48 protein-coding genes and 7 pseudogenes (2 of these 55 cut by a window edge) are annotated in these 57671 nt (G+C 48.5%); 35 read left to right on the forward strand and 20 right to left on the reverse strand.

What is annotated here, in order from left to right; all coding sequences use genetic code 11:
* The 3 genes from AYY16_RS21245 to AYY16_RS16330 all read right to left on the reverse strand — a co-directional run.
* Positions 1-30 carry the 5' portion of a TonB-dependent receptor plug domain-containing protein gene (locus AYY16_RS21245; RefSeq protein WP_328585683.1) on the reverse strand. It extends 1779 nt beyond the left edge of the window, so the window shows 30 of its 1809 coding nt (coding positions 1-30); it begins with the start codon at positions 28-30; its stop codon lies beyond the left edge, outside the window.
* A 137-nt stretch (positions 31-167) separates the two neighbouring features.
* On the reverse strand, positions 168-1454 hold the full coding sequence (locus AYY16_RS16325) for a surface lipoprotein assembly modifier (protein WP_459562093.1): 1287 nt from the start codon (positions 1452-1454) through the stop codon (positions 168-170).
* A gap of 255 nt (positions 1455-1709) precedes the next feature.
* Positions 1710-2495 (reverse strand): Slam-dependent surface lipoprotein, encoded by a 786-nt coding sequence (locus tag AYY16_RS16330; RefSeq protein ID WP_067369048.1) that lies wholly within the window; start codon positions 2493-2495, stop codon positions 1710-1712.
* Positions 2496-3155: 660 nt separating this feature from the next.
* Here AYY16_RS16330 and AYY16_RS16335 point away from each other — a divergent pair.
* Positions 3156-3512 carry a hypothetical protein gene (locus AYY16_RS16335; RefSeq protein ID WP_223861253.1) on the forward strand — a complete coding sequence of 119 codons (357 nt, stop codon included), beginning with the start codon at positions 3156-3158 and terminating at the stop codon, positions 3510-3512.
* 80 nt (positions 3513-3592) lie between these two features.
* Positions 3593-4357: a transferase gene (locus tag AYY16_RS16340; protein ID WP_067369314.1), complete on the forward strand. Its 765-nt coding sequence runs from the start codon at positions 3593-3595 to the stop codon at positions 4355-4357.
* On the opposite strand, the pseudogene fdhD reads toward AYY16_RS16340, so the two are convergent.
* A pseudogene (fdhD, locus tag AYY16_RS16345) lies at positions 4358-5189 on the reverse strand (formate dehydrogenase accessory sulfurtransferase FdhD).
* A gap of 167 nt (positions 5190-5356) precedes the next feature.
* On the opposite strand from fdhD, the gene fdnG reads away from it, so the two are divergent.
* The 7 genes and pseudogenes from fdnG to AYY16_RS16385 all read left to right on the forward strand — a co-directional run bounded on the left by fdnG (position 5357) and on the right by AYY16_RS16385 (position 15681).
* On the forward strand, positions 5357-8404 hold the full coding sequence (fdnG, locus tag AYY16_RS16355) for a formate dehydrogenase-N subunit alpha (protein WP_150385145.1): 3048 nt from the start codon (positions 5357-5359) through the stop codon (positions 8402-8404).
* Between the two features lie 11 nt (positions 8405-8415).
* Positions 8416-9358, forward strand: a pseudogene (gene fdxH / locus AYY16_RS16360) (formate dehydrogenase subunit beta).
* Positions 9358-10008: a formate dehydrogenase cytochrome b556 subunit gene (fdoI, locus tag AYY16_RS16365; RefSeq protein ID WP_067369060.1), complete on the forward strand. Its 651-nt coding sequence runs from the start codon at positions 9358-9360 to the stop codon at positions 10006-10008. The pseudogene fdxH and the gene fdoI overlap by 1 nt, the downstream one beginning before the upstream one ends.
* A gap of 139 nt (positions 10009-10147) precedes the next feature.
* Entirely contained in the window at positions 10148-11074 is a 927-nt protein-coding gene (gene fdhE, locus AYY16_RS16370) for a formate dehydrogenase accessory protein FdhE (RefSeq protein ID WP_067369063.1), read from the forward strand.
* 33 nt (positions 11075-11107) lie between these two features.
* A complete protein-coding gene (gene selA / locus AYY16_RS16375) occupies positions 11108-12490 on the forward strand; it encodes an L-seryl-tRNA(Sec) selenium transferase (RefSeq protein WP_067369066.1) in 1383 nt (460 codons plus the stop codon).
* On the forward strand, positions 12487-14349 hold the full coding sequence (gene selB, locus AYY16_RS16380; protein ID WP_067369069.1) for a selenocysteine-specific translation elongation factor: 1863 nt from the start codon (positions 12487-12489) through the stop codon (positions 14347-14349). The genes selA and selB overlap by 4 nt, the downstream gene beginning before the upstream one ends.
* Positions 14350-14523: 174 nt before the next feature.
* Complete coding sequence (locus AYY16_RS16385) at positions 14524-15681, forward strand: GT-D fold domain-containing glycosyltransferase (protein WP_067369072.1); 1158 nt, start codon at positions 14524-14526, stop codon at positions 15679-15681.
* Positions 15682-15743: 62 nt separating this feature from the next.
* On the opposite strand, the gene AYY16_RS16390 is transcribed toward AYY16_RS16385, so the two are convergent.
* The gene (locus AYY16_RS16390; protein ID WP_067369074.1) at positions 15744-16172 is read right to left on the reverse strand and encodes a TOBE domain-containing protein; all 429 of its coding nucleotides are present in this window, start codon (positions 16170-16172) and stop codon (positions 15744-15746) included.
* An 89-nt stretch (positions 16173-16261) separates the two neighbouring features.
* On the reverse strand, positions 16262-16921 hold the full coding sequence (locus tag AYY16_RS16395; RefSeq protein WP_067369075.1) for a helix-turn-helix transcriptional regulator: 660 nt from the start codon (positions 16919-16921) through the stop codon (positions 16262-16264).
* Positions 16922-17010: 89 nt separating this feature from the next.
* On the opposite strand from AYY16_RS16395, the gene AYY16_RS16400 reads away from it, so the two are divergent.
* The 3 genes and pseudogenes from AYY16_RS16400 to AYY16_RS16410 all read left to right on the forward strand — a co-directional run bounded on the left by AYY16_RS16400 (position 17011) and on the right by AYY16_RS16410 (position 20445).
* Positions 17011-18417 (forward strand): MFS transporter, encoded by a 1407-nt coding sequence (locus tag AYY16_RS16400; protein ID WP_067369079.1) that lies wholly within the window; start codon positions 17011-17013, stop codon positions 18415-18417.
* Positions 18418-18521: 104 nt separating this feature from the next.
* Positions 18522-19482: pseudogene (gene accA, locus AYY16_RS16405) on the forward strand (acetyl-CoA carboxylase carboxyl transferase subunit alpha).
* 63 nt (positions 19483-19545) lie between these two features.
* Positions 19546-20445 carry a LysR family transcriptional regulator gene (locus tag AYY16_RS16410; RefSeq protein ID WP_067369316.1) on the forward strand — a complete coding sequence of 300 codons (900 nt, stop codon included), beginning with the start codon at positions 19546-19548 and terminating at the stop codon, positions 20443-20445.
* Between the two features lie 9 nt (positions 20446-20454).
* Here the strand turns inward: AYY16_RS16410 and AYY16_RS16415 are convergent, their stop codons facing one another.
* A complete protein-coding gene (locus tag AYY16_RS16415; RefSeq protein ID WP_067369082.1) occupies positions 20455-20895 on the reverse strand; it encodes a DUF411 domain-containing protein in 441 nt (146 codons plus the stop codon).
* 199 nt (positions 20896-21094) lie between these two features.
* On the opposite strand from AYY16_RS16415, the gene AYY16_RS16420 reads away from it, so the two are divergent.
* From AYY16_RS16420 to AYY16_RS16450, 7 genes and pseudogenes are all read left to right on the forward strand, one after another.
* Entirely contained in the window at positions 21095-22465 is a 1371-nt protein-coding gene (locus AYY16_RS16420; protein WP_067369085.1) for an MFS transporter, read from the forward strand.
* A gap of 16 nt (positions 22466-22481) precedes the next feature.
* Entirely contained in the window at positions 22482-23384 is a 903-nt protein-coding gene (locus AYY16_RS16425) for a LysR family transcriptional regulator (RefSeq protein ID WP_067369088.1), read from the forward strand.
* A 34-nt stretch (positions 23385-23418) separates the two neighbouring features.
* The gene (locus AYY16_RS16430) at positions 23419-23856 is read left to right on the forward strand and encodes a hypothetical protein (protein ID WP_067369091.1); all 438 of its coding nucleotides are present in this window, start codon (positions 23419-23421) and stop codon (positions 23854-23856) included.
* A gap of 305 nt (positions 23857-24161) precedes the next feature.
* Positions 24162-24642: pseudogene (locus AYY16_RS16435) on the forward strand (Hcp family type VI secretion system effector).
* Positions 24643-24647: 5 nt separating this feature from the next.
* Complete coding sequence (locus AYY16_RS16440; RefSeq protein ID WP_067369094.1) at positions 24648-25226, forward strand: hypothetical protein; 579 nt, start codon at positions 24648-24650, stop codon at positions 25224-25226.
* Between the two features lie 693 nt (positions 25227-25919).
* Positions 25920-26912 carry a dicarboxylate transporter/tellurite-resistance protein TehA gene (gene tehA, locus AYY16_RS16445; RefSeq protein ID WP_067369096.1) on the forward strand — a complete coding sequence of 331 codons (993 nt, stop codon included), beginning with the start codon at positions 25920-25922 and terminating at the stop codon, positions 26910-26912.
* 384 nt (positions 26913-27296) lie between these two features.
* Positions 27297-28697 carry a nucleobase:cation symporter-2 family protein gene (locus AYY16_RS16450; RefSeq protein WP_067369099.1) on the forward strand — a complete coding sequence of 467 codons (1401 nt, stop codon included), beginning with the start codon at positions 27297-27299 and terminating at the stop codon, positions 28695-28697.
* 79 nt (positions 28698-28776) lie between these two features.
* On the opposite strand, the gene dinD is transcribed toward AYY16_RS16450, so the two are convergent.
* Together dinD and AYY16_RS16460 are read right to left on the reverse strand one after the other, a co-directional pair.
* The gene (dinD, locus tag AYY16_RS16455; protein WP_067369102.1) at positions 28777-29601 is read right to left on the reverse strand and encodes a DNA damage-inducible protein D; all 825 of its coding nucleotides are present in this window, start codon (positions 29599-29601) and stop codon (positions 28777-28779) included.
* 212 nt (positions 29602-29813) lie between these two features.
* Positions 29814-30677, reverse strand: coding sequence for a YicC/YloC family endoribonuclease (locus AYY16_RS16460; protein WP_067369105.1), 864 nt, complete (start codon positions 30675-30677; stop codon positions 29814-29816).
* Positions 30678-30802: 125 nt separating this feature from the next.
* Here AYY16_RS16460 and rph point away from each other — a divergent pair, with 125 nt between their 5' ends.
* On the forward strand, positions 30803-31531 hold the full coding sequence (rph, locus tag AYY16_RS16465) for a ribonuclease PH (protein WP_067369108.1): 729 nt from the start codon (positions 30803-30805) through the stop codon (positions 31529-31531).
* Positions 31532-31611: 80 nt separating this feature from the next.
* Positions 31612-32260 (forward strand): annotated as a pseudogene (gene pyrE / locus AYY16_RS16470) (orotate phosphoribosyltransferase).
* A 129-nt stretch (positions 32261-32389) separates the two neighbouring features.
* On the opposite strand, the gene slmA reads toward pyrE, so the two are convergent.
* From slmA to coaBC, 3 genes and pseudogenes are all read right to left on the reverse strand, one after another.
* A complete protein-coding gene (gene slmA, locus AYY16_RS16475; RefSeq protein WP_412778971.1) occupies positions 32390-33040 on the reverse strand; it encodes a nucleoid occlusion factor SlmA in 651 nt (216 codons plus the stop codon).
* Between the two features lie 53 nt (positions 33041-33093).
* Positions 33094-33552 (reverse strand): dUTP diphosphatase, encoded by a 459-nt coding sequence (gene dut / locus AYY16_RS16480; protein ID WP_067369111.1) that lies wholly within the window; start codon positions 33550-33552, stop codon positions 33094-33096.
* A pseudogene (gene coaBC, locus AYY16_RS16485) lies at positions 33530-34745 on the reverse strand (bifunctional phosphopantothenoylcysteine decarboxylase/phosphopantothenate--cysteine ligase CoaBC). Before coaBC ends, dut begins: the two are co-directional and overlap by 23 nt.
* A gap of 200 nt (positions 34746-34945) precedes the next feature.
* Between coaBC and radC the strand changes: the two are divergent.
* The 7 genes from radC to mutM all read left to right on the forward strand — a co-directional run bounded on the left by radC (position 34946) and on the right by mutM (position 41323).
* Positions 34946-35620, forward strand: a complete 675-nt coding sequence (gene radC, locus AYY16_RS16490; protein WP_067369113.1) for a RadC family protein — start codon at positions 34946-34948, stop codon at positions 35618-35620.
* 248 nt (positions 35621-35868) lie between these two features.
* Entirely contained in the window at positions 35869-36105 is a 237-nt protein-coding gene (gene rpmB / locus AYY16_RS16495) for a 50S ribosomal protein L28 (RefSeq protein ID WP_067369115.1), read from the forward strand.
* A gap of 11 nt (positions 36106-36116) precedes the next feature.
* Positions 36117-36284 (forward strand): 50S ribosomal protein L33, encoded by a 168-nt coding sequence (gene rpmG / locus AYY16_RS16500; RefSeq protein ID WP_067369117.1) that lies wholly within the window; start codon positions 36117-36119, stop codon positions 36282-36284.
* Between the two features lie 372 nt (positions 36285-36656).
* A complete protein-coding gene (locus AYY16_RS16505; protein WP_067369119.1) occupies positions 36657-37757 on the forward strand; it encodes a glycosyltransferase family 4 protein in 1101 nt (366 codons plus the stop codon).
* A 398-nt stretch (positions 37758-38155) separates the two neighbouring features.
* On the forward strand, positions 38156-39277 hold the full coding sequence (locus AYY16_RS16510; RefSeq protein WP_067369122.1) for a glycosyltransferase family 4 protein: 1122 nt from the start codon (positions 38156-38158) through the stop codon (positions 39275-39277).
* Positions 39278-39282: 5 nt separating this feature from the next.
* Positions 39283-40458 carry a glycosyltransferase family 4 protein gene (locus tag AYY16_RS16515; RefSeq protein WP_067369125.1) on the forward strand — a complete coding sequence of 392 codons (1176 nt, stop codon included), beginning with the start codon at positions 39283-39285 and terminating at the stop codon, positions 40456-40458.
* A 55-nt stretch (positions 40459-40513) separates the two neighbouring features.
* The gene (gene mutM / locus AYY16_RS16520) at positions 40514-41323 is read left to right on the forward strand and encodes a bifunctional DNA-formamidopyrimidine glycosylase/DNA-(apurinic or apyrimidinic site) lyase (protein ID WP_067369128.1); all 810 of its coding nucleotides are present in this window, start codon (positions 40514-40516) and stop codon (positions 41321-41323) included.
* On the opposite strand, the gene coaD is transcribed toward mutM, so the two are convergent.
* Genes coaD through waaA form a run of 3 tightly spaced genes read right to left on the reverse strand, consistent with a single transcriptional unit; the run spans position 41324 to position 43862 of the window.
* Positions 41324-41809, reverse strand: a complete 486-nt coding sequence (gene coaD, locus AYY16_RS16525; RefSeq protein WP_067369131.1) for a pantetheine-phosphate adenylyltransferase — start codon at positions 41807-41809, stop codon at positions 41324-41326. It lies immediately after the preceding gene.
* Positions 41806-42585 (reverse strand): glycosyltransferase family 2 protein, encoded by a 780-nt coding sequence (locus AYY16_RS16530; protein ID WP_067369134.1) that lies wholly within the window; start codon positions 42583-42585, stop codon positions 41806-41808. Before AYY16_RS16530 ends, coaD begins: the two co-directional genes overlap by 4 nt.
* Positions 42585-43862 (reverse strand): lipid IV(A) 3-deoxy-D-manno-octulosonic acid transferase, encoded by a 1278-nt coding sequence (gene waaA, locus AYY16_RS16535; protein WP_067369322.1) that lies wholly within the window; start codon positions 43860-43862, stop codon positions 42585-42587. The genes AYY16_RS16530 and waaA overlap by 1 nt, the downstream gene beginning before the upstream one ends.
* A 225-nt stretch (positions 43863-44087) precedes the next feature.
* On the opposite strand from waaA, the gene rfaQ reads away from it, so the two are divergent.
* The 4 genes from rfaQ to AYY16_RS16555 are packed head-to-tail and all read left to right on the forward strand — an operon-like array spanning position 44088 to position 48398.
* Positions 44088-45161 (forward strand): putative lipopolysaccharide heptosyltransferase III, encoded by a 1074-nt coding sequence (gene rfaQ, locus AYY16_RS16540; RefSeq protein ID WP_067369136.1) that lies wholly within the window; start codon positions 44088-44090, stop codon positions 45159-45161.
* On the forward strand, positions 45158-46291 hold the full coding sequence (locus AYY16_RS16545; RefSeq protein WP_067369139.1) for a glycosyltransferase family 4 protein: 1134 nt from the start codon (positions 45158-45160) through the stop codon (positions 46289-46291). Before rfaQ ends, AYY16_RS16545 begins: the two co-directional genes overlap by 4 nt.
* Positions 46288-47409 carry a glycosyltransferase gene (locus tag AYY16_RS16550; RefSeq protein ID WP_067369141.1) on the forward strand — a complete coding sequence of 374 codons (1122 nt, stop codon included), beginning with the start codon at positions 46288-46290 and terminating at the stop codon, positions 47407-47409. Before AYY16_RS16545 ends, AYY16_RS16550 begins: the two co-directional genes overlap by 4 nt.
* Before the next feature lie 11 nt (positions 47410-47420).
* On the forward strand, positions 47421-48398 hold the full coding sequence (locus AYY16_RS16555) for a polysaccharide deacetylase family protein (protein WP_067369144.1): 978 nt from the start codon (positions 47421-47423) through the stop codon (positions 48396-48398).
* On the opposite strand, the pseudogene rfaC reads toward AYY16_RS16555, so the two are convergent.
* From rfaC to rfaD, 3 genes and pseudogenes are all read right to left on the reverse strand, one after another.
* A pseudogene (gene rfaC, locus AYY16_RS16560) lies at positions 48395-49373 on the reverse strand (lipopolysaccharide heptosyltransferase RfaC). The gene AYY16_RS16555 and the pseudogene rfaC sit on opposite strands and share 4 nt — an antisense overlap.
* Positions 49358-50419: an ADP-heptose--LPS heptosyltransferase RfaF gene (gene rfaF / locus AYY16_RS16565; protein ID WP_067369147.1), complete on the reverse strand. Its 1062-nt coding sequence runs from the start codon at positions 50417-50419 to the stop codon at positions 49358-49360. Before rfaF ends, rfaC begins: the two are co-directional and overlap by 16 nt.
* Positions 50420-50429: 10 nt before the next feature.
* The gene (gene rfaD, locus AYY16_RS16570; RefSeq protein WP_067369150.1) at positions 50430-51368 is read right to left on the reverse strand and encodes an ADP-glyceromanno-heptose 6-epimerase; all 939 of its coding nucleotides are present in this window, start codon (positions 51366-51368) and stop codon (positions 50430-50432) included.
* A 259-nt stretch (positions 51369-51627) separates the two neighbouring features.
* On the opposite strand from rfaD, the gene AYY16_RS16575 reads away from it, so the two are divergent.
* The 3 genes from AYY16_RS16575 (at position 51628) to AYY16_RS16585 (ending at position 55259) form a co-directional block, all read left to right on the forward strand.
* Positions 51628-53187 carry a phosphoethanolamine transferase gene (locus tag AYY16_RS16575; protein ID WP_067369152.1) on the forward strand — a complete coding sequence of 520 codons (1560 nt, stop codon included), beginning with the start codon at positions 51628-51630 and terminating at the stop codon, positions 53185-53187.
* A 62-nt stretch (positions 53188-53249) separates the two neighbouring features.
* On the forward strand, positions 53250-54185 hold the full coding sequence (locus tag AYY16_RS16580; protein WP_067369155.1) for a hypothetical protein: 936 nt from the start codon (positions 53250-53252) through the stop codon (positions 54183-54185).
* Between the two features lie 93 nt (positions 54186-54278).
* Positions 54279-55259 (forward strand): hypothetical protein, encoded by a 981-nt coding sequence (locus AYY16_RS16585; RefSeq protein ID WP_067369157.1) that lies wholly within the window; start codon positions 54279-54281, stop codon positions 55257-55259.
* Positions 55260-55322: 63 nt separating this feature from the next.
* On the opposite strand, the gene AYY16_RS21755 is transcribed toward AYY16_RS16585, so the two are convergent.
* Positions 55323-56483 carry a divergent polysaccharide deacetylase family protein gene (locus AYY16_RS21755; RefSeq protein WP_082970777.1) on the reverse strand — a complete coding sequence of 387 codons (1161 nt, stop codon included), beginning with the start codon at positions 56481-56483 and terminating at the stop codon, positions 55323-55325.
* Between the two features lie 6 nt (positions 56484-56489).
* A protein-coding gene (gene envC, locus AYY16_RS16595; protein ID WP_396673412.1) for a murein hydrolase activator EnvC crosses the window boundary here: on the reverse strand, positions 56490-57671 show its 3' portion. Its footprint extends 102 nt past the window's final position; 1182 of the gene's 1284 nt are visible here — the last part of the coding sequence; the start codon falls outside the window, past its right edge — the gene reads right to left on this strand; it ends in the stop codon at positions 56490-56492.

Consider the following 57671-nt stretch of genomic DNA (forward strand, 5'->3'; position numbering starts at 1 on the left):
GCCCAGTTGCTGATTTTTTTTCCTGAGCAGTAAGCCCGGACTGCGGCATCAGTAAGACCGGCAGCAGTAATGTGAGTTTTTTACAGGGTTTATATGATGATGGTGAATGCGAAGGCATAACAATTCCCGGATGATAAGAAATAAAAAAAACAGAAAAGAAAATGCAGTTAAAACAGCCGTTCAAAACGCAGCATGATTTCAGTTTGCCGGTAGGTATAAAGCCACGGGATAGTGCTGTGGTTCCGGGTATGAATAAGAGAAAGCTGTGGTGAAATCTGTCCGGATGACGGCGGATAGAAGGCGAGCGTTGTACTGTACTGTTGTGAGCGATCCTCCCTGGTATGACGGTGTAACGGGTGTATATGGTTATAGCGTTTGCGGCTGTACACCGCATGAACAGACTGAGAAAAGAAGGGATGCCACAGGTGGCTTAAACCGGTGTGCAGTGCGGCCGTCCGGTAGTGTTTATAGGGATCGTTTTTCCGGTGAACGGTAGCTTCCCCCTGCAGGTACAGTGTGGTGGCAGGGTGCGGACGCCAGGTAACCTGCGGCATCAGCTGATATTCTGTGCCGTTGTGTGAATGCAGACGGGGCTGAAAGCGGTGCTGTTTAAGTGCTGCCCGTCCGCTCAGTGACCAGTGAGGGCTGAGTTGCTGATGCAGGTAAGTGTGTAATCCGTAATTGGCAGAGAAGCGTGTTCCGGCGGAGATGTGTTGTTCAAACACCGGTGTCAGTTGCCACAGGGTGTGACGATCCTGGTAGTGATATCCCGCTTTGGCTGTCAGTGTCACGGTATTCGGAACCTGATTGGCGGCATCATAACGGGTGGCGGTGTGGTAGTGCTGAGTTAGAAAATGAGAGCCGGTCAGAGCGGTTAGTCTGCGCAGATCCCAGTCACTGCGCCACTGCAATACGGCGTGAGGTTTTTGTGTAACCAGATTGGCATAGCAGGAGCCGTCCGGGTTGTAATGCAGGCAGTGTGCTCCGGGTTCAGGAGTCTGGTAATAGTTATTATTGTAATGGCTGCCTGCGCTGAGCATAAGTGACCAGCTTAGTGCCCGGGACAGCTCGGTAATGGTACGGGTAATCTCCGGGTAGTGCGGGGATGTCACCGGCAGACGCTGACTGAGTGCTCTGAACAGTGAGAGCGCATTGCCGGTCTGGCGATCAGCCCGGTAGCTGCGGGCGAGTTCCAGCTGTGCGGTAAAAAAGTGAGGCTTTTGTTCCAAAATGGCCTGATATAACGTAATCGCCAGTCCGGGGCGCTGATTTAAATACGCCAATTTTGCCTGACTGAATAATATAAGTAACGGATCAGCATGGTTATCTTTCTGATAGACAGACAGATAGTGATAAATATTTTTCAGGTGATTTTTTTTTAAGTGATAAATATAAATTTTGAGCAGTATTATATTGAGTTGTTTTATTTGTATTCTGTATATGTGCAGATGCAGGGAATAAAAAAGAAATTAATAATAAGAATAAATTAAATCCATAAAGTAACTTTATCTGCAACGACATAATAATATCCGGTAAGTATCAGGAACAGATACTCTGTTCCTGATAAAATGGTATACCCGTATTCATTCAAACTACAGGTTCGTTGGCAGCACTCAGCCAGCCGGGTCACATACTGATGTATGCTCCCCGTCTATCTTCCCTTGCCGCCTGCCTGAATCTTGAATGACGTTGGGTATATCAATAATGAATTACGACTTGGTGCCGCCGAAAGCGATATTCTTCGCTTTATCATCGCTGAACTCGGCATAGCCCGCTAACTGCTGTGCATCATCACCGAAGAAATGACCCTGAGAGGTTCCGTTAGTCGCCGGTGTATCTGTACCTGCTCCAACGTTACTGACAGAGGCGGTTCCGTCAAATGCTGAACCGGTGATAACACCACTCATACTGTAGTTAAGCGCCGCTGTACTGAGAGCGCCGGTAAAGGTATTAGCATCAAAATCGGTGCTGAGTGTGCCGCTGACCTGTTCACCGCTGTTGTACTGGCTGAGTCCTTTAATGCTGTACTGAGCGGTCCCCTCTGATGGCATAACCCCGGTGATATCTTTGCCGGCGTAATAGACCATATGGGAATCATCACTGAAATCAGTACCGGAAGCCCACTCGCCGTAATAAACATCGGCATCCGCCACTTTCGCAAAGTTAAAGGAACCCATATTCCCATGCGATTGTGGAACCGAAGTGATAACAGAGACTCCGTTATCATTTGGCGCGGCACGGTTTGGTCCCTGAAGGCCGGCAAAGCTGACCTTCATTCCTTCTCGCATACCTGAATAACCAATTCCCGGCTCACCGCCTGGTGACGGATGACCTTGCCGTTCCGATGCAGCGGTTACACCAACAATGATATGCCCCCCTGTAACCGGGTTTACTGAGCTGCCATAACCAGCTTCAGCCTGTGCCTGTACTGCAGAAAATGCAGCGCAAAGGGTAACGAGTGTAGCCAGCGGGGTTTTAATATGTAATATCTTCATAACCTTACTCCTTGTCGTGGGATAAATTACATTGTTGACTCATGGTATAAAACGCATTTCCGGTGTTATTTCCGGAAGACGAATCAACGATAAAGGAGAAGTTTTTATCTGTAAATGAGAATTATTATCATCTGTTGCGTGTGGAATAATTTGATTTGAATGCTAATTAAATAACGGATTAAAAAAATAACTATTTTTTTATTTTTTATGACAGTTTTATTTCAAAAAAAATAAATGAAAATTTGTGACACCTATTCAGGTTTATCTATTATTGAAAATCACCTATTAATTCATTTATATAATTTAAAAGCGTGGGGTATTACTATTTGTTATAGAAACATATGATTAAAACGCAATATACCCTTATTTATTAAAACTGCAGGTTCGTTGGCTGCGCTCACCAGACAGGTCACATAGTTTACCTATGCTCCCCGTCTGGTTTCTCTTGCCGCCTGCCTGCATCCTGAATGACGTTGGGTATAGTAATGCGTTTAATTAATCTCTGTTATTCGGTTTGATTTTCTATTCATACGTCATACTGTTTCATATCATCCGGAAAATAAAGATAACCTTATGATTTATAATACGATAAAAATATTGATATCTGCGGTGCTTATTCTTACCTGTAGATTTGCGGCTGCAAACTGGCCTCAGACCAGTATGAATTCTGAACATTATCAGGTGATTACGCTGACACCGGATATGCCGGTGCCGGGGGCGGCAGATAATGACCCTCAGACACAGGGAATACGCCTGATTGGCTTGCGTCCGAAAGCGCCCGGTCAGCCGGAGTATGTTGAAGTGACCCGTCAGTTTTCACCCGGAGCCACAAAACATATCAGCTATAAAGGGCGGAAATACCGGGTGGTGGGGGATATTCACCGGGTGGATGAATTATCTGACAGCGGTAAGTGGGATAAAGGGCAATCTGTCGTGGTGAAGGAGTATTACGAGATTCTCGACAGCCCGGGAAAACGTACCGGTAAGGGGTTCCTGTTTTCCCGGTGCGGAGAATGAAAAATACAAAGGTAACGTTAATTATTTCTGCTGAAAAACCGTTAATATATCCGCAGAAAACTATATCAGCGGAGAGTAACATGTCGTCAGTCCGGATCCTCAGTGTTGCGCAGTGTGATGAAGCATTGATGGACAGTGCTGAAGCACTGGTTGCGGAGCAATGGCCGTTATTTATGTTGTGCAGCCCTGTAACTGAGCGTTACTGGGATGCATTATATAATAAGAAAAATATACCTTTTCAACAGGTCGCTGTCGCCACCATTGCCGGCAAGCCGCAGGTAGTCGGGTTACTGAGTGCCATTGCATTTTATTTTCCAAAGAACGCACCACTGACCGATTTGCCGGATGGCGGGTGGGATGCGGTCTTAACGCAGGGTGCGACAGAAACCTGTGAGCCGACATTTGTTTGTGCGCTGGCAGCCACTGTTGACCCGGATTTTCGCGGACGCGGCATTCCGGCGCAGCTTATCAATGCACTGAAAACCGCTGTGATTGATGCGGGGTTGAAAGGGCTGGTGGTACCGGTTCGTCCGACACTCAAAGCGCAGTATCCGTTGCAGGATTTCACGCAATATTGTCAGTGGCTGACCCCGCAGGGAGAGCCGTTTGATCCATGGATCCGCACCCATGTCCGGCTCGGCGGGCAGATTATCAAACCGACGTTATGTTCAATGACAATTGCGGCATCCGCAGAAACCTGGTCTGAATGGACCGGGATGGCATTTGCACATGCCGGTCAGTATATTGTGCCGGGCGCACTGGTTCCGGTTGATGCTTATCCTGAAACAGACAAAGTCATCTACCGTGAACCGAATCTGTGGATATATCATCCGCTGTCTGAATAATCAGTCGCGTAAACGTTCCGGGTGGGTATAAATAGTTGCCCGCCCCTTTTTGCAGAAACCCACCAGTGTCAGGCGGCAGCGTTTGGCGGTTTCAATCGCCAGGGTTGTCGGGGCGGAGACGGCAAATAAAATTTCTGCCCCGCACTGCGCACTTTTCTGCACCATTTCATAGCTGGCGCGGCTGGAAACCAGCACCGCACCCTGTGTCCACTGTGCTTTTGCCCGCATTCCCAGCAATTTATCCAGCGCCACATGGCGACCCACATCTTCACATCCGCCCAGCAATTCACCTTCCGGTGAGATCCACCCGGCGGCATGGGTACAGCCGGTCATTTTTCCGATTTCCTGTACCTGCGGCAACTGATTGAGCGCCTCATCGAGGTGGCTCAGTGAAAATGTCTGAGTAAAATCAAGCTGTGTGACAGGGCGGAAAATCTCACTGATTTGCTCTGTACCGCAGATACCGCATCCGGTACGTCCCGCCATATTACGGCGGCGATCTTTCAGTCCGGCAAAACGGCGTGACGATAATTCGACGTGGATCTCAAATCCGCCGTGGCAGGCATCCATAATATCAATACCGCGGATTTCATTGGCTGACTCAATGATCCCTTCGGAAAGTGAGAAGCCAATGGCGAAATCATCGAGGTTTTTCGGGCTGGCCATCATCACAACATGAGAAATGCCGTTATAAACCAGTGCAACCGGTGTTTCTTCTGCAACCCAGTCATCTTCGCTGTGTCCGATGGTTGTTTTTTTGTTGCACACTTGTGAGGTGCGCACCACGAATTAGACATTTGTGTAACGAATTTATGGAATTAATGTCATCCATCAGATGAATTCCTGTAATTAATAATACATAATAATAGTATGGGTAAAAATTTTACACCATCCCGCAGGCAATGAACCTGATCGCACCATCGTGTGCGGATAAAAAAAGAAAGTTCGCTGTTTTATATTTTACAGCGACATAAGAGCAATGTAACAAAGGAGATCCCCATGCAAGTCAGCAGAAGGCAGTTCTTTAAGATCTGCGCTGGCGGTATGGCGGGAACGACAGCAGCGGCACTGGGCTTCGCCCCGTCAGTCGCTATTGCCGGCTCACGTCAATATAAGCTTTTGCGCGCACGTGAAACCCGAAATACCTGCACATACTGTTCTGTCGGTTGCGGGCTGTTAATGTACAGCCTGGGCGACGGAGCGAAAAACGCCAAAGAATCTATTTTCCACATTGAAGGTGACCCGGATCATCCGGTTAACCGTGGTGCGCTGTGCCCGAAAGGTGCGGGGCTTATTGACTTTATTCACAGTGAAAGCCGTCTTAAATACCCTGAGGTTCGTGAAGCGGGTACTAACGAGTGGAAGCGTATTTCGTGGAACGAGGCGTTTGATCGCATCGCACGATTGATTAAAGACGACCGCGATAACAACTTTATTGAAAAAAACAGCGATGGCGTCACCGTCAACCGCTGGTTAACCACCGGGATGCTGTGTGCGTCCGCAGCCAGTAATGAAACCGGTTTTGTCACCCAGAAATTTTCCCGCGCCCTCGGCATGCTTGCCGTGGATAACCAGGCGCGTGTCTGACACGGACCAACGGTAGCAAGTCTTGCTCCAACGTTTGGTCGCGGTGCGATGACCAACCACTGGGTTGATATTAAAAATGCCAACCTTGTTGTTGTTATGGGCGGAAACGCCGCTGAAGCGCATCCGGTGGGATTCCGCTGGGCGATGGAAGCCAAAATTCATAACAACGCCAAATTGATCGTGATTGACCCGCGCTTTACCCGTACGGCGGCGGTGGCTGATTTTTATACGCCAATCCGTCCCGGAACAGATATCGCGTTCCTGTCAGGTGTGATTAAGTACCTGATGGAAAATGAAAAAATTAACCGTGAATATGTTGAGGCGTATACCAACGCCAGCCTTATCGTGCGTGAAGATTACGCATTCGATAACGGACTTTTCAGTGGTTATGACGCCGAAAAACGTCAGTATGATAAAACCACCTGGAACTATGAGCTGGATGAAAACGGATTTGCGAAACGGGATACCACGTTACAGGATCCGCGCTGCGTCTGGAATCTGCTGAAAGAGCACGTCAGCCGCTATACGCCGGATGTTGTCACCAATATCTGCGGAACGCCGAAAGAGGACTTCCTGAAAGTCTGTGAATATATCGGCGAAACCAGCGCGAAAGACAAAACCGCCTCTTTCCTGTACGCACTGGGCTGGACACAGCATACGGTGGGCGCACAGAACATCCGTACCATGGCGATGATCCAGTTGCTGCTGGGTAATATGGGGATGCTGGGCGGTGGTGTGAATGCGCTGCGCGGTCACTCCAATATTCAGGGATTAACTGATCTCGGTCTGTTGTCGCAGAGCCTGCCGGGCTATCTGACGTTGCCGTCTGATAAACAAACAACCATTGAAACCTATCTGGCGGCGAACACGCCGAAGCCGACGGTCCCGGGTCAGGTGAACTACTGGGGCAACTATCCTAAGTTCTTTGTCAGCCTGATGAAAACGTTCTATGGTGATAAAGCGCAGAAAGAGAACAGTTGGGGCTTTGACTGGCTGCCTAAGTGGGATCAGGGTTATGACGTGCTGCGTTATTTCGAGATGATGGATAAAGGGGAAGTCAACGGCTACATCTGCCAGGGCTTTAACCCGTTAGCGTCATTCCCGAATAAAAACAAAGTCGTTAAAGCACTGTCAAAACTGAAATTCCTGATAACGGTTGATCCGCTGAACACCGAAACCGCCAACTTCTGGCAGAATCACGGCGAAATCAATGATGTTGACCCCGCTCAAATTCAGACTACGGTGTTCCGTCTGCCATCCTGCTGTTTTGCTGAGGAAAATGGTTCAATCGTCAACTCAGCGCGCTGGTTGCAGTGGCACTGGAAGGGGGCGGATGCCCCGGGCGAAGCGATCAGTGACGGTGAAATTCTGTCAGGTGTTTTCCATCGCGTCCGTAAGTTGTATGAGTCGGAAGGCGGTAAGGTGCCTGAGCAGGTTCTGAACATGACCTGGGATTACTTCGACAGCGACAATCCGACGCCGGAAGAAGTGGCACAGGAGAGTAATGGTCTGGCACTGGTTGATCTGAAAGATGCTGACGGCAATGTGATTGTGAAGAAAGGGGAGCAACTGACCTCGTTTGCACAATTACGTGACGACGGCACAACGGCAAGCGGATGCTGGATTTTTGCCGGCAGCTGGACACCGCAGGGTAACCAGATGGCGCGCCGTGATAATGCCGATCCGACCGGGCTGGGTAATACCCTTGGCTGGGCGTGGGCATGGCCGCTGAACCGTCGTGTGATTTACAACCGTGCATCAGCAGACCCTGCGGGTAAACCGTGGGATCCGAAGCGTCAGATTCTGGAATGGAACGGCAGTAAATGGACAGGGATGGATGTGCCGGATTACAGCAATGCTGCGCCGGATTCAGATGTCGGTCCGTTTATCATGCAGCCGGAAGGTATGGGTCGCCTGTTTGCTATCGATAAGATGGCGGAAGGTCCTTTCCCTGAGCACTATGAGCCGATTGAAACACCGCTCGATACTAACCCGCTGCATCCGGATGTGGTGTCTAATCCGGCAGCCCGTGTCTTTAAAGATGACTGGGCGCAGATGGGTAAAGCGACGGAGTTCCCGTATGTCGGAACAACCTATCGTCTGACAGAGCACTTCCACTACTGGACAAAACACGCACTGTTAAATGCTATTACTCAGCCGCAGCAGTTTATCGAAATTGGTGAACGTCTGGCGAACGAGAAAGGCATTGTGCAGGGCGATACAGTGAAAGTCAGCTCCAAACGCGGCTATATCAAAGCCAAAGCGGTGGTGACCAAACGTATCCGGACGCTGGATGTGGATGGTAAAAAAGTGGATACCATCGGTATTCCTATCCACTGGGGTTTTGAAGGTGTGGCAGTGAAAGGCTTTCTTGCCAATACACTGACACCGTTTGTCGGGGATGCAAATACCCAGACGCCGGAATTTAAAGCCTTCCTGGTTAATGTGGAAAAGGTGTAAGGAGATAAATTATGTCAATGCAATCACAGGACATTATTCGTCGCTCGGCCACCAATTCCCTGACCCCCCGCGCCTCAGGTGCGGGATTTTAAGGAAGAGGTTGCGAAGCTTATCGATGTCACCACCTGTATCGGCTGTAAAGCCTGTCAGGTGGCGTGTTCGGAGTGGAATGATATCCGGGATACCATCGGGACGAATGTGGGTGTGTATGATAACCCGCAGGATCTGACCGCCAAATCCTGGACCGTCATGCGTTTCTCCGAAGTGGAAGAGAACGGTAAATTTGAATGGCTTATCCGCAAAGATGGCTGCATGCACTGCGCAGATCCGGGCTGTCTGAAAGCCTGTCCGGCGGAAGGCGCAATCATTCAGTATGCGAATGGTATTGTCGATTTTCAGTCTGAGCACTGTATCGGCTGTGGTTACTGCATCGCCGGGTGTCCGTTTGATGTGCCGCGCATGAATAAAGACGACAACCGCGTGTACAAATGTACGCTGTGTGTCGACCGCGTTGATGTGGGTCAGGAGCCTGCCTGTGTGAAAACCTGTCCGACCGGGGCGATTCATTTTGGCTCGAAAGAGGATATGCAGGCGCTGGCGGGTGATCGCGTTATCGATCTGAAAAGCCGTGGTTATGAGAACGCCGGTTTGTATGATCCGCAGGGTGTCGGCGGTACGCACGTTATGTATGTGCTGCATCATGCCAACAAACCGCAGCTGTATCATGGTCTGCCGGAGAATCCGGAGATCAGTGCGACAGTGAAATTCTGGAAAGGCGCGTGGAAACCACTGGCAGCAGTTGGTTTTGCGGCAACCTTTGCGGCGGCAATCTTCCACTATGTTGGTATCGGGCCTAACCGGGTATCAAAACGTGAGGAAGAAGAGGCTCTGAAGGATATTCAGGATGTTCCGGCAAAGACTGAGCAATCAGCAGGTCAGGAGGAGCAGAAATAATGCAACAGGATGATAAAGAAAAAATTATCCGCCACAAACCCATTGCGCGCATCAATCACTGGGCGGTGGTTATTTGTTTTCTGTTCGTGGCTATCAGCGGGCTGGGATTCTTTTTCCCGTCCCTTAACTGGTTTATGAACATTCTGGGTACGCCGCAGTTATCACGACTTCTGCACCCGTTTGTCGGTGTGGTGATGTTCTTATTGTTTGTGTTTATGTTTTTCCGTTATTTCAAACACAACTTTATCAATCGTGATGACATTGAATGGGCGAAGAAGATCGGCAAAGTCATGAAAAATGAGGAAGCCGGGGATGTCGGTCAGTATAACTTCGGTCAGAAAGGGGTTTACTGGGTTGCCAGCATCTGTCTGTTCCTGCTTCTGCTCAGTGGCATTGTTATCTGGCGTCCTTACTTTGCGGAGTATTTTTCTATTCCGGTTATCCGTATCGCGTTGCTCGTGCATTCCATCTCAGCAATTGGTCTGATTATCACCATTATTGTCCATGCCTATGCGGCAATCTGGGTGAAGGGATCGGTTCGTGCGATGACGGAAGGCTGGGTGACACGCGGCTGGGCGAAGAAACATCACCCGCGCTGGTATCGTGAAATTGTGGCAAAAGAGCGCGAAGACGACAAAAAAGGTCAGTAACCTGTCCGGTTTATATCGCGTGACTATTCAGAAGGCAGGGATCTCCCTGCCTTTTCGACATTTTAAGGCAGTCGGTTCATAATAGGGTTTTATTTGCCGGACCGGCTTATCCTCTCCATTTAGAAGAAGAGCAATTATAATGAGTATCCGAATTGTATCCAAAGAAGAGCTGGGACAGGCTCAGAAAAGTGAAAAAGGGATTGGCTTTATCCCCGCAGTTTTATTTCCTAATCTGAAAAATTTATATCAGCGCCGTGCTGAGCGTTTTGATCAACTGGCAAAAGATAATCCGTTTGCAGATTACCTTGAATTTGCGGCAGAAATTACCCGTGCACAGCAAAAAGCGTTGTATGACAATCCGCTTGAAATGGATATGGACGCGCTGATGGCAACGAATAAACCGGGCAAAGCACTGCTCGATTGCCGTACTTTTGAGCGCACCGCACACTGGCGTAAACTGCTGAAAAGCATTATTGCCGAGCTTTTGCCGGTTGCTCCGGAGCACACCCGCCCGACCCTGGAAAATCTGGAAAAAGCCTCTGAAAATGAGCTGGAAGATATGGCAACCGCGCTGTTTAATCAGACATTTTCTGCGGTATCGCCGGATAAATCTGTGTTTATCTGGGCGGCGTTATCTCTTTACTGGGCACAAATGGCGACCGCTATTCCGGGTAAAGGCCGTGAAGAGTACGGCGAGCACCGCCAGTTCTGTCCTGTCTGTGCCGCGATGCCGGTTTCCGGGGTTATCCAGATAGGCTCTACCCAGGGATTACGCTATCTGCACTGCGGATTATGTGAGACTGAGTGGCATGTGGTCCGTATCAAGTGTACAAATTGTGAACAGACCCGTGATCTGAACTACTGGTCACTGGACAGTGAACAGGCCGCTGTGAAAGCAGAAAGCTGCGGTGACTGCGGCAGCTACCTGAAAATTCTGTCTCAGGAAAAAGATGTCAATGTTGATGCGGTAGCAGATGACCTGGCAACCCTGGTTCTGGATGCCCGTATGGAAGAAGAAGACTTTGCCCGCAGCAGTATCAACCCGTTCCTGTTCCCGAACGAATAAATCAGTCCGTCATTATCACGAAGTGAGCCCGCTATGAATGAACGTGCGTTATACAGTCAGATACCCGCTATCGACGGATTACTCCGTGAAGACGGCATTGCAGCCCCGGTCGCGTTATACGGACAGACGTATATCGTCAGTGTGCTGCGGGAGATGCAGGATGACGCGCGCGGCTCAATTCGTGATAAGCAACAGTTACCGGACTGGCACAGTGGCTGGGCGGATGAGTTATCCCGCCGTGTGGACAGTGAACGGGAAGCATTGCAACCGGTCATCAACCTGACCGGCACTGTGCTGCATACCAATCTGGGGCGTGCATTACAGGCGGAAGCGGCAATTGAAGCTGTTACCAACGCAATGCGCTACCCGGTGACACTGGAATATTCACTGGATGATGCCGGGCGCGGGCACCGCGACAGTGTTGTCGCAGAGCGTCTGTGCCAGCTGACCGGCGCAGAAGCTGCCTGTATCGTCAATAATAATGCCGCAGCAGTACTGCTTGTGCTCGCAACAATGGCAGCCGGGCGGGAAGTGATAGTTTCCCGTGGTGAGCTGGTGGAGATCGGTGGTGCCTTCCGTGTGCCTGAAGTCATGAGCCAGGCGGGATGCAGGTTGGTTGAGGTCGGCACCACAAACAGAACGCATCTGCGCGATTATCAACATGCCATCAGTGAGCAGACGGCACTGCTGATGAAGGTTCACACCAGCAATTATCACATCGAAGGTTTTACAGCTGAAGTGAATGGTCAGGAATTGGCGGCTCTCGGATTGGCGCATGCGGTTCCGACCGTGATTGATCTCGGCAGCGGTGCGCTTATCGACATGACTCAGTGGGGGTTGCCGGAAGAGCCGATGCCGCAGCGTTATCTGGAGCAGGGCATTGATATTGTGACATTCTCCGGTGATAAATTACTGGGCGGTCCGCAGGCGGGGATTATCCTCGGCAAAAAAGAGTGGATTGATGCTATTCAGCAGCATCCGCTCAAACGTGCCCTGCGCGCAGATAAAATGACACTGGCGGCACTGGATGCCACGCTGCGTCTGTACCGTCGCCCGGAAAAACTGGCTCAGACATTACCGTCATTGCGGTTACTTACCCGATCCGCTGACGATATTTATGATATGGCACAACGGCTTTTACCGAAAATTCAGGCATATTATGGTGATGACTGGGTGATTCGTACAGAACCCTGCTCGTCGCAGATAGGCAGCGGCTCTCTGCCGGTGGAACGACTGGCGGGCTGGGCGCTGACGTTTACCCCGCAAAACGGAAAAGGCAGCGCCTTAGCCACCCTGACGCAATCTCACCGCCGGTTAGCCACACCGGTTATCGGGCGGGTGAATGACGGGCGTCTGTGGTGGGATCTGCGCTGCCTTGAAGATGAAAACCGACTTTTACAGGCGCTGTTACCATGATTTTTGCAACGGCCGGTCACGTTGACCACGGAAAAACTGCTCTGATTCAGGCTGTTACCGGAGTAGACACCACTCATTTGCCGGAAGAAAAAAAGCGCGGCATGACAATCGACCTCGGCTACGCTTACTGGCCGCAGGATGATGATACCGTTATCGGATTTGTGGATGTCCCGGGACATGAAAAGTTTCTCGGCAATATGTTGGCCGGTATCGGCGGGATCCGCCATATTCTGCTGATTATTGCCTGTGACGATGGCGTGATGGCACAAACCCGCGAACACCTGGCTATTCTGCGCCTGGCGGGACGTCCGCAGCTTTCTGTTGTTCTGACCAAGGCCGATCGTGTTGAAGCCGCGCGAATTGAAGAAGTGCGCCTGCAGATATCTGAATTGCTGTTATCAGAAGGCTGGCCGGAAAGCCCGGTCTTTGTCACCTCATCACAGACAGGAGAGGGGCTTGATGCTCTGCGCGCGCATCTGCGCCTGCATCATCAGCAGCAATCGTCTGACAGCCGGACAGAAAAACGTTTCCGCATGGCAATTGACCGGGTTTTCAGTGTCAAAGGTGCGGGATTGGTTGTTACCGGCACGGCACTGGCCGGGCGTATCAGTACCGGCGATACCTTGTGGGTAACCGGTAGCGATAAACCGGTTCGTGTGCGCGGCATTCATGCACAGAACCGCGCGCAGGCACAGGCGCAGGCAGGTGATCGCGTTGCCATCAATCTGAGCGGTGATGTCAGTAAAGAAACGGTATCCCGTGGTGACTGGCTGCTGAGTGAAAAACCGGTACAGGCAGCACATCGCGTGCTGGCTGAAATTGAATCGGACGAAGGGCTGAAAAGCTGGCAGCCGGTTCATATCCATCATGGTGCGAGCCATATTACCGGGCGTGTTTCACTGATCAGTGAAGAGAATACCCGTCCGTTGCTGGCTGAAATTACGCTTGATACCCCGCTCTGGCTGGCGGAAGAAGACCGGCTTATCCTGCGGGACATCAGTGCGCAGCGTACTCTTGCCGGGGCGCGGGTGTTAAATCTGTACTCTCCGCGTCGCGGAAAACGTCGCCCGGAATTTCTGACATCGCTGTCTGAGCGGGCGGCGGCACTGGATGACAAGGCGGTTTTACTGTGTGAACTGCCGCGCGGGGAAGTCTCTCTGCCTGTTTTCGCGTGGGCGCGGCAACTGACAGCAGAAAAACTGACGGCCTGTACAGACGGGCTGAATTTACTGATTCATGATGGGATTGCACTTTCCGCGCAGCGTGTTGAAACGGCAAAAGCTATCCTGCTCGCGACATTGGCGGATTATCATCAGGCTCACAGTGACCAGATGGGCGTCGGACGTGAACGCCTGAAACGGATGGCACTGCCGACATTATCAGATGCCGTTGTTTTCCCGGTGATCGCACAATTGCTTACGGAACAATTAATTGTCCGGACACGGGGCTGGCTGCATCTGCCGGGACACGGATTAGCATTTGATCCGGCGCAGGAGCAGCTCTGGCGCAGCGCAGAGCCTTTGTTTCAGCCGGAACCATGGTGGGTACGGGACCTGGCAATCAAACTGGGTATTGATGAAACTACTATCCGGCAATTTCTGAAAAAAGCCGCACAATTAGGTCACATTATGGCTATTGTGCCCGATCGCTATTATCATCGGGGACAAATCACCGAATTTGCGCAGGTTATCCGTACTTATAATCAATCACATGATGAAGGTATTGGTGCAGCACAGTTTCGTGACCAGTATGGTATGGGACGTAAACTCGCAGTACAAATTCTGGAATTCTTTGACCGCACAGGCTTTACCCGTCGCAGAGGCGACAGGCATGTTCTGCGGGATGAAGGACTCTTTTAAATATATTATTCAACTGTACCCGTCATACGCCGGGATGCTGTTTACTACGCTCAGTTTGGCCGGGTCACATAGTTCAGCTATGTGACCTGCCTGTCTTCGCTTATCGCCTGACATGCATCCTGAATTATTCAGGGTATATATTTATCTCGCTGAGAAAGGATTTTCGGAGAATAAATGGATATGGAAAATGATGTATTAAATGAAATCAGGGAATTGATTAATCAGAATTTTTGTCAGTATTATGGTGTCAGTACAGCAACTGTCCGGGATAATGCGGTTTGTTTCACTATTACTAATGATTTATTCAGTGTTTTACTTCTGATTGATACTTCTCACTGTATTGATATGGTATTTTCCTCACCAGAGAATAATACAGTTGTTGGTATACATTCCGGGATTACACTTAATAACCGGACAACAATTTATAAAGATAAAAAAGCGGTAACTATTTTCTTACCGTTACACTCTTCGGAATTAAAAATAGTTTTAAAAGAGATTATTGATTATTTTATCTCTGCGTATAACCAGGCTCGTAATAATTATTATCTGGAAAATATTAAAAAGAGTAATGACAATATTTGTTTCCTGCTGAAGGAGAAACTCCGGCAGGATACAATGGAAGATATGCGGCTCTTTATGAAGGGCCGGCAGCTTTCCATGCTGGATACATTAAAAGCCCTTGCAGGGAAAAACCTCAGTTTGAGCCGTTTCGGCGATGGTGAGATTACTTGCCTGATAACCGATCATGGTTTTGATTTTCAGGAGCATAGCTGGAAATTAATGAATGAGTTACGGGATATCTGTCGTCATAACAGAAATACACTGGTGTGTTTTCCGGGAATAAAACCGGAAGATCCGTTCTGGAATAGTTTTTGGTCTGCATCCTGGAAAAAATGTAAAGTATTTCTTGATGACCAGTTTGTTATCGGTAATTCGATGGTTTCACGGATAGATATTTTTAATTTTCACGGACAGGAAGCGGTCACATTATGGAAAGATCTCTGGGACGGAAAATCGGTTTGTTTTGTCTCCGGAAAGAATTCACGGTTTGACCCGGAACATATATTGTTTTCCAATATAAAATCAGGATCACTTATTCTGTCAGAAAACAGAAATGCGTATAGTGATATCGACAGAGTATTTGAATCCTGTATGGCAATACCGGATACGGATATATTTCTGATTGCGCTTGGTGTCACCGGAACAATATTATCATCCCGTCTGGCAGGAGCAGGGAAAAAAGCATTGGATATTGGTCATCTGACTAATTGTTATGACCAGGTTTTTCTGGGTAAACCTGTACCGGAAAAGTTAAATCCGGGCTGGTTATAATAATTCAGAATAAAACGGACCGGGGAATAACACCGGTTCGTTTTATTAACATAAATTACTTATCAGGCTTTGGTCGCTAAAATAACGCTGGATGCTTTTACCAGTGCGATAACGTGGTTACCTTCATGTAATTCCATTTCATCACGACTTTCATTGGTAATAACCGCCGTCAGCGGCAGACCTTTTTCTGTTCTCAGATGAATCGTACTGTTTACCGCGCCATTGACAATTTTACTGATTTTGCCGGAAAACTGATTACGGGCAGAAAAACGTAAACCACAGTCCGGGTTTGCCAAAACAACCCACGGCGCTTTAATAATCGCCACAGCTTCTTTTCCTTCGCGCAGCCCTAATACATCACAGCTCTCTTTGGTTATCACTGTGGTCAGTATTTCGCCGTGCTCAAGCGTCAGTTCCACTTCATTATTCACAGCGCCTGCAACAATGCGGGAGACTTTGCCGGTAAGCTGGTTACGTGCAGAAATTTTCATTGTGTGACCTCTTTCCTGAATGGCATTAGGTATATATCCAACGAACCTGTAGTTTGAATGAATAAGGGTATAGTGATTAATTGAAATAGTTAATCATCCTGTTGTATCACACGATATACGCAGCGGCGAGAACCGGTGAGTAAATACTCGACCCGTTCCACATTTGCATGTAAAACGGACTGAAACAGAGCCAGCTCGGCACGACAGAATCCCTGACACATACGGGCAGCCGAGCAGATCGGGCAGTGGTTTTCGATGATAAGCCAACTGCCTTCCGGCTCCTTTTCCCACTGCGCCATATACCCTTCATCCGTGCGGATAGCGACCAGGCTGATAATCCGTTCTTCTAATGTCTCTGCGCCCTGCATTTTTTCAGCATAATCGCGGCGTGCCTCATTTTCCCGGGCAGTAATTATTTTGCTGATCGCCTCTTCACCCAGTTCATGGCGGATAGTGGTCAGAATTTTGACTGTCAGCTCGGCATGGCAGTCCGGAAAACGTTTATTACCGAGCGCTGTCAGGTGCCAGAGCTGGATCGGACGACCGACTCCACGGCTTTCGGATTGCGCCTCGACCATGCCGTCTTTTGCCAGTTTGGCAAACTGCTGCCGGGCCGCTTCACCGGTTGTGCCAAGATACTCTCCTGCGTCGGCCGCCTGCATCGGGCCGTGCTTTTTCAGGAGGATAAGTAACTTTTCGCCAACAGATTGTGCGGAACTCAGGTTGCTTTCCAGGTTATTTCTTGACATATTCTGTGCCCGGTATCTATTATTCCAAGTAATTTCTTGTTTAATTTACCGTATTCAGCAAAATATCACAAGATTAAAAGGATGGTTCTATGTTGCCCGATGATAGCCGCTGGCGTGATCTCTTTTCAGGGAAAAATGCAGCAATTTCAATAGCTCTTTCACTGGGCGTGGTTATACATGCCGTAAATATTTTAATGGCAACGACTATTCTGCCATCCGTCGTTGAGGACATCGGCGGACTGAATTTGTACGCGTGGAACACCACTCTGTTTGTTGCCGCATCAATTGTCGGGTCCGTTTTTTCTGCCCGGATACTCTCGGTTTATGGTGCCCGTGTTGCGTATCTGCTTGCCGTCATTATCTTTTTTGCCGGTAGCCTTATCTGTACCCTGGCGCCGCGCATGGATATTATGCTGCTCGGGCGGGCTGTTCAGGGATTTGGCGGCGGTGTTATGTTCGCACTGTCTTACGCGATGATCAATTTAGTTTATGTCCCGGCGCTGTGGCCGCGGGCTATGGCACTGATTTCCGGGATGTGGGGCGTCGCAACATTAGTCGGCCCGGCCGTCGGAGGTATTTTTGCTGAGTTAAACGCGTGGCGTTATGCGTTTGGTGTGATGTTGCCGCTGATGGTCGTTTATGGGCTCTTTTTGCTCACTATTATGCCGAAAAAGCAGAAAACAACAGAAAATACGCCCCGTCAGCGCTTACCGTTGGTTCAACTGACTTTACTGACCGCTGCGGTACTGATTGTTTCTGCGGGCAGTCTCAGTCCGGATGTGACGCTGAATGTGTTTGGTGTGGTAGCCGCGCTGCTGTTACTGATCCTGCTTGCAGTGATTGAGCAGCGCAGTTCATCCCGTTTATTACCCCGCAATACATTCCGTCGCGGCAGCCATCATGCGGCGCTGTATGTCACTATCTCTCTGCTGGCTATCGGTATGACCTGTGAAGTGTTTGTGCCGTATTTCCTTCAGCGTCTGCACGGACAGTCGCCGCTGGCATCCGGCTATATGAGTGCGCTGATGGCAGCAGGCTGGACGGTCAGCGAGATAATCAGTGCCGGCTGGAAAGGGGCGAAAATGCGGGCAAGCATCCTGTTTGGTCCGTTGTTTGTACTGGCGGGGCTGGTATTGCTGGCTCTGACACTGTCAGTGCCGTCAGCAGGCACATGGGGAATTATGTCGCCTATCCTGCTGGGATTATCCCTGGTCGGGTTTGGTATTGGTTTTGGCTGGCCGCATCTGTTAACCCGTATTTTGCAGGTTGCCACGCCGGAAGATAAAGAAGTTGCTGCTGCATCCATTACCACCGTACAGCTTTTTGCCACCGCACTCGGGGCAGCGCTTGCGGGAATGATTGTTAACGTCAACGGCTTTAATGACGGAACACTGGCAGGTGCTATGTCATCGGCTTACTGGCTGATGCTGCTGCTGGCAATTGCACCACTGATTGCCATCTTCACCGCCCGCCGCTGTGCGGCTATCTCTCACTGATTGTCCCGTTTTTGATATGAGTTTGTGCCGGAACTGTGTCTGTATCCTGTTCCGGCCTTTTTTTTATACTGACCGGATGTTTTCTGTCAGGGTAGAAGTCAGTTATGTCTCAGTATCATCTTGCATTTGAAAAACCAATCATTGAACTGGAAGAAAAAATCGAAGCATTGCAGTCGTTTAAAACGCGCAGCGGTGATTTGGGGTTTGATCCGGATGATGAAATTGCCTGCCTGCGAAAAAAAATGTGAAAAACTGACGCAATCTATCTATTCCGATCTGGGTGCATGGGAGATTGTGCAGCTTGCCCGCCACCCGCGCCGCCCTTATACCCTGGATTATATCAATCTTATTTTTACGGATTTTCAGGCGCTTGCCGGTGACCGGGCATTTGCCGACGATAAAGCTATTGTCGGCGGACTGGCGCGTTTGTCCGGCAAACCGGTGATGGTTATCGGGCATCAGAAAGGACGGGATACCAAAGAGAAATTGCTGCGTAATTTCGGGATGCCTTCGCCGGAAGGGTATCGCAAAGCCCTGCGATTAATGAAGATGGCGGAGCGGTTTCATCTGCCGGCACTTATCTTTATTGATTCGGCGGGTGCGTATCCGGGTATCGGCGCAGAAGAGCGGGGGCAGGCAGAAGCGATAGCCCGCAATCTGCTGGAGATGTCGCGGTTAAAAACCCCGGTAATTTGCACTATCACCGGTGAGGGCTGCTCGGGCGGCGCGTTGGCAATTGGTGTCGGGGATCGCATCAATATGTTGCAGTACAGTACCTATGCGGCAATTTCACCGGAAGGTTGTGCCTCTATTTTGTGGAAAAGTGCAGATAAAGCGCCGCTGGCGGCGGAAGCCATGGGTATGACCGCCCCGCGTCTGAAAGCGCTGGGTATTATTGATACGGTTATTGCGGAACCCGCCGGTGGTGCGCACCGCGATCATCAGAGTGCGGCAGATAAACTACGCGAGCAGTTACTCAGTGATCTCAGTGTGTTATCCGGGCTGCCGGTGGATGAACTACTGGAGCAGCGATATCAGAAATTACTGTCTTTTGGTCATTGTTGAGGACGGATTAGCCTGTTTGTGATAAGAATGGAAGCGCGAATTTATTATGAAGAGGATGCTGTTGTGGCGCTCGACCTTAATTTACTCCCGGTTTTTCTGGCGGTTGCTGAACAGGGCAGTTTTACGGCGGCATCTGTCCGGCTCGGAATGCCATCATCCAATGTCAGCCGTGCCATAAAACAACTGGAAACTCAGACCGGCTGCCGTCTTATTGAGCGCACGACCCGGCGTATGCGCCTGACAGCACAGGGGCAGCAGTTATTTCAGCGCGTCAGACAAACGGATGAAATGCTGCGTGAAACATTGTCACAGATCCGTGATGACGACGCACTGACCGGGTGTTTCCGGCTGACTGTTCCGGGGGAGGGCGGAGGCGAAATACTGGCGGGTATCATTGCCCGGTTTGCGGCAGCGCATCCGGGACTACAGATCCGCTGTGATACCCGGCTGACACCGGCCGATATTATTAGTGATGATATTGATTTGCTGCTGACTTATCAGCGGGGAGAGATAGCGGACAGCAGTTATCACAGCCGCCTTATTCAGTCGTGGCCGAGTGTGGTGGTTGCCGCACCTTCTCTGCTTGCCCGCACCGGCATGCCGGAATCACCTTCTGATTTAACCAAACTTCCCTGTATCTCCAGCTTGAGTGCCCTGAACGGGCAGCCGTGGATTTTCTGTCAACCTGACGGCGGGCTGCTTTCTCTGCGGATCAACAGCCATTATCAGGTCAATAGCGGGGTGCTGGCGGGAGCTGCTGCCATTGAAGGTGTTGGTTTTGCGATTTTATCGCGCCACCTTTGTGAGCCGGCTATCCGAGAAGGTAAATTACAGGTGATCCGGTTCCGTGAAGAACCGGCACCTGTCGAGTTGAGAGCGGTGTATGCCAGTCGCCGTGAATTATCACCTGTTGTTGACCGTTTTTTGCATTTTCTCGACATTTCGCTGCAAGATAATAACTGATTGCGGCGATCAGTAGCTGCGGAAAACGGTTTGTTTACCGGCGGCATCATATGCAATCACATCATACGCCTCTTTCATGTCTTTATATTCCATGCCGAGGCTGCCGGTCGGCATGCCCGGCACAGAAATTCCTTTTGCGGTTTCCGGCAGGGTATCAATAGCATCCAGGCTGTCAGCCGGAACATGACCAATCACATATTTGCCGTTCAGTGTGGCGAGATGGCAGCTCATCAGGTTCATGGATGCTCCGGAATCGATCATCATTTTCTCAAGCTGAGCCTGCGGAACAATATTGGTTTGTACATCATAACCAGCTTTTTCCACACCTTCCGCCCACTGCCCGCAGCAGCCGCAGGTCGGGGATTTATACACAGTAACAGAGCCTTTCGCTGCCATCGCACCGGCAGACAGTGTGGTGAATAAAGCGAGCGCTAAAATGGATTTGTTCATTAATATTCTCTGTAATTAATCGGATAATATTGATGAGATTAATGGTTTCCCTAAGGGGAAGGTCAATACAGGGAACGTATAGTTGGATAGAGAAGTGTAAAGGTGGCGTTTGGTGCAACTGAGGTAACCGGTTGGCGCATCTTCATTCAGGGTTTTCTCCGTATTACGATAACTGCGGGTTATATATTGCGGGGATGATATGGAAAAAATGCATGATGTAAAACAGTATCCGATGGCACTGGCATTGCCGGTGTTTATGGCATCAATGAACAGCAGTATTGTGAATGTGGCGGTGCCTTCACTCATGGAGGCATTTGATACGCCATTCAGTAACATACAGTGGGTCATTGTGGTGTATCTCATTTCGCTGACCAGTGCGGCGGTTGTAACCGGGCAGATAGGCGATCGGATTGACCGGCGGAAAGTACTGTGTACGGCGGTATTTCTGTTCACACTCGCATCCGCATTGTGTGGTCTTGCGCCAACGGTGTTATGGCTGGTCGCCGGGCGGGTACTTCAGGGCATTGCTGCCGCGATGATGATGAACAGCACTATGGCGCTGATTGCCGCTATGCGCACAGGACAGTCCGGCGGGAAAACGATGGGATGGATTGGCGCGCTTTCTGCTATGGGAACGGCTGCCGGACCTGCCTGCGGTGGCTGGCTCACCGGGCAATGGGGTTGGTCGGCAGTATTCTTTATTAATATCCCGGCGGGAATAGCGGCGCTCTTCTTTATTATCCGTTTCGTTAAGCCACAGCCTGTTTCGTCCGGTCAGCGTCTCCCGGTAAACCGCACCGGTATTTTATTACTTACACTTATCATTGCGATGTATTCATCCGGCATGATTATCAATGACGGAATGTGGCGCCTGCTATTACTGGCAGCCGCATGTGGCGGGGTGCTGCTGTTCCGGCAGACTGAGCGGCGGACAACAAACCCGGTATTCCCCGTGGCGCTGATAAAGCAGCCTGCATTAATCACAGGGATGACCCTAAGTGTTCTTGTTTCAACCGTCATGATGGCGTTGCTGGTCGCGGGTCCTTTCTGGCTGATGCATCAGCTTCATTTGTCACCTTTGCAGGCTGGACTGATGATGTCGTGTGGTCCGCTGGTTGCCGCCTGTACCGGAGTCCCCGCCGGAAAACTGACAGATAAAATCGGCGCAGATAAGGTTGTTGTTTATGCGCTGATCATGATGACAGTTGGCTTTTCATTATTCACCCTATTGGGCATTGTTCCCCGCGGTGCTCTTTATCTGATTTTTATTGCGATTATTACAAGCGGATACGCCGCATTTCAGGCGGCAAATAACTCCTCCATTCTTTTCCGGATAGATTCACAGGAAAAAGGGTTGTTAGCGGGGTTGATTAATCTCTCACGTAATACAGGGCTGATAAACGGCGCAACACTGATGGGAACCCTGTTTTCAGTTTCTGCGGGATCTATTTCTCCGGGAAATGTAGTTGAGGAGAATATCGGGCGCGGTTTTATATTGACGTTCGGAGTCGCCACCTGCTTAATGCTGATATCAACGGGTATTGCGCTGCGGTATTTGCGTCGGCGCTGAATACGGAGCAGCTGATATGCTGAATATGGATCTTAATCTGCTGGTTACATTGAATGTGTTGCTGACGGAAGCCAATATTACCCGTGCCGCACAGATTCAGGGCATGAGTGTTTCTGCAATGAGCCGGGCACTGACCCGTCTGCGCATGGCTCTTAATGACCCGCTGCTGGTAAAATCCGGGCGCTTCATGGTGCTGACACCTTATGCCGCGTCTGTCCGGACCCGGGTAACACAGCTGATTGAGCAGATTGAGCAGGTATTCAAAACGCCGGATACAACCGATTTTATAAAGCTGGATCAGCAATTTACTTTACGGGCATCTGCCGGTTTTGCTGAAAACTCAGGTGCATTACTGTTGGCGAGGATGAGGCTGGATGCCCCCGCCGTTACATTGCGTATTATCAGCAAAGAAGAAAAATATGGCAGAGGATTAAAAGAGGGAAAGCTGGATGCTGAAATTTCAGTCGTCAGCAATAATACTGAGCAGGAAATGAAAAGCCGTCTGCTGTTTTCAGACAATATGATCGGAGTGGTGAGTAAGACGCACCCGCTGACGCAGTTACCTGTGACGGCTGATAACCTGCAACAATATGAATTTATTGGCATTGATCGCCGGGCGCCGGGTGAAAGAACACAACCGGTATGCTGCATGAGTGGATCCGGTATCACTATCAAGCCTGCCGTAATGCTTGTTTCCGGTTTTTCTGCGGCAATTGCGATAGCGGCAATGAGCAATCTGATTGCAGTTGTACCAGAGCAGTTTACCGGCAATTTACGCAAAAATCTGTTTAGTTTCCGGTTGCCATTTCCGGCGGAGGGGCTTAATTTTTCACTATTATGGCATCCGCGTACTGATAATGATCCGGTACAAAAATGGTTCCGTGAATGTATTTTGCAGGTTTGTCGCGGGGATAAATAACACGGTTTTTTCTGATGAGGTGGCAACGAATATAATGACAACACATCTGACAATCCAGATTATGGCCGCCGAAACAGTCATTTCAGCACCTTCCGGTGTATTACGGATCCCTGTGGGTGACAGTGTTATTGATGGGTTTATGTTTCAGCATTCACCGGTAACCCCTTATGAAGCAGAAATCGCCATTGAGCATATTGAGAACGGCATTATCCCTGTGCGGGCAAAATTACCTGCCGGAGAGTTGGTTTTGCATTGTACGGATCTGCGGCTGAACCATTTATTCTACGGTGATAAAACCGGTTATTTATTAACAACAGAAATAGAACGCGCTTTTAATGAGGTTGTTAATGTAATAAACGGCAGTCCGGTATCATCGACATCAATACCGTCGGATAAACAATTTACTGCATTTTTGCTGATTATTCGTGAGATTACGCATCACTGGGGACTGGATGGTCTGGTGTGTCTGTGAGGTATTTACATTTTGTATATACCCTTATTCATTCAAACTGCAGGTTCGTTGGCTGCACTCAGCCAGCCGGGTCACATACTAATGTATGCTCCCCGTCTGTCTTCCCTTGCCGCCTGCCTGCAACTTGAATGACGTTGGGTATAAATCTCACCGATTTATGCTAAAAAATATATTATTGGTGAATAAAATTATTTCATGTGTATTATAACTAATCTATTTTTCTCTTTTTTAAAATCTTATTTTATTGTAAGTTGATGTTTCCACATGAGCGGATTAATTGACTTGCATTATAAAAAGGATTTTATATGGCTAATCTTATTTACCTGACGTTAAAGGGGCGTAAGCAAGGGGTTATTTCATCTGGTTGTTCAAGTTATAATTCTATTGGTAATAAATATCAAGAAAACCATAAGGATCAAATTTTAATTTATTCTACAAATTATGATTTAGTACGTAAGCAAAATGTATCTCATGCGCCATTTAAAATAGTAAAAGCTGATGATAAATCGTCTGCACTATTACTTTCCTGTATATCAAATAACGAAATTTTAGATTGTGAATTCGATTATTACCGTATTGACCAACAGGGAATGTTAACACTTTATAAAAAAAATAAAATTAACTAAAGCATCAATTGTTCGTATATCTAATGAATCACCAAGCTCACTAACCGAAAATGAGATACAACCATTTGAAACAGTATCACTGATATATGAAAGTATCACCTATTTACATATTAGTGCGAGTACCTCCGGGTATAGTATCAGAGACGAAGCAATCAGGTGATAATAATGAAAGTGAATGATGTCTATCATAATCGGTTTAATGTTCCCGTTATCTCTTCACCGGATCTATTCGCGGGTTCTCTGGTTAAAGACCCTGTTAAGGTATTTGTTGTTATCAATTACAACCTGGGCATGGGCCACACAGGTTTGGTTGTTGGTGAGGGCGAAGATGCCTTGCTGCATGACCCTTCGGGGAGCTATTCTGAATGCCCTTCAAAGCAGTGTTATAACAATGAGTATGAATATCGTACACTTCGCAGCTCCGGAGAATTTTTTCATTACCCTGAATTTGATTGGGATGATTATCTTTCTTTTCAATTATGGGATGGCCCTGATGTGCAGGTAATTGAATTTATTTTACCAAAGGTACAAGCGGATAAGATAACTGAGCTAATTTATAATTATGGTATGGCTGATTCATTTAAGTGCTCAGATACGGTATTCAAAATTTTAAAGGAAAGTGGCGGTATATTTAATTCTCTTGAGGGAAATTTAGTTTTACGTGAAAATCCCTGGAATCTCAGGCATAAATTACTTGATTTGTACTTTCCTGAACGCGGAGGAGTTATCTCTGGTGCTTATTAAAAATAGAGCAATTATATTGTTTTTTTTCTCTTAGCCTGAGTGTCATATTTTTTTTACCTTGAAACAGTTCATGAATATTTTTTTTAAATGGTATTCTCGAGCTATAAACATAGTGCCAATTATTGAAAAACAAAAAAATATTATCTTTTCTATTTATTATTTATCTCTTGATTGTTGGCGTGTTTTTTATTATATCGTCGCAAAAGTGATATAAACAAAGTATTAAGGGTTTATATTTACCTGTTGCTCCCCTATCTGGTAAGTACTATTGCCTGGTGTTTTATCGACTATTCAAATAATAAAACTCATCATAAAATGGCAGATAGAAAAATAGTCACCATTAGTGATTTATTAATATTATCATATATTTTACATTTCGTATTTATAATACCCATTATTTCGTATCCTATTGATTATATATTAAGGATGATTTTGTTCAGAAAAAAAATAAAGCCTGCAATATGCCAGTACAGATATCATACTGTCAGTATCGGGCTACCTGATCAATCACCAAATCAACTAAACGGGCTAAATGACTGACCGGGTCAAGCAGTAGCGGTAACCTTATACTATGAGTGCCAATTAACATGCATATAAAATGACTCTTATCAAAATAAATTATAATATTTGTATTATTATTTCATCTTCAGCAGAAAACGGCTGAATACTGCATGATGACTGAGTTGAGTAAACATGAGCATTTCCTTGATAAATAATATTAAATCCACTGCGTCCCGGTTTTCTGCCGGTTATTTAGGTATGGTGCTGGGATTGATCGGAACCGGTATGGCGTGGCGCTATGCCGCGGCAGAACAGGGCTATCCGGCGGTCATTGGTGAAGTGATTATCGGCGCGGGGTGTATTGTCTGGTTGGTGCTGGTGTCTCTCTTTATTATAAAAAGTCTCTGTTTTACCGATCGCGTGACAGATGAATTCCGCCATCCGGTCGCCAGCGGGTTTTCCAGCTTATTACCGGCAACAACTGTTCTGGTGGCAATGGGGCTGACCCCCTACCTCCCGCTGTTTGCCGGCGTGCTGTTCGGGCTTGGTGCGGTGGCTCAGCTGGCTTATGCGGCCTGGCTTACCGGCTCTCAGTGGAAGGGGGAATACCCGAAAGCGGCGACAACCCCGGTGCTCTATCTCCCGACGGTCGCTAATAATTTTATCTGTGCAATGGCCTGCGGGGCGCTGGGTTATACTGACCTTGGTATCCTCTTTTTCGGGGCGGGGGTCTTTTCCTGGCTGAGTCTGGAACCGGCTATTCTCAAGCGGATCCGCAGTGACGGGCTGATGGATGAGAAATCCAGGCTCTCTTTTGGCATCCAGCTTGCTCCTGCGTTGGTTGCGTGCAGCGCGTATCTTGCCGTTAATCATAACCATATTGATTTCTTTGCTAAAATGCTGCTTGGCTACGGGCTTTTGCAGCTTGTGTTTATGATCCGCCTCATTCCCTGGTTTACACAGCAGACATTCACATTGTCATTCTGGAGTTTTTCATTCGGTGTCTCCGCGCTGGCGAAATCCTCGCTGAATATCAGTATGTCTTCAGATAATAAATTTATTCATCTTCTGGCATTCACACTGTTTATCTTTTCCAATGCATTCATTCTGCTGCTGGTGGTTAATTCTCTGCGTTTGCTGGTTAAAACCCGGCTCAGTCGTTCCCGTATTCCCGGACAAGACTAATTATTCGGGTAATCAGTGAGATATCAAAAACCAGTAATTCCCGGTTATCAATTTGATTAATTATCAACCACTATTTTCAAAATGATATTATTAACCGGGAGCACAGTTTTTTTATTTTCCCTGTTTTTTTTGGTAACTTTGCGTCTGTATCAGTATAAATAGTGAACAAATTCACAAATCAGATTAAAACTCCGCTATCAATCACACTTTATTCCCTTTCCTGTCACTGAACCCTTCTTTTGGTGTGGTTATTGCTTTAACCATCAGAACAGTCCGCACTATTTGTACTATGGCGGATTGTCATGAACTGAAAATAAAAATCACAATAAAACAAATAGTTAAAAATGAGTTCAGATAGTCAAATTCACTTACAGGAGAGAAGAGATGTCTGATCAACAAAGTACAACGTCAGATCTTATCTACCAACTTGAAGACAAACCCCCGTTTTTACAGGCAATTATTGGTGCAGTAACACATTTACTCGCTATTTTTGTTCCTATGGTTACACCGGCTCTGATTGTCGGTACTGCACTGCAATTATCACCGGAAACCAATGCATATCTCGTCTCAATGGCGATGATTGCCTCCGGAGTGGGGACATGGTTGCAGGTGAACCGCTACGGAATGGTCGGCTCAGGGTTGCTATCCATTCAATCTGTTAACTTTTCATTCGTCACCGTGATGATTGCCATCGGAACCAGCATGCGGGCTGATGGTATAAGTGAAGAGTTATTGTTATCCACCATTTTTGGTATCTCGTTCGCCGGGGCATTTTTAGTTGTGGGATCGTCTTTTATCTTGCCCTATCTGCGCCGTGTAATAACCCCGACTGTCAGCGGTGTTGTGGTTCTGATGATCGGGCTGAGTCTGATTAAAGTCGGTATTATAGATTTCGGTGGTGGTTTCTCAGCCAAATCCTCAGGCACATTCGGCGATTACCAGAATATAGGTGTCGGATTATTAGTATTGCTGGTGGTGATTGGTTTTAACTGCTGCAAAAGCCCGCTGCTGCGCATGGGCGGGATCGCTATCGGGTTAATTGTCGGTTATATCTGCGCGCTGTTTCTCGGAATGGTTGATTTCAGTCAGATGAGTAAAGCGGCATTTATCACCATCCCTGTCCCGTTTAAATATGGATTCTCATTTAATTTCGGACATTTTCTTGTTGTTGCGATTATTTATCTGTTAAGTGTGCTGGAAGCGGTCGGGGATTTAACTGCCACCGCGCTGGTTTCCGGGCAGAAAATTCAGGGGCAGGAATTTCAGTCCCGTCTGAAAGGCGGCGTGATGGCAGACGGAATAGTTTCTGTTGCTGCATCCGCTATGAGTTCGCTGCCGCTGACAACCTTCGCGCAGAATAACGGTGTTATCCAGATGACCGGCGTGGCATCCAGGCATGTGGGGAAAATTATTGCAGTGATTCTGGTTATCCTCGGCTTATTTCCGGGCATTGGCTGGTTTTTCACCACCATTCCGGCGCCGGTACTGGGTGGGGCAATGACACTGATGTTTTCCATGATAGCCATCGCCGGTATCCGTATTATTTTGTCAAATGGTCTGCGCCGCCGCGAAACCCTGATTGTTGCAACCTCGCTGGGTCTGGGGCTGGGCGTGTCTTATGACCCCGCTGTATTCCATGTTCTGCCCCCGTCACTCTACGCATTAGCGGAAAACCCGATTTGTATCGGGGGGATCACCGCTATTATTCTCAATCTAATCATCCCCGTCAGTAAGGAAGCCGAACCTGATGATGTGGAGGAAATAGCGCCGGAAAAAGAGGTTTAACAAAAAGCCGGTCAATACACGATATTGACCGGCCCGGTATTTGTTTTGAGTTACTGTGAAGTGTTACCCGATGTTGAATTTATTTTTTGAGGACTTTCTTCACTGCTGATTCTAACTGCTTAATGCTCTTTTCCGGGGAAGGAAGATCCTCGGGCATGGTTCCGCCCAACTCATGAATCGTGTCCCTTACTTTTCTGCCAACCTCGAAATGAGTTTGGTTTGCGATTGTTTTATTTTTTACGTTATCCCGTCTTAATTTTTCTTCTGCCTGTGTTGCTCTAAACAGATTGGCTGCTAATTCGGTTGAACCCATATGGTCTAAAATCCGCTGTGAGTCTTTTAGTCCCTTACGCCGATGTATTCCTTTATGATCCAAGCCACCGTACAGTCCCTTGTACCCGTGGTTCTGAAAGACAGCAAAATCAATGCCGGTTTCCACACCTGCTTGCTGGGCGGTTTCAACTAATAATTTATTGTGTTCTTTCAATTCATTGCGCAGGAATAGGCGCTTTTCATCTTCTTTCAGACGCTTGAATTCTTTATTATCAGATAGCTCTTGTCGCCTGGTCTGAAGAGCAAAATATGTTTGCCCGGCAGCAATAACCGGCTTACTTGGATCGCCATTCTGCACAACGAGATAACAAGCATAACGAGATAGTATTACATCCTTAAGCTTTCTTTGAGCACCCGAACCAATATTGACCATATCGAGGACATCCTCGAAATGGTCTTCAATATTATGACCGCTATGCAAACAAGCCTCTTTAGCGCGGTCTAATACTGGCGTGAAATGACGATACTCAGAGTACTCGAGAAGCTTTGATAGTTCTCGTGCAGACCAAAATTCGATACCTGACTCATCAATTTTCTTTATTTCTTCGAAGGGCTGGTGGTGACGATCCATGTATCAACCTCGCGTGTTGGTTTCTATGTCGGAATCTGGCTGGAAAATATAGCTTTATATAATATAAATACCGTTATCTCAGCCGAAAAACCTAATTGTACACACCAATCATGGGCTATTGTGATTTATTCTGTGATCCTCTGACAACAAAAAAGCCAGCTAATACAGGGTATCGGCTGGCTCGTTGATGTGCTCTGAGTTACTGTGAAACGTTACTCAATGTTTTGAATTTGCTCGCGCATCTGCTCGATTAAAACTTTCAGTTCAATAGCGGAACTGGTGATATCGGCATTAATGGATTTCGACGCGAGGGTGTTTGATTCGCGGTTAAATTCCTGCATCATAAAGTCCAGGCGGCGACCGACGGCTTCTTTTTTCTTCAGGATGTTATGCGTTTCTTTCACATGTGCATCCAGACGATCCAGCTCTTCGGCGACATCAATACGCTGTGCCAGCAGGATCAGTTCTTGTTCCAGGCGGTTCGGATCTACCTGAATCTGGGCATCATCCAGCTTGCCCTGAATGCGCTCGCGCTGCCATTTCAGGATATCCGGCATCTGTGCACGAACTTTACGTGCTTCTTCTGTCACACCGTCCAGACGCTGTTCAATTAAGATTTTCAGTGCCGCGCCTTCGCGCTCACGGGCATCAATAAAGGATGTGATTGTTTCATCCAGTGCCGCCAGCAGTTCTTCACTGATCGCATCCAGATCCTGTTCCTGAGCGGACATCACACCCGGCCAGCGCAGAATTTCCAGTGGATTGATTTCACCTTCGTGGCTGTAATTTTTTACCCAGTTTGCGGAGGCAACGAGCTGTTTTGCCAGCTCTTCATTCATGCTCAGCACGCCTTGTGCGGCGCTGCTCAGTTCGAAACGGAGATTACATTCCACTTTACCGCGCGTCAGACGCTGGCGCAGGCGCTCACGGATAACCGGCTCCAGGCTGCGCAGCTGTTCCGGCAGGCGGATGTAAGTTTCAAGGTAACGCTGGTTAACGGAGCGGAGTTCCCATGCGGCATTTCCCCACGGGCGTTTAACATCCTGACGGGCAAACGCAGTCATACTACGGATCATAATATCTGTCCTGATAATGGATTTAATGTTCTGATTATAGCGCTCTTATGCCGTTAAGGCATAGGCATTCGCGGGTTTAAGCCGTATAATGCGCGCCCAACAGTTAACTGAACCGGAGAATCACTATGAGTCAGTCATCACGTCCCGCAGGCCGCGGAACAGACCAGGTGCGTCCTATTACAATCACCCGTCATTATACCAAACACGCCGAAGGCTCTGTGCTGGTGGAGTTCGGTGATACTAAAGTGTTATGTAATGCCTCCGTTGAAGAAGGCGTTCCGCGTTTCCTGAAAGGTCAGGGGCAGGGATGGATTACGGCGGAATACGGCATGTTGCCGAGAGCGACCAACTCGCGGAATGCGCGCGAAGCGGCTCGTGGTAAGCAAACCGGTCGTACCATGGAAATTCAGCGTCTGATCGCCCGTTCATTACGTGCTGCGGTTGATCTGAAAAAGCTGGGCGAATTTACTATCACACTGGATTGTGATGTTATCCAGGCGGATGGCGGTACACGTACTGCGGCAATCAGCGGCGCATGTGTTGCGCTGACAGACGCACTTAATCAGATGGTAGAGAAAGGTCAGCTGAAAGCCAGCCCCCTGAAATCAATGGTTGCTGCGGTTTCCGTGGGAATTGTGGATGGTGAGCCGCGCTGCGACCTGGAATATGTCGAAGATTCCGCCGCTGAAACAGATATGAATGTCGTTATGATTGATGACGGACGAATGATTGAAGTCCAGGGAACGGCAGAAGGTGAACCGTTCAGTCATGATGAATTGCTGGCTTTACTGGCACTTGCCAGAGGCGGGCTGGATACTATTTTCGCCGCCCAGAAGGCGGCATTAGAAAATTAATCAGAAGGCGACGCGATAGTCGCCTTTTTTATACCTGTCATTTACCGGATAAAACCAGAAACCAGAGTCAGGAGATATCGATGAAAGCTTATCAGCGCGAATTTATTGAACTTGCAATAAAAAAAACAGGTACTGAAATTTGGTGAGTTTACGCTGAAGTCCGGCCGGAAAAGTCCCTATTTTTTTAATGCCGGGTTATTTAATACCGGGCGGGATTTAGCACTGCTCGGGCGTTTTTATGCATCGGCACTATGTGACAGTGGCGTACAGTATGATGTGGTGTTCGGACCCGCGTATAAAGGGATCCCGATAGCAACCACTACCGCCGTTGCACTGGCGGAGCATCATAATATTGATACGCCTTACTGCTTTAACCGCAAAGAAGCCAAAGATCACGGAGAAGGCGGAACACTGGTCGGCAGTCCGCTGAGCGGGCGTATTATGGTTGTGGATGATGTGATAACAGCCGGAACGGCAATCCGTGAATCAATGGAAATCATCAGACAAAATAATGCCTCTCTCGCAGGTGTTATGCTGAGCCTGGATCGCCAGGAAAAAGGGCAGGGTGAATTATCTGCGGTTCAGGAAGTGGAGAGGGATTACGGGTGTCAGGTGTTCTCGATTATTACACTGAATGACCTGGTCAGCTTCCTGGCTGAAGATCCACAGATGAGTGAGCACCTGTGTGCGGTCCGTGCTTATCGTGAACAATACGGAATTCAGGTCTGACGCTGATTTTGAACAAAAAAAAGCCCTCGCCCAATATATCGGGCGGGGTGAGTAGTCTAACTAAAAACGGGACTGTCACCAGCGGGTCTGAGCACGGGAATATGAATAACTCCCGGTTTTCTGCCGGTGTTACTGTAACTGCGCGAGAAGCAACGGCCAACGGACATCAAATTCCTGTGTCGGACGATACTTAAATTCTGAGCGTACAAAACGCGATAGCATACCTTCGCAGAAAGCGAGTAACTGGGATGCCAGCAGGCTTTCGTCATAAGTAAAACCACCGCCGTCACGGATCCGCTTTTCTTTTAAAACCTGACGCAGCTGAACTTCAATACGCTCATATAGCTGATTAATACGGCTTTGCAGTTTATCCTGCTCAAACATCAGTGCATGACCGGTCATGATTCGGGTCAGTCCCGGGTTTTTTTCTGAAAACCCCAGGATAAGCATCAGAATGAGTTTTATCCGTAAAATCGTCTCTTTTTCATCCTGAAGGATAAGGTTTATCCGCGAAATCAGTGAATCTTCGATAAAGACAATCAGGCTGTCGAACATTTTTGTTTTGCTGGAAAAATGTCGGTAGAGCGCAGCCTCTGAGACGCCGACACTGGCAGCAAGCTTCGCGGTTGTTATCCGCTGGCTGCCGTCGCCGGACTCGAGCATCAGCGCAAGCGCCTGCAGGATTTCCTCACGCCTGTTCTTCTTTTTTTGTATTTTCTGCCATATCAGATAACACCCCTGCTTTAATGCAAAAACAAACCTGTCATCTGATAACCACATCTTTACTCAGCGTGGTTATCAGAAAAGCACCGGTAATCACGGCGTTATTAGTATTATTGACGACCTGAATGGCCGAATCCGCCGTCACCGCGTTCGCTTTCAGTGAACTCACTGACAATATTGAATTCGGCCTGAACAACAGGAACGATAATCATCTGTGCAATACGTTCACCCGGTTCAATGATAAAAGCGTTGTCACCCCGGTTCCAGACAGACACCATCAGCTGTCCCTGATAGTCAGAATCAATGAGTCCGACCAGGTTGCCCAGTACAACACCATGCTTGTGACCAAGACCTGAACGCGGCAGAACCATTGCAGCCAGTGACGGGTCTGCAATATGTACTGCTAAGCCGGTTGGTAACAGCAGTGTCTGGCCTGGAAGTAACTCAGTTGCGGTATCCAGGCAAGCGCGTAAATCCAGCCCGGCAGAGCCCGGAGTGGCATATGCCGGTAACGGAAATTCCCCGCCGATGCGCGGGTCAAGGATCTTAATGTCGATTTTTTTCGTCATAGTGTTTTAGTATTTCGTCCAGTAAGTGGTGGCTGAGTTCTGATTTGCTCATGTTCGGTAAGCTTATATCGCCGGTGTGCCAGTATAAGTGAAGGGCATTGTTATCACTGTTAAAACCTTGGTTTTCAACAGAAACATCGTTGGCACAAATCATATCGAGTTGTTTTTTTTGCCAACTTGCCGCGTGCGTATTCTTCCACATTTTGGGTTTCAGCTGCAAACCCAATCACAAACGGACGATTTTTGGTCAGTGCACCGACACCGGCAATCACATCAGGGTTTTTCACCATGGTAAAGGTTATTTCGTCACCCTGCTTTTTAATTTTTTCACCGGAAACCACTTTGGCGCGATAGTCAGCAACAGCAGCACATCCGATAAAAATATGATGATCGGGTGCGGCGAGCTGTGCGGCATCATTCATTTCACATGCGCTGACAACATCAATACGTTTAACACCCGGCGGTGTCGGTAATGTGACAGGACCTGTAATCAGGGTGACATCGGCACCGCGGGCGGCGGCAGACCGCGCAATAGCAAATCCCATTTTACCGGAGCTGTGATTACTGATGAAGCGGACAGGGTCAAGGGCTTCGCGTGTGGGTCCTGCTGTGATCGCAAGACGGATACCGGCCATATCCTGTTTTTGCTGAAAATGGCGTTCTGCCAAAGCCACAATCTCTGACGGGTCCAGCATACGTCCCGGACCGACATCACCACAAGCCTGGCTGCCGCTGTCCGGTCCCCAGACAGCAAAACCAAGCTGTTCAAGGTGTGCCAGATTTTCTTGTGTGGTTTGCGCGTTATACATCTGCTGATTCATGGCCGGTGAAACGGCAATAGTGGCATCAGACGCCAGACAGATAGTTGTAACGAGGTCATTTGCCATACCGGCACTCAGGCGGGCGATTAAATCCGCAGTGGCGGGAGCCAGAATAATAAGGTCAGCCCATTTTCCGAGTTCGATGTGTCCCATTGCCGCTTCCGCCGCAGGGTCAAGAACGCTTTCCGCCACCGGAAAACCGGAAACGGCCTGAAGTGTTAAAGGGGTAATAAACGCGGTTGCCGCAGGGGTCATAGTGACATGGACAATAGCGCCCCGGTCACGGAGACGACGGACAATCTCAGGTGTTTTATAGGCCGCGATACCACCGCTGATGCCCAGAACAATCTGTTTTCCTGTCAGTGCAGACATTGTGTTTTATCCGGTTATTATTTGGAGATGCGCGATTTTACCACAACCTCAGCGTATAGGTAGAGTGCTGTTTATTTATCCAGGTAAATAAACTTTTTTCTTCGGCGCAGCTCGCAAAAATAACGGTTTTTTTGCGCAGGTATGCAGGAAACCGCCATACTTTTCTCTGTCAAAACCGGAAAAAGACAGGTGGTGAGGAGATGGATAACCCGATTGTAAACGTGGATTTAATGCCGAGAGAAAAGTTGATCGCCTATGGCGCTTCTGTACTGAGTGATTCAGAGTTACTGGCTATTTTTTTACGGACAGGTAATCGTGAACTGCCGGTAAGGCAGTTCGCTGAGTATTTATTAGGTGTATTTGGTTCATTACACCGGCTGCTGACGGCCGGTTACGATGAGTTTAAGCCCCTCAATGGTATCGGGGACAGCAAATACTGTCAGATGCAGGCCATTGTTGAGTTGTCACGGCGTTTTTTCAGCAGCCAGTTTCAGGAGATGGCGTTTCTCAACAGCGCCTGTTCTGTCAAAGCGTATCTGCATCAGCTGATTATGTGGCAGGAGAGGGAGGTGTTCGTTGTGTTGTTTCTGAATAATCAAAATCAGCTGATTCGTTATGAGGAAATGTTTTCCGGAACGGTAAACTGTGTGGAGGTTCATCCCAGGGAAATTTTGCGTGTTGCACTCAAAGTGAATGCAGTCTCTGTTATACTGGCGCATAATCACCCTTCCGGTAATGAGAAACCCAGCCGGGCTGACCTTCTGCTGACAAAAAAAATTGCGCAGGTGTGTGAGCTGGTGGGGATTGGCGTGTTGGATCACCTGGTTGTCGGGAAATTCAATACGTTTTCATTTGCGGAACATGGGTTGATCTGATCAGTTTTTTTTCGCAGAAACACGCGATCTTTACTGTTCGGGTCTTGAGCGTTTGCGCCGGAAAGCGTATACTACGCCACCTTTGAGGATCTTGGGTTTGGCGAGAAGAGCCTATCTCAGCAAATTTTTGCTGGTTGACAGAGCACTTTCCCGGCGAGTCAAAAGTACGCTGAGATAGGCTCCTAAGCCTGACGAGGCAGCCTCACCCAATACAAAGCTCGAGCTGATTAGATTTTTGGAGAATAGACATGTCCCGAGTCTGCCAAGTTACTGGCAAGCGTCCGATGAGTGGTAACAACCGCTCACACGCATTAAATGCGACCAAACGTCGTTTTCTGCCGAACCTGCACTCTCACCGTTTCTGGGTTGAGTCTGAGAAGCGTTTCGTGACTCTGCGTGTATCTGCTAAAGGTATGCGTATCATTGACAAGAAGGGTATTGAGACAGTGTTAACTGACTTACGTACCCGCGGTGAGAAGTACTAAGGAGCTGAAAAATGGCTAAAGGTATTCGCGAGAAAATTAAACTGGTTTCTTCTGAAGGTACAGGTCATTTCTATACCACTACGAAGAACAAACGTACAATGCCTGAGAAACTGGAACTGAAGAAATTCGATCCTGTTGTTCGCAAGCATGTTCTGTACAAAGAAGCAAAAATTAAGTAAGTTTTGCTTTCTGATTGAAAAAACCCAGCTCCGGCTGGGTTTTTTATTATCTTCAGCAAGTTGATGTCATTTAATGACGGGTTGTGTTGATATAATCCGGATTATTTTGCTTGTGTACCCTTATTCATTCAAGTTGCAGGTTCGTTGGCCGCACTCAGCCAGCCGGGTCACATACTGATGTATGCTCCCCGTCTATCTTCCCTTGCCGCCTGCCTGCATCTTGAATGACGTTGGGTGTATACCCTTATTCATTCAAGCTGCAGGTTCGTTGGCCGCATCCTGAATGACGTTGGGTATAGTTGTTTTTTTTTGGCAAAAAAGATTTTCTCAGCACAGATAATGTTCATCACCTTAAAAAGAGAACTAACCTGAATGGATAAACATCCTTTTGCTATCCTGCATACTGAGTCATCCTGCGGCTGGGGTGGGCAGGAAATACGTATCCTGACTGAGTCACAGGGCATGATCCGGCGGGGATACCGTGTTGTTATTGTATGCTGCCCGGATTCGGAAATATTACGTCAGGCTCCGCGCTACGGGGTGGAGACGGTTCCGTTACCTATTTATAAAAAGCGCTGGACTGCGCTACAGTCGATGCGTCACTGGCTGAAACGACACGGGCGGGAGTTCGGCGTTATTAATACACACAGCTCAACCGACACCTGGCTTGTCGCTGCTGCCTGTGCAACGCTGACGGGAATGCCGCCTGTTGTCCGTACCCGCCATGTATCCACTCAGGTATCGACGTCTTTTATCACGCGCTGGTTATATTTGCGGGCCTGTCGCCATATTGTTACCACGGGTGAAAAATTGCGTCAGCATTTACATGCTCACAATGGTTATCCGCTGTCGCACATGACATCCGTTCCCACCGGGATTGATACGGAACAGTTTTTTCCGCAGGATAAACACATTGCCCGCCGGCAACTGGGGCTCCCGGACAAACGCACGATCGGTATTGTTGCCACGATGCGTACATGGAAAGGACATAAATATTTGCTGGAAAGCTGGAAAACATTGCACACAGAATATCCTGACTGGCAGATACTTTTTGTCGGGGACGGACCACAGCGTAAAAATCTGGTGCCAATGACAGAATCCCTGAATTTATCAGAGTCAGTGATTTTTTTAGGAAACCGTGATGATGTGCCGCTATGTCTCAATGCAATGGATATTTTTGTCTTGCCGTCATTCGGTAATGAGGGCGTCCCGCAGGGGATAATGCAGGCAATGTTGTGTGAGTTACCTGTTATTTCCACAACCGTCGGCGCGATCACAGAGGCTGTCATTGATAATGAAACCGGGTTTATTGTTGAACCCCGTAATGTTGAGCAACTGACAGATAAATTGCGTCAATTGATAAACGATGATGCGCTGAGAATAAAAATGAGTCAGGCAGCATTATGTCATGCAGAAAGAAACTTTAATATAAACAATATGCTGGATAAAATGGAGTCAATATTAAAGGAATAGGATTTATCTTATCAGAAGCGTAATATTCATCCTGTTTATCAAAGACTGCGGCTGATTTTAATAATAATATGATATTTATACTGTACCGAATATAAATTCAGGGTTGTTAATTAATAAGGATGTCATAGAGGATGGTAATGTATTGATTTTAATGTATTTTATCATTTATTGCTATTTCGGTCCGGCGTTTATCAGTAATTGCCTGATTTATAATAACCATAACGACCGGTGCAAGGTTAAATATTTGAAAAGATTAACCCGCGCAGAGGGTTTGATGATATCTTACAAGAAGATATATACATTACCGGAAATACCGGAAAAACACATCCGACATGTTAGTCATTCTCATTTATAGTGATATTGGCTATATGACAGGCTGAGGTAAGGTAAGCGGAAATATGAAGATCGGTTTTATCGATGTGACGGTAACTATGTCATACGGCGGGATACAGACGGCTGTATGGGAATTAGCAAAGGTACTGTCTGATGAAGGTCACGAGGTCCATATTTTTGGCGGAGAGGGTGATATCCGGCCTGAGCTTGGCGGACGTCCGGTGACAGTTCATACTTTTCCTTATATACCCCGTAAGCGGGTGCTGAATATCGGCAGTCGTTTTCAGAAAATAACGGAACGTTATTCCTTTGCCCGTCACGCCCGTCATCAGGTTCAGAAAGAGAACTTTGACTGGATTATCCTGACCAAACCATTTGATTTTTTCTGGCCCCGCCTTTTACCAAAAGACACAAAAACAAAATTTTGTTTTATGAGCGGCGGCACCAGTTTTTTCCGCGGAGACCGCAAACTCAGCCAACGGCTGGATGCATGGGTGGCGTGCAGTCATTTTAATGCCTGGCAGATTCAGCATCATTACAAACAATTCCCGTCCGTCATTTATAACGGGGTGGATACCACCCGGTTTAAGCCGATGGAAACAACGGTGCGCCAGACGCTCGGTATTCATGATGATACCTTTTTGGTGGCATTTGCCGGTCGGTTAGTGGGCTGGAAAGGTGTCCGTTATGCGGTGGATGCCATCGCATTATTAAAAAATGATAATATAAAGCTGCTGGTTATTGGTGCGGGTGATGATTTACCGGCACTACAGCGACGGGCAGCAGAAAAAGGTGTTCAGGATTGCGTTATTTTTCACCCGCCGGTGAGCCATGATGAATTACCGGCATGGTATGCTGCTGCTGATGCAGGCGTGTTTCCGAGTATCGGAGATGAAGCATTCGGGATTACCATTGCAGAAGCGATGGCGTGTGGCAAGCCAGTGATTGGCAGTTATATCGGCGGAATTCCGGAAGTTATCGGCAATGAAGAACAAAGTGGTTTGCTTGTTCCGCCGGGAAGTGCACAGGCCATTGCAGATGCGGTTAACCATTTGCATATGTTGCCTGACAGAGGGAGAAAAATGGGAGAGAATGCGCGTTTACGCATTGTCGGGCGTTATACCTGGCAACATTCAGCCCGCAGACTTCTCAGGGTATTAACTGCAAATGATGAAAAACGAAGCTGAGCATAATGAAGATTGCTTACATTGATCCTTATCCTGTACCGGATTACCGTGTCGCATCATTGCAAATTGTCCAGATGATTGATGCGATGGCGCGCCGGGGATGCTCCGTTGAAATGGTATCGCCTCAGTCGTCCGTATCCGCAGACAGTATTCTGGGACGCGCTATTGATGCGCGCGTCAGGTTCACCGGACTGAAAAATATCCGGAAAACCTGGTTTTTCCCGTTTAACAGTCAGAAAGTATTTAATTATCAGGTTTCTGCATGGCTGAAAAAAAATCCGGTGGATGCCGTGTTTACGCGTAACCTGAAAATGGCGCATTATCTGCTGAATAAGCATCCGGGTATTCCCTGCTTTTTTGAAAGCCATGAGGTTTTTTCTCAGTCATTCAGGGAATCTCACAACCTTTCCTGCATTAAAAATCAGCGGAAACTGGCAAAATTACTAAAAACAGAATCCGTTGTTTATCGTGATGCGTCTGCGGTATTTGTAAAAACAGCACTGATAAAAATAGATGCGCTGGCACTTTATAAGACAGATACACCGGTTTATGTTACCTCGAATGGTGTGGATTTACTGGCCGCCGGTTCGGTAACGGGCACGGTAAATTCAAAACAGACCGGCTCAAAAACTAATTTATTATATCTGGGAAGCCTTCATCCCTGGAAAGGACTGCCGACAATTATTCATGCGTTACCTGCGCTGGAGAATGTCACACTGAGTGTCGCGGGCGGAAAATCCGAACAGATAGCAGAGCTGAAAGCCCTGGCTGAAACCTTAGAGGTTTCGGATCGCATCTGTTTTATGGGATATGTTGAGCCGGTGAACCGGTTTCAGGTTATTGCTGATGCGGATATCTGTGTGTTACCGCTGACTGACAGCAGTATGGGAGGGCGATATACTTCTCCGCTTAAATTATTTGAATATATGGCAATGAGAAAACCGGTTGTTATCTCTGATTTACCGTCCATCCGCAGTATCACCGGGGATGATTTAGTTAATTTTGCCAAAAGCGGGGATGCAGCCAGTTTTGCCGGTGTTATCCGCCGGATTATTGATGATCCCGCCAGTGCGGCACATAAAACGGATTGCGCATTTTCGTTTATTCTTGATAAATTTAACTGGGATAAATGTGCGGATGAAACACTTAATCTGATCCGTAACTCACTGTCAGCAAAATAAAATCCCTCAGAATATATTTTAAATCAATGTATTAAACCTGATTCCCGGAGTGCGTATGCCTGAATTACCAGAGGTCGAAACCAGCCGTCGCGGTATTGAGCCGCACCTTGTCGGTAACACCGTGCGTTATGTCGAGGTCAGAAACAGACGTCTGCGCTGGCCGGTGTCAGAGCAGATCGAGCGCCTGAGTGACCGGCCTGTCCTCAGCGTACAGCGCAGAGCAAAATACCTGCTGATTGAGCTGCCGGAAGGGTGGATTATCATCCATCTGGGAATGTCGGGCAGTTTACGGATACTGTTGGAAGAGACGCCGGAAGAGAAACACGACCATGTGGATATGGTGATGGGTGACGGCAAAATTTTGCGTTATACCGATCCGCGCCGTTTTGGTGCCTGGCTGTGGGCTGATGATTTGGCAACCTGCTCAGTACTCGCACACCTCGGACCAGAGCCGCTGACGGATGAATTTAATGCGCAATATCTGTTTGAGAAATCCCGTAAACGGAATACGCCGGTCAAAGGCTGGCTGATGGATAATAAAATTGTGGTCGGTGTCGGTAATATCTATGCGAATGAATCTCTGTTTATTGCGCGGATCCACCCGTTACGGGCAGCGAAAGATCTGACCGAAGCAGAAACAGAGCGCCTGGTGGCAACCATCAAACAGGTATTGACGGAGTCAATAAAACAGGGCGGAACCACGCTGAAGGACTTTTTACAGTCAGACGGAAAGCCAGGTTATTTTGCACAGGAATTATTTGTCTACGGAAAGCAGGGCGAATGTTGCCCGAATTGCGGCAAACCGATTGAAGTGGTGAAAGTCGGGCAGCGGAGCACGTTTTTCTGCCCCGCCTGTCAGCATTGATCAGCTTTTTCCCAGTTTTTTCAGCATTGCCTGCGCAACCGGTTCAGGCAAAAATGTAGACACATCACCATCATGCAGTGCCACATCTTTGATTAACGATGAGGAAACAAACGATAAATTCTGTGACGGCAGCAGAAACACACTCTCCAGCTCACTGGCAAAATGGCGGTTCATATTCGCGAGCTGCCACTCATATTCAAAATCCGCAACAGAACGAACGCCCCGGATAAGGACATTAGCATTTTGTTTTTTCGCGAAATTCGCCATCAGTTCGGAAAAACCGACAACTTCCACATTCGGAATATGGGTACAGACTTTCTGTGCCAGCGCGACCCGCTCATCAAGGGTAAACATCGGGTTTTTACGGCTGCTGTCAGCGATAGCCAGCAGGATATGATCAAACATTTTTGCAGCGCGTTCAAGAATATCGATATGGCCGCAGGTGATTGGATCAAAGGTGCCGGGATAAATTGCGCGTGTTTTCATGATGCGGACTCATCTTTTTTGCCCATTGACCACAAGGCTGCGTATTTATTAAAGGTATATTGTGCGTTAACAAAAGCCAGTATAACGCCTTGTTTACCATCGAGAAAACCGGCTCTTAACAGCCAGGTTTTACAGAATGCACCGCCGGTATGTGTCAGAACAGAGAAAAATGAACAGCGCTTACCGGCCTGATAACGGGACTGCGCCCAGTCTCCTGCGTAACGCAACTGTTTTTGCTGAAACTCAATTAAATCGCGGCAGGTCAGGTGCAATGCATCCCCTTTAAGAGTGATGATATTTGCTCCCTGCGTATTCACGGATTCATGAACTGTATTGTCGTTGTACTGATATTGATTCCGTGGATAAAGCCGCAGGACATGATCCGGATACCAGCCGCTGTGTTTCATAAAACGCCCGAGAAACAAATTGCGCCGGGCAAAACGGTAAACCGTATTCAGTTGCGGCGCACTCAGAGCCTGTTCAATCGATTGTTTTAATTCCGGAGTGATCCGTTCGTCGGTGTCCAGCATCAGAATATAGTCGCCGGTGGCATATTGTTGTGCAAGCTGACGCTGACGCCCGAAACCCGGCCAGTCCCGGTTTTCATATACCAGAGCCCCGGACTCGCGGGCAATTTCCACGGTATTATCCTGACTGCCGGAATCCAGAACGATAATTTCATCCGCCAGACCTTGTACAGAAATCAGGCAGTCACGGATAACATCAGCATTGTTCTTACTGATCATCACGACAGAAAGGCGTTTTATCTCCGGCATCAGTGCCCCCGTTGTGGCAGATACGGGCTGAGTAGTTGCAGCAGACGGTGAAGTGCGCCCTGATTTTCATGGAGAACTTCAGCCGCATGGCGACCGCAGTACAGGCGATAATCTTCATCATCCAGCAGATTACTGACGGCGTCACTGAGACTTTTTTCATCCGTGACGGTGATCAGTGCATCGGCCTGCTGTAGCTTGCTGCAAATATTATTAAAATTAAAGGTATGCGGTCCCATCAATACAGGGAGTGCATGTGCTGCGGCTTCCAGCGGATTATGTCCGCCGCGCTCAACCAGGCTGCCGCCGACAAACGCAATATCTGCCAGTCCGTACAGAAGCATCAGTTCACCCATGCTGTCGCCGACGACCACCTGTGTTTCCGGTGTCGGGATGGTGTTATTACTGCGCATGACATAGGTTAACCCGGCTTTTTCTGTCAGTTCCCGGGCTTTTGCAAACCGTTCAGGATGGCGGGGAACAAGGATGAGTAACAGATTAGGGTAGCGGGCGAGCAGTGTTTTGTGGGTGTTCAGAATAATATCTTCTTCGCCTTCGTGGGTGCTGGTTGCTATCCAGACCGGACGGCGGGCAGCCCACTGACGGCGCAATGCCACCGCTTTTGCGGCCAGTTCAGGTGTGACGGAGATATCAAATTTCAGGCTGCCGGTAACGTGTAACTGCTGACGGCGCAGTCCCAGTGCAATAAAGCGATCGCCATCTTCCTGATTTTGGGCGGCGACCAGGGTTATCCGGTTTAAAATGGTTTTGACAAAATTGGCGACTTTCTGATACCCGGCGGCTGATCGCGCTGAGAGACGGGCATTCGCAATAACCAGCGGGATTTTACGCCGGTGCAGCTGCGTTATCATATTCGGCCACAGCTCGGTTTCCATGACAATCACCAGACACGGCTGAACAGTATTAAGAAACCGTTTCATGGAGCCGGGTAAGTCATAAGGCAGATAGACGTGAAAAACATCATCACTCAGTGCGGATAACACACGCTCTGAGCCGGTTGGTGTCATGGTGGTAACGGTGATGGGCAAGGTAGGATAGTGGTGGCGCAATGCACGGACAAGAGGAACGGCCGCGAGGGTTTCACCCACAGAAACCGAGTGCAGAACAATGCCGCCGACACCGGTTTTCCCTTTACAGAAACCATAACGTTCAGCCCAGCGCTTGCGGTAGGCAGGAGAACGGCGGCTGCGCCACAACAGGCGTAACCAGATAAGAGGTTGAATGAGGTAAAGTAATACCTGGTATACGCGCAGTAACATTTTATCAGTTTCGCAGATAAGATTGCGGTAATAATAGCATAAAACTAACACGAATAGCGCATTAAAAAGCATAAACCCGGTGTGGGTAATAGCAGGTTTACCGCTATCCGGCACAACACTCTGTGATGATCTGTTAATACTCCGGACATTGATTTATGGTACGCTGTTGCTCTGATTTTTACAGATAACTTCCCTGATTTTTGCCAGATAATGAATGGAATGCCTATGCAAACAGCATCTGCCCCGGTACAGCGTATTTTAGTGATAAAGCTTCGTCATCACGGCGATACCCTGCTGATAACACCTGTAATTAATACTTTGAACGCTAATTACCCGGATGCTGAGGTCGATGTCCTGCTGTATAAAGAAACCGCGCCTATGCTGAGTTGCCATCCCGGGGTCAGTCATATTTTCGGGATGGATCGGCAGTGGCGTAAAGAAGGATTAAAGCGGCGTATCGGGCACGAATGGCGCTTGCTTAAATCATTGCGGCAGCGGCAGTATGACATTGTGATTAATCTGGCCGATCAGTGGTACAGCGCTATTGTTACCCGGTTTACCGGCGCCCGGATTCGGGTGGGGCTGGACTTATGGAAACGGCAAAATATTCTCTGGAAAAAATGCTATACCCTGCTGGCGGATACGTCTCAGGAAGAATCCATGCATACGGTTGAGCAGAATCTGAACGGATTAACCCCGCTGAATCTGCCGGTAACGGATAACTCTGTCACCATGGCATATTCTGAGGCTGACCGGCAGCAGACAGAAAACCTGTTGCAGCGCAAACATATCAGCGGCAATTATATTGTGGTTCAGCCGACATCCCGCTGGTTTTATAAGTGCTGGGAAGAAGACAAAATGAGTGAGGTGATTCAGGCGCTGGCAGATGACGGGCATCAGATTGTGCTCAGCAGCGGTCCTGATCCCCGCGAGTTACAGATGGTGGAGGCTATCCTTGCACCTTGTGCTCAGGCAGTGGCGGAAGGGAAAATTGTGTCGGTTGCCGGTGAACTGGCGCTGCCGCAGCTTGCGGCACTGATTGATCGGGCAAAACTGTATATTGGTGTGGATTCGGTCCCGATGCACATGGCTGCCGCACTGAAAACGCCGATGGTGGCACTGTTTGGTCCGACAAAACTAATTTTCTGGTCCCCCTGGCAGGCAACCGGCAGAATAATCAAAGCCTCGGATTACGGCGACCAGCCGGACCCGGATGATGTTGATACCCGGGCCGATGACCGTTATCTGGGTGCAATACCTGCGGACGTGGTGATTGCGGCAGCACGGAGTTACTTATGAAAGATCTGCGTTTAGCGATTGTCCGCCAGAAATACCGTCCTGACGGCGGCGCGGAACGGTTTGTTTCCCGCGCACTGGAAGCATTGGATACGCAAAACCTGGAGCTGAATGTGATCACCCGCTCCTGGCAGGGTGCTGCGGCTCCCGGCTGGCATATCCATGTGGTGAATCCGGTAAAATGGGGGCGTATCAGTCGTGAACGCGGGTTTGCCAATGCCGCCCGCGCCTGTTGGCAGGCAGAAAAATTTGATATTGTTCAGAGCCATGAGCGCATCGCCGGGTGTGATATTTATCGTGCGGGTGATGGTGTTCATCGCCGCTGGCTGTTACAGCGGGCGCGCGTTTTACCGGGCTGGCGGGCTAAATTATTGTTTGCTTCACCGTATCACCGTTATGTGATGAAAGCAGAGCAGGCGATGTATCATGATGCGCATTTTAAGCAGGTGATTTGTAACTCTGAGATGGTGAAAAAAGAAGTAATGGAAGACTTTGGTCTTTCTGAATCACAGATTACGGTTATCTATAATGCAATTGATTCAACCAAATTTTATCCGGCGACAGAAGAAGAACGTCTGCGGTTGCGCCGGGAACAAGGTATTCCGGCGCAGGCAAAATGCCTGATTTATGTCGGTTCCGGGTTTGAGCGAAAGGGACTGGCGGCAGCGATAAAAGTGGTCAGCCGTAATAATGATACCCGGTTGCTGGTCGCCGGGCAGGATAAAGATGAAAAAGCATACCGTCAGTTGGCGTCGTCACTGGGCTGCGCGGATCGTATCCATTTTCTCGGTATGCAGAAACAGACATTACCGCTCTATCAGATGTGTGACGGATTACTGCTCCCGACACTGTATGATCCGTTTCCGAATGTGGTTCTGGAAGCGATGGCCTGCGGATTGCCGGTGATCACCAGTACAACCTGCGGCGGCGCTGAATTTATTACCCAAGGCGAAGAGGGATTTGTCTGTGATGCCCTTGATATTGACGGATTGACTGATGCCGTTGCACAACTGCCCTGTAATCATCTGAATAATGAGATGTCTGAACATGCCCGGCAGCGGATTTTACCGCATACGCCGGCGGCACTGTCACAGCAACTGATCTCTCTCTACGGACGCGTACTGTCAACATGAAACAGCATATCTTATTTATTATTGACGGATTACCCGGCGGCGGTGCGGAGAGAGTCGTGTTGCGACTGAGTCAGGGGTTAGTGCAGACGGGCTATGATGTCACACTGCTGGCACTGAGTGCTGTGCGGGACTATGACATTCCGGACGGGGTTGATTATCAGGTTTGTGAAGAGACTTATCGCGGGTTGTTCCGGCGTCAGACAGAAATAAAACGGCGCGCGGGTAAAATGGATACCTTGTTATCCGCCCTGTTTGCCCGTAAAGGCATTCCGGCGCTGGTGGTATCGAATTTACATAAAACCGACCGTATTGTAGTGCAGTCCCGCGCACTTGCCGGGCTGAATGTCTGGTTTTGCCTGCACGGAATGTATTCTGCAAGTTATCTGGGAAATAAAACCGGTCTGCGCCGGATGCTGAAGCAGGCTAAAATCCGCAAAGTGTATGACGGGCGCAATATTATCGGCGTATCCGATGCGGTCTGCCGTGATGTGTGTGACACGGTCGGTGTAAAACCCGCGAAGTGTGTGACTATCTATAACCCGTTTGATGTGGCAGATATTCAGCAGCAGGCTTCGGCAGAAAACCCGTATCAGGGACAGGATTATATGATCCATCTGGGGCGTTTTCATGAAGTGAAACGCCAGGACAGGCTGCTGGCTGCATTCGCTCTGGCTGATTTACCGTGTAAATTACTGCTCGCGGGGCAGGGCAGCTCGGCTGCCACACAGGCACTGGAAATGCAGGTGACCGGTCTCGGGCTGGAAAACAGAGTTGAATTTATTGGTTTTCAGACAAACCCGATGCCGCTTATCCGTGGTGCAAAAGCGGTGTTATTAAGCTCTGATAACGAAGGGTTACCGACCGTACTGATTGAGGCATTAATGTGTGGTACGCCGGTTGTCAGTACACATTGCCCCGGTGGTATCAGTGAAATTATGGTAGGTGGGCTGGAAAAATACCTGTCTGCGCTGACTCCTGAGAGCCTTGCCGAAAAAATTCGCCTGGTGTATGAATCTCCGCCGGTTATCACGCCGGCGATGTATCAGAAATTTGAGCAGCAGACGATAATTCAGCAGTACTGTCATTTAATTCAGCCCGTCCCCGGGAAAAACGCGTGAGGAACACAACCATGACGAAGCCCGCATTTATCATCACCCTGGATACAGAAGGGGATAATCTCTGGGAGTCCGGTCCGGTCATTACCACACAGAACACGCGTTTTCTGCCACGATTTCAGGCATTGTGTGAAAAATTCGCGTTTAAACCCGTCTGGCTGACTAACTATGAAATGGCGACAGATGATGCGTATATTGAATTTGCACAGGATGTGATTGCGCGGCAGGTCGGGGAAATCGGCATGCATCTGCACGCATGGAACAGCCCGCCGCTGAAAGCACTGACCTCGGACGACGATCGTTTCCAGCCGTACCTGATTGAATTTTCTGACGATGTGATGAAAGAAAAAATCAATGTCATGACATCCCTGCTGGAAGATAAACTTCAGACTAAAATGGTCAGCCACCGTTCGGGGCGCTGGGCATTCAATGAAAAATATGCACAGTTGCTGGCAGAGTTTGGTTATCTCGCGGATTGCTCTGTTACCCCCGGCGTGAACTGGGCGTATACATCAGGCGCACCGGCACCGCTTGGCAAAGGCGGCACAAATTACCTGAATTTCCGGGCTGATGCGTATTTTATGGATCTCAATGATATCAGCCGTGCGGGTGATTCCGCACTGTTACAGGTGCCGATGAGCATTCAGAACCGCCATTCGCCGCTGATGAACAATCTGAAACAGTTTTATGACGGATTGCGTGGTAAAAAACGCTCGCCATCCGTTAATTGGTTAAGACCAAAAGGCGGTAATCTGCTTCAGATGCAACAGGTGGTTGATACCTGTCTGGCACAGGGACATGACCATATTGAATTTATGCTGCATTCGTCAGAATTTATGCCGGGCGGCAGCCCGACATTCAGGGATGAAGCCGCGATTGATGCGCTGTATGACGACCTGGAACAGCTCTTTGCCTATATTGCCCTACGGGCAGAAGGCATGACACTGGCGGAGTTTTATCAGCGGAAACTGACACAGCGCACTGCGTCTTAACGCATACCGTGTGCTGTCATGGCGGCAAGAACATCATCTGCCGTCACTGATACCAAATCACCATCCGGTGAAGTCAGGGCAAACTGACCTTTGCCGTAGCCGCCGATAAGCCCCGGGTCTGTCGGACCGTACAGGGTAATATTGGGTTTATCCAGTGCGGCGGTCAGGTGGCTCAGCCCGGTATCAACCGAAATCACGCCTTCAGCCTCGGCAATCTCAGCGGCAACCTCAGCCAGTGATAATTTAGGCAGCACATGTACATGCGGAAAACCGTCAGCCAGGCGCAGTGCGCGCTCCTGCTCATGCGGCGCACCCCACGGCAGGCGGATATGCAGACCGCTGTCTGTCAGTTGTGAAAACAGTGCCCGCCAGTGAGATTCCGGCCAGTGTTTGGCATCACGGGTGGTGGCATGCAGACAAACAAGATATGGCGTGGTATCTGTCCCGGTTGTGCTGTTATTCAGAAAATGGGTGGCAATTGAATAATCACCCTGACTGTCCGGTTTTTCATAACCCAGGCTCAAGGCAAAAAGCTGGCGGATGCGCTCAACAGCATGTTGCTGTTTACTGACGGCGTGTTTTACATCATAAAAAAAAACTGGCAAGCGGCTCGCGGATACTGTGCCGGTCATAGCCGTGTTTACGACCATCTGCTAATCGGGTCACCAGCAGCGCACTTTTGATAAGCCCCTGGGCATCAATAACCGCATCATAAGCGCGGGAGCGCACAGTTTCTCTGAACTGACGGCGCTCCTGACGGATATCACTGCGAAACCAGTGTTTCCGCCAGCGGCGGATAGCAACAGGAATAACGCGATCAACTGCCGGGTGCCAGCCCGGGATTTGTGCAAACCCTTCTTCTGCAACCCAGTCAAATATGATACCGGGAATTGCCAGCGCGGCATCGGTCAGTGCGGGCAATGTATGCAGCACATCGCCCATGGATGAGGTTTTGACAATTAACACACGGCGCATGGCGGAGTGCTCTTGAGTAAATCATCGAGTTCTGCCAGAACACGTTCAGGCTGAATATCGACCAGGCTCTGATGGTATCCCTCGTGAGCATCGCCTTTGCGGACTTTGTGATAGCCGGTGATAAGGCGGATAACGCGGGCTTTTTCTGACAGCGGCGGCGTAAAATCCGGGCTGCTCGGACCATATAAGGCGACCAGAGGGCGATCAAGTGCTGCTGCCACATGCATCAGACCGGAATCATTAGAGATAACAGCGTGGCAACCTGCGATCAGGTTAACCGCTTGTTCCAGCGAGGTTTTCCCTGCGAGATTCAGGCAGTTATCGCGTTGCTCATCACTGAGCCCGGCAAGAATATCTTCCCCGGCAGCGTGATCTTTCTCTGAACCGAACAGGATGATTTGAAAATCACGCTCATCAATGAGTTTTTTGGCTAATTCACCGTAGTGATAATGCGGCCAGCGTTTGGCCGGACCGAATTCTGCACCGGGACAAAACCCGACAACCGGGCGGTGATCGCCGATATTAAATGCCGCCATACTTTCAGCGATATCTTCATCACGCACCGCCAGCTTCGGCCATAACAGCGGCTGCGGGATAGCCCCGGCATCCGGTACATCTGCCTTGTCGTACGCGAGCGCGACATAACGCTGAACCATCAGCGGGAAAGCGGGTTTATCAAGTTTCCGGTGATCGTTAAGCAGCCCGTAACGCATTTCACCCAGCCAGCCGGTGCGTACCGGAATGTTTGCAAAAAACGGCACCAGGGCTGATTTGAATGAGTTTGGCAGCACATAAGCACGATCATACTTATTATCACGCAGGGCATGACCAAGACGCCAGCGCTCACCAAGGGCAAATGCGCCGTGGCCCAGCGGCATGGCGATTGCCTCATCCACTTCCGGCATTTTCTCCAGCAGCGGACGGCACCAGGCGGGCGCCATTACATCTATCGTTGCCTGCGGGTAACGTATTTTCAGGGTACGGTAAAGGCTTTGTGACATCATCATGTCACCGACCCACGATGGCCCGATCACCAGAATTTTCATGTGTGTTTACTTAATTTCCCTGATTTAACCAAATCATGTATTCGTGAACACCTTCGGCAACGGTTTTAAATTTGCCGGGATAGCCCGCCGCGCGCAGGTTGGTTAAATCAGCCTGCGTATATGCCTGGTAACGGCCTTTGAGTTTTTCCGGGAATTCAATGTAATCAAGTGTGCACTGACGATTACTGTGGAAACCGGTTACGGCATCAGCGACAGCCTGAAAAGATTCTGCACGACCGGTACCGCAGTTAAAAATTCCGGATTTGGCATTTTTCCAGAACCACAGATTAACAGCGGCAACATCACCCACATAGATGAAATCGCGCAGGAAATTTTCGCTTCCTGAGAATAATTTCGGGTTTTCGCCATCTGAAATCTGGTTATTAAGATGGAAAGCGACGCTTGCCATGCTGCCTTTATGACCTTCACGCGGACCATAAACATTAAAATAGCGGAACCCGCAGATCTGTGACTCTGCATCCGGCAGAACATCGCGGACATGTTGGTCAAACAGGAACTTTGAATAACCATATACATTTAATGGTTTTTCATACTGACGCTCTTCAATAAAGTTATCGCTGCGCCCGCCGTAGGTTGCGGCAGAAGAGGCATACAGGAACGGAATGCGGCGATCCATGCAATAATCCAGCAGCTCTTTGGAGTATTGATAGTTGTTATCCATCATATACTTACCATCCCACACGGTTGTGGAAGAGCATGCGCCTTCATGGAAAACAGCCTCGATATCTCCGAAATCATCCCCGGCAATAATACCGGCAATAAAATCTTCTTTATCAATATAATCGGTGATATCGAGATCAACCAGATTCACAAATTTTGTGCCGTCTTTCAGGTTATCCACCACTAAAATATCAGTGTAACCGTCATCGTTAAGTGCTTTTACAATATTGCTGCCGATAAATCCGGCACCGCCGGTGACAATAATCATCACGCATTCCTCTGTTCGGGTTCATTTAAGAAAATGAAAAAATCGCTGATCCCATAATAGCATTGAAGCGCGGGAGACGTGGATGAAAAATTATATCCGCACCGCAATGCGGGTATACACATTAAATTCAGCTTAAAAAAAACCGCCGCTAAAAGCCGCAATCCGGCACAGTGTTACAAATTCAGGTATTATTCAGCGCCTTTACTCTATTTTTCGGGAACGATTCCGCTTGTGAAAATAAGCCGGTCAAAATAAGCCAATGAAAAAAATCTGCCTGTTATTAACCGCCCTTCTGATAGCCGTTCTGTTTTATACGGATGCAAATCAGGGCGCCGCACACAGTATAAAAACGGCGTTATTTACCCTTTTATTTTTGCTGACCTGCGGATTGCTGACCCGGTACAGAGCCGGACAGATAGTCGCCGGAATACTGGTGCTGTTTTTCTGTGCGGTTCAGGGAATGCGGATTTTTTTATGGCAGGAGTATCAGTCTGCGTTCAGTGAAGCACTGGCAGAAACGTTTCTGGCAACCACGACGGATGAAGCGCAGGCAATGTCATTGATGTACTGGCCGTATCTGCTGGTATTTCTGTTTATCACACTACTGTTTTATCTGCTCTGCCGCGAAATAGGTCGCTGTTTTTCTGCCCGGACACTGCGCTGTGCAGGGGGGATCTTCTTCGTGTATCTGGTTGTCAGCGGGTCACTTTATTATTTTAACGGCAAATCCCGCTCGGATGATTTTGTCTGGGGAGAAACCCTGACCAAACACACCCCGTTTTATGATCTGGGGGAATTCTTCCGTGTGCAGCACATGCAGAAAATGATCGATGAAGTGAAAACGTACCAGCCCGATTTTCATTATGATGTCGTAAATGATGAGATTGAAAACTATGTCCTGGTGATAGGAGAATCGGTGCGCCGCAGCGATCTCAGTTTATACGGACGGGCGGAGAACACGACACCGCGGGCAGTCGCGCAGCAAAAAAATATGCTGGTGTTTAATCAGGCGGTATCCCCTGCGCCGGTGACGATTTTATCCGTCCCGGTGTCTGTCTCTAATATTCCGCTCGGACAAACCGGACATTTTTCTGATTATGCAGACAATATTCTGACCCTGGCACAATCCGCCGGACTGAAAACACACTGGTACAGCAACCAGGGTGTCGGCGGGCTGGGTTACGGGCTGATTGCGGCTATCTCTTTCCGGGCGCAATTCTCGCGCTGGAATGACAGTATGGTGGATGACCGGACGTTGCTGCCGGATCTTGATGCCGCATTGAAACAACCGGGGCGTAAACTGATTGTTCTGCATATTTACGGCAGCCATTCACCCGCCTGTAAGCGGGTGGAAGACAAAATTGTTATCCCGTTCACCGGAGAGCAGGAAGAAGATTGCTACCTTAATTCTGTCTACTATACAGATGAATTGCTGGGCGAAATCACTTCCCGTCTGGCGGACAGCCGTTCATCCATGCTGTATTTTTCTGATCACGGTATGATCCGTAAAACCAGTGGCAGCGGGGAAACTGAGTATGCCCACGGGATAGCCGTGCCGGTTAAAGCCGCCTTTGATATCCCTATGTACATCTGGTACAGCGAAAAACTGACCGGTCACTATCCACGCGGTGAAAAAATAAATACACTTTACTCAGGCAGCTCAGATTACTGGCTTATCAGCGACTGGCTGGGATTGCGCCAGCACGATAAACAGCGGTGTGCTTCCCCGTTATCTGACTGTTATCAGCTGCCACAGGATATTCAGGTGATGGACGGCAACAAAGTTCTGCATAATTATAGTAGTCTGAAGCCTGAATAGACTATCCGTAACCATAATCCGCCAAACCGGCGGTATGGTTAATCTGTATTAAGAGAAAAATAATGAATCAACCGACTTTCTTTCGCCTGCCGTTACTGTTTGTTCTGAGTTATCTGCTGATAATGATGGGTAATCTGATCATCAATATTTATCCGCAGGTCAGTGATAACGGGACGACAATATCACTGTGGAATTATTTATCCCCTGTACTCGGGCACCATTTTATTCAGATGACCGGGCAATTTGCACTGGTTTCCTTATTTTTATATCACACGCGGATAACGCTGCTGAACCGGAAATCAGTCCTTGGCATTATCGGGCTGGCGATTTTTCTTTATGCCATAAACTATGCTCTCGCCATGCTGAAAATGACAGTAATACGGTCTGTTCTTCAGGATTATAGTCCGGATAAATTTGATTTTTCACTGCTTATAAAATTGGTAAGCTTGGCCGATTTATTGATTTATCTGGTGTCATTCTTAGTGTTGTATCTGGCGGTTCGTCTGGCGGCTGACCGCTATATTAAGAACACACAGCCGTTCCTGCTGACCGCAGAAACATCACCGGTAATTTATGGCGTATTATTCAGCACAGGTATGATGTACCTGATGTGGTTAATTTCACTGTGTGCATTTTCGATGATAGCAGGCGACCTTCCGGGGATCAGTCCGAAAATGCTGACACAAAGTGCGCTGAGTGTCGCGATTAACCTGGTTATTTCCGGCGGCGTTATTTTCCTGTGTGTCCGCAAAATCTTCCCTGTAAAAGAGAGTGGGTTACGGGTTCGTGAGCTGACTATCTCTGTTATTACCACCGTAATATTAAGTATTGTGTTAATGATTGCGATCGCTGCAATATTTATATTCATTATGATGGGTGATAATTTTTATCTGAGCGCGGTCAAGCTGGAAAACGGATTTATCGGATGTGCTGTGGTATCGGCTGTGTTTATATTGTGGCTCAGCCGGAAAATTATTCGTTTCGTATTCCGGATCTGACAAATAATATACCCAATGTCATTCAGGATGAAGCCAACGAACCTGTAGTTTGAATGAATAAGGGTATAAACGGATAAATTAAAGGATGCGATAATGAAGGATTCAGCACCGGCGGACGGGGTATCATTTTTCCGTCTGCCATGTGTCTTTACGATAACCTGGATGATTGCCGGGGCTATCTGGATTTACCAGATCCTGCCGGCCATCTTCAGTAATGCATATTATGTTTTACCTGTACTTCAGTTAGAGACCTATTCTGAATGGGTTGTTTACGGCCCGCTTCTGTTTATATTCACCTCTTTTCTGTTTTATCACCGTCATCTTTGCCGGACTGACAGCCGTTCACTGATCCTTGTGGCGGGCATGGCAGTTATCTGGTTTATTATTCTTAAACTTGCCGGTCTGGCGCAGCTTATGGTGATTTCAAACCTCGGTAAAGATCAGCCATATATGGCAGCACCGCCTGTACTGGCGATTTACGGGCTGTATATTTTAAAACTGTTGATTACTATGGTGGCACTCTGGCTTATTGCCACAGGAATGACCCGCTCCCGGATTAAAACCGGCGCGATATATAAAATAGCTCCCTATAACAATGGGATCGTCCATAATATCCTGCTGACATCCCTGACTGTTTATCTCTCTGCTCTGCTCCCGTTAATTCTTCTTTTCTTTTATGTCAGTCTTTTTGGCGGAGAAGCAATATTGCAGGAAATCATTATGTTATTTACGATTGGGCTGAGAAATATACTGCCTGATCTGCTGGTACTGGCGGGAATATTAGTCACGGCGCTGTATGGTGCATTCGGATACAGCGGAGAAAAACTACGCACCGGGCGGTTATTATTAACCGGCATAGCGGGTGGATTGATTGTTTTTCTTATGAGTAGCGGCGCAATATATGCGGTGCTGTCCTCTTCTTATATCCGGGATTACCGGGGACCGGACTCTGTGACTATTTTGCTCCGTATCGCCGGGTATGCATCAATGGTGATCGCCGCACTGATTATCCGTTATATAGTGAAACGGGTCTTCCGGGCGGATCAGGATGTATTACATGCCGAAAACAGCTGATGCTGTAAATTTGAATCACAGATAAATTATATCGGAAAGCCCGAGCTTACTATATCGGGCTTACTATATTGATGCTTTTGTTACCGCAGGCACAACAGTTGCAGCCGGTTTTTCAGCCGGAACGGTTTCCGGGTTAGCATCTGTTTCAGCTTTTGGTTTAGTTTCCGGCTCAGTGCCCGGTTTAGTCTCTGGTCTGGTTTCCGGCACAGTCGCAGGCTCCGGCTCTGCTGCCGGTAGTGCCAGCGGGATCTCAGACAGTACAGCTGCGGTTTTGTCGGTTAATTGTTGCTTCAGCGCCGCTTCGGTCAGAAGATTAATGTATGCGGTATAAAACTCCCCGCTCAGTACCGGCATCCCTTCACACTGTTCTGTCATCGGCGTCAGCCACGGTTTTTCAGGCTCAGCCGGTTTCTGTTTCTCTTTTCCGTTTTCTGCCGGTTTCACTGGTTTAACCGGCAGCGGTCTGACGGATGACGGTTTTCCTGCATGCGTCAGCATATAGCCCGGCGAAACCAATTCAATATCGGACGGCAGCGTCGGCACCAGCTTATGCAGCGCACGGACTGTCGACGGATGCGGATGCCCGATAGCAATCACTGAACCTTGTTTACGCGCCAGTGCAACCGCGCGGTTAAGCTGTTTGCGGGTTTCTTCCTCGGTCTGGACATTATCCAGAAACACCTGGCGGTGCAATACGCGTACCGGAGTACCTTGTGCCGCCAGCGTGGCTTTTGTACTGCCGATGGTCACACTGTCGAGGAAATAAAAACCGGAGCCGGAGAGGGATGTCATCACATGCTGCATGGCAGCGAGATCAGAAGTCATCGCGCTGCCCATATGGTTATTCATCCCGGTTGCATAGGGAACGCGGGCAATAGCGGCTTTAATGAGCTGATCAATTTCAGCGGCACTCATTGACGGGCGCAATGTATCCCGCTCCAGAGGCTGTTTACTGATGGGTGCCATCGGCATGTGGATAAGGATCTCGCGACCCTGACGATGGGCTTTCTCTGCCATCTCCCGACCAAAAGGGGAATTAGGCAGGATAGCGATTGAGACTTGCGGCGGCAGTTCCAGGATGCGGTTATCATCTTGTTTGCGGTAACCGAAATCATCAATGACAATCGCGAGTTGCGCCGCACCGGCAGAAACTGCTATCAGTGACGAGGTTATAAAAAGTAACGATGTCAGTAAGATACGTTTTGTTTTCTGCCGGTAAGTCACAGTGTGCTATCTCCCCAGCCAGGGCTGCGGATTAACCGTCCGTCCCTGGCGCCGGATTTCAAAATAGAGGCCCGGTCTTTCCTGACCCCCGCTGCTGCCCACCAGTGATACAGGCTGACCGGTTTTCACCTGGTCACCTACATTCACCAGTGCGCTCTGGTTATATCCGTAAAGGCTCATATCCCCTTTACCGTGCTCAACCACCACAACAAGACCATAGCCCTGGAGCCAGTCGGCAAGTAATACCCGTCCGTCGGCAACCGCTTTAACCTGTGTGCCTTCCGGCGCGCCGATCACCATACCTTTCCAGCTCAGCTCGCCGGAAATACGGTCACCAAAGCGATGGAGAACCGGACCACGTACCGGCCACATCGCCTGACCCGCCGGGCGACCCAAACCACCGGTACGTGACATCAGCGAGCGTTCGTCCTGAGTCGGGGTATAAGTGGAGCCTTTTTTCTTCGCCTGCGCCTGTTTTGCACGGACCTTCGCGGCTTCGCGGGCTTCGCGTTCAGCACGGGCTTTGGCTTCGCGCTCTGCTTTGGCTATTTTGTTGCGCAGCTGACTTTCGTTTTCCCGCATCACCAGCAAATCTTTCTGATCCGCTTTCAGGGAACTTTCTAATTTGGTGAGGGTCGATTTACGGGCGCTTTGTGCGGTATCGAGTTTTTTCTTTTCAGTCTGTTGCTTGCCGAGCAAATTACTCTGCTCAGCCCTTTTTTTCTGTTCTTCCCGACGCTGAGAGTGGAGCTGTCTGGTCGTCTCTTCCAGATCTGTAATCGTTTTTTCCCGCGCGGTACTTATATAGGTGTAATAGGCGAGGATGCGCTCTTCGCGCTGACCTTCATCACCTTTAAATATCAGCTCAATGCCCTGATGGCGACCCTGGCGGAATGCGGCATCCAGCTGTTTTGACAACAGCGCACGCTGCGTTTTCTGTTTTAAATCCAGTTGTTTGATGTCTGCTGCCAGTGTGGTGATTTCACCATCGAGTTTTTTCAGACCTTTTTGAGTGGAATACAGTTCACGACCGGCAACCGCGATATCACTCTCCTGCTTTTTAAGCTGGCCTAATAAATCTGTTCGTTTGCCTTGCTGCTCTTTGACGCTTTTTTCTTTTTCTGCAATATTGAGCTGTAAGTTTTTCAGCTCATTTTTACTGGCATCTGCGGATGTGGTATTGGCTGC

Origin of the sequence: Morganella psychrotolerans (assembly GCF_001676155.1) — a bacterium.
Taxonomy (GTDB): Bacteria; Pseudomonadota; Gammaproteobacteria; order Enterobacterales; family Enterobacteriaceae; genus Morganella; species Morganella psychrotolerans.

What these genes read in the sequence shown, in the direction of transcription:
- AYY16_RS16530 (WP_067369134.1), bottom strand. Translation starts at nt 42,585, where the DNA reads ATGCCGGAGATAAAACGCCTTTCTGTCGTGATGATCAGTAAGAACAAT.
- AYY16_RS16330 (WP_067369048.1), bottom strand. Translation starts at nt 2,495, where the DNA reads ATGAAGATATTACATATTAAAACCCCGCTGGCTACACTCGTTACCCTT.
- dut (WP_067369111.1), bottom strand. Translation starts at nt 33,552, where the DNA reads ATGACGAAAAAAATCGACATTAAGATCCTTGACCCGCGCATCGGCGGG.
- AYY16_RS16575 (WP_067369152.1), top strand. Translation starts at nt 51,628, where the DNA reads ATGAAAAAAATCTGCCTGTTATTAACCGCCCTTCTGATAGCCGTTCTG.
- AYY16_RS16430 (WP_067369091.1), top strand. Translation starts at nt 23,419, where the DNA reads ATGACAACACATCTGACAATCCAGATTATGGCCGCCGAAACAGTCATT.
- AYY16_RS16440 (WP_067369094.1), top strand. Translation starts at nt 24,648, where the DNA reads ATGAAAGTGAATGATGTCTATCATAATCGGTTTAATGTTCCCGTTATC.
- AYY16_RS16390 (WP_067369074.1), bottom strand. Translation starts at nt 16,172, where the DNA reads ATGAAAATTTCTGCACGTAACCAGCTTACCGGCAAAGTCTCCCGCATT.
- AYY16_RS16510 (WP_067369122.1), top strand. Translation starts at nt 38,156, where the DNA reads ATGAAGATCGGTTTTATCGATGTGACGGTAACTATGTCATACGGCGGG.
- selB (WP_067369069.1), top strand. Translation starts at nt 12,487, where the DNA reads ATGATTTTTGCAACGGCCGGTCACGTTGACCACGGAAAAACTGCTCTG.
- AYY16_RS16450 (WP_067369099.1), top strand. Translation starts at nt 27,297, where the DNA reads ATGTCTGATCAACAAAGTACAACGTCAGATCTTATCTACCAACTTGAA.
- AYY16_RS16460 (WP_067369105.1), bottom strand. Translation starts at nt 30,677, where the DNA reads ATGATCCGTAGTATGACTGCGTTTGCCCGTCAGGATGTTAAACGCCCG.
- AYY16_RS16400 (WP_067369079.1), top strand. Translation starts at nt 17,011, where the DNA reads ATGTTGCCCGATGATAGCCGCTGGCGTGATCTCTTTTCAGGGAAAAAT.
- rfaD (WP_067369150.1), bottom strand. Translation starts at nt 51,368, where the DNA reads ATGATTATTGTCACCGGCGGTGCCGGATTTATCGGCAGCAATATTGTA.
- AYY16_RS16395 (WP_067369075.1), bottom strand. Translation starts at nt 16,921, where the DNA reads ATGTCAAGAAATAACCTGGAAAGCAACCTGAGTTCCGCACAATCTGTT.
- fdhE (WP_067369063.1), top strand. Translation starts at nt 10,148, where the DNA reads ATGAGTATCCGAATTGTATCCAAAGAAGAGCTGGGACAGGCTCAGAAA.
- rpmB (WP_067369115.1), top strand. Translation starts at nt 35,869, where the DNA reads ATGTCCCGAGTCTGCCAAGTTACTGGCAAGCGTCCGATGAGTGGTAAC.
- mutM (WP_067369128.1), top strand. Translation starts at nt 40,514, where the DNA reads ATGCCTGAATTACCAGAGGTCGAAACCAGCCGTCGCGGTATTGAGCCG.
- AYY16_RS16415 (WP_067369082.1), bottom strand. Translation starts at nt 20,895, where the DNA reads ATGAACAAATCCATTTTAGCGCTCGCTTTATTCACCACACTGTCTGCC.
- AYY16_RS16550 (WP_067369141.1), top strand. Translation starts at nt 46,288, where the DNA reads ATGAAACAGCATATCTTATTTATTATTGACGGATTACCCGGCGGCGGT.
- AYY16_RS16340 (WP_067369314.1), top strand. Translation starts at nt 3,593, where the DNA reads ATGTCGTCAGTCCGGATCCTCAGTGTTGCGCAGTGTGATGAAGCATTG.
- waaA (WP_067369322.1), bottom strand. Translation starts at nt 43,862, where the DNA reads ATGTTACTGCGCGTATACCAGGTATTACTTTACCTCATTCAACCTCTT.
- dinD (WP_067369102.1), bottom strand. Translation starts at nt 29,601, where the DNA reads ATGGATCGTCACCACCAGCCCTTCGAAGAAATAAAGAAAATTGATGAG.
- rph (WP_067369108.1), top strand. Translation starts at nt 30,803, where the DNA reads ATGAGTCAGTCATCACGTCCCGCAGGCCGCGGAACAGACCAGGTGCGT.
- AYY16_RS16420 (WP_067369085.1), top strand. Translation starts at nt 21,095, where the DNA reads ATGGAAAAAATGCATGATGTAAAACAGTATCCGATGGCACTGGCATTG.
- AYY16_RS16425 (WP_067369088.1), top strand. Translation starts at nt 22,482, where the DNA reads ATGCTGAATATGGATCTTAATCTGCTGGTTACATTGAATGTGTTGCTG.
- selA (WP_067369066.1), top strand. Translation starts at nt 11,108, where the DNA reads ATGAATGAACGTGCGTTATACAGTCAGATACCCGCTATCGACGGATTA.
- AYY16_RS16515 (WP_067369125.1), top strand. Translation starts at nt 39,283, where the DNA reads ATGAAGATTGCTTACATTGATCCTTATCCTGTACCGGATTACCGTGTC.
- rpmG (WP_067369117.1), top strand. Translation starts at nt 36,117, where the DNA reads ATGGCTAAAGGTATTCGCGAGAAAATTAAACTGGTTTCTTCTGAAGGT.
- AYY16_RS16580 (WP_067369155.1), top strand. Translation starts at nt 53,250, where the DNA reads ATGAATCAACCGACTTTCTTTCGCCTGCCGTTACTGTTTGTTCTGAGT.
- AYY16_RS16335 (WP_223861253.1), top strand. Translation starts at nt 3,156, where the DNA reads ATGAATTCTGAACATTATCAGGTGATTACGCTGACACCGGATATGCCG.
- AYY16_RS16555 (WP_067369144.1), top strand. Translation starts at nt 47,421, where the DNA reads ATGACGAAGCCCGCATTTATCATCACCCTGGATACAGAAGGGGATAAT.
- slmA (WP_412778971.1), bottom strand. Translation starts at nt 33,040, where the DNA reads ATGTGGTTATCAGATGACAGGTTTGTTTTTGCATTAAAGCAGGGGTGT.
- AYY16_RS16585 (WP_067369157.1), top strand. Translation starts at nt 54,279, where the DNA reads ATGAAGGATTCAGCACCGGCGGACGGGGTATCATTTTTCCGTCTGCCA.
- rfaQ (WP_067369136.1), top strand. Translation starts at nt 44,088, where the DNA reads ATGCAAACAGCATCTGCCCCGGTACAGCGTATTTTAGTGATAAAGCTT.
- AYY16_RS16545 (WP_067369139.1), top strand. Translation starts at nt 45,158, where the DNA reads ATGAAAGATCTGCGTTTAGCGATTGTCCGCCAGAAATACCGTCCTGAC.
- AYY16_RS16385 (WP_067369072.1), top strand. Translation starts at nt 14,524, where the DNA reads ATGGATATGGAAAATGATGTATTAAATGAAATCAGGGAATTGATTAAT.
- rfaF (WP_067369147.1), bottom strand. Translation starts at nt 50,419, where the DNA reads ATGAAAATTCTGGTGATCGGGCCATCGTGGGTCGGTGACATGATGATG.
- fdoI (WP_067369060.1), top strand. Translation starts at nt 9,358, where the DNA reads ATGCAACAGGATGATAAAGAAAAAATTATCCGCCACAAACCCATTGCG.
- AYY16_RS16505 (WP_067369119.1), top strand. Translation starts at nt 36,657, where the DNA reads ATGGATAAACATCCTTTTGCTATCCTGCATACTGAGTCATCCTGCGGC.
- tehA (WP_067369096.1), top strand. Translation starts at nt 25,920, where the DNA reads ATGAGCATTTCCTTGATAAATAATATTAAATCCACTGCGTCCCGGTTT.
- coaD (WP_067369131.1), bottom strand. Translation starts at nt 41,809, where the DNA reads ATGAAAACACGCGCAATTTATCCCGGCACCTTTGATCCAATCACCTGC.
- radC (WP_067369113.1), top strand. Translation starts at nt 34,946, where the DNA reads ATGGATAACCCGATTGTAAACGTGGATTTAATGCCGAGAGAAAAGTTG.